Source organism: Streptomyces anulatus, assembly GCF_000721175.1.
Taxonomy (GTDB): Bacteria; Actinomycetota; Actinomycetes; order Streptomycetales; family Streptomycetaceae; genus Streptomyces; species Streptomyces anulatus_C.
The window spans coordinates 1-57,671 of the sequence record NZ_JOEZ01000006.1 but is presented as its reverse complement, the minus strand read 5'-3'; the positions used below and the strand labels follow the sequence as shown (position 1 = coordinate 57,671).

Here is a 57,671-nt window from a genome sequence, read left to right as displayed (position 1 = left end):
CGTTCGCGGCATTGGTGAATTCGCTCACCGGAACGGGTGACGGAGCGAGTGTCAGCGAAGCGTGACGAGGATCCGCCGGACAGGTCCGGGAGAGTCCGGGGCGGGCCGCTGGTGTTCCGGGCCCAGGAGGGTACGCGTCACCTCATGGACTGGCTCAAGAAACTCCCGGTGCTCGGGCCCCTGGTCGCCCGGCTGATGAAGACGCACGCGTGGCGTTCGTACGAGCGGCTGGACCGGGTGCACTGGGCCAGGCTCGCGGCGGCGATCACCTTCATCAGTTTCCTGGCCCTCTTCCCGCTGATCGCGATCGGCGCGGCCGTCGCCGCCGCCCTGCTGAGCGACGAACAGCTGGACACCATCAAGGACAAGCTCGCCGACCAGGTGCCCGGCATCTCCGACCAGCTGGGCGTCGACGGGCTGGTCGCCAACGCGGGCACGGTCGGTCTGGTGGCCGGTGCGCTGCTGCTGTTCACCGGTGTCGGCTGGGTCGGCTCGATGCGGGAGTGCCTGCGCGCGGTCTGGGAGCTGGACGACGTCCAGGAGGCCAACCCCGTCGTCGCCAAGGTGAAGGACGCCGTGCTGCTGGTCGGCCTCGGCGGCGCGGCGCTCGCCACCCTGGCGGTCTCCGTCATCGGCTCGACGGCGGTCGGCTGGACCGCCGACCTGATCGGCATCTCCGAGGGCGGGGCGGGCGGCGTCCTGCTGCGGGTGGCCGCGCTGGCGGTCGCGGTCGTCGCCGACTTCCTGCTGCTGCTCTACCTGCTCACGCTGCTGCCCGGGGTGGAGCCGCCCCGGCGGCGGCTGATGGTCGCGGCCCTGCTCGGGGCGGTCGGCTTCGAACTGCTCAAGCTGCTGCTCGGCAGCTATATGAGGGAGGTCGCGGGAAAGAGCATGTACGGCGCGTTCGGCGTGCCGATCGCGCTGCTCCTGTGGATCAACTTCACCGCGAAGCTGCTGCTGTTCTGCGCCGCCTGGACGGCTACCGGCAGCAAGGGCGAGGAGGGCGAGGAGGGCGTGGAGGGTGCGGGCACGGCGCAGGACGCACCGCGGGAGGCAGGGACGGGGGATGCCGCCGGGGCCGTGGCGCCCGGCGGCTCGACCCGCGCCTAGGGCTTCTCGGCCGAGGCGGCCGAGGCGGCCGAGGCCTTCGGCTCGGTCGTTTCCGTGGGCTCCGTGGCCTTCGTCGGCTCCGTGGGCTCGACAGCACCGGTCCCCGCCGGGGCGCGGCGGCCCAGGCCGGGCAGCGGCCAGCGTCGGTTGACCAGGAACGCCCCGCCCGCCAGGAGCACCAGCACGCCGCCGATGATCGCCAGGGCGGTCCCGACCCCGCTGGAACCGTTCGAGGCGGCCGTGTGCGTGGCCTCCGCCTGGCCCTCCGAACCCTGGTCCGCGCCGGCGGCGGGTGCCGCGCCCTTGCCGCCGGTGCCGGTGTCCACGGACTTCGGCGGCACCAGCTGGCCGACCGGGGTCACCTTGCCGCTCGCGGCGAAGCCCCAGTCGAGCAGGTGGGCGGCCTCCTTGTAGACGGCGTGGCTCTCCTCCGCCGACGGGTTCATGACCGTGACCAGCAGGACCTTGCCGTTGCGCTCGGCGACGCCGGTGAAGGTGTTGCCCGCGTGGGTGGTGTAGCCGTTCTTGACGCCCGCGATGCCCTGGTAGGGGTCCACGCCGATGTCCCCGGTGATCAGCCGGTTGGTGTTCTGGATCTCGAAGGAGTCCCGCTTCTTCCCCTTCTTCTCCTCGCCGGGGAAGTCGGCCGACGCGGTCGCCGCGTACTCGCGGAAGTCCTTCTTCTGGAGTCCGCTGCGGGCGATGAGGGTCAGGTCGTAGGCGCTGGAGACCTGGCGCGGCGCGTCGTACCCGTCCGGCGAGACCACCACCGTGTCCAGGGCCTGGAGCTCCTCGGCGTGCTTCTGCATCGCGGACACCGTCTCCGGGATGCCGCCGTACATCTCGGAGAGCACGTGCACCGCGTCGTTGCCCGAGCGCAGGAACACCCCGAGCCACAGGTCGTGGACCGTGTAGGTGTGGTCCTCCTTGATCCCGACCAGGCTGCTGCCCTCACCGACTCCCGCCAGCTCACTTTCCGTCACCTTGTGCGTCAGGGTGGTGGGCTGGAGCGCGGGCAGGAGCGTGTCCGCGAAGAGCATCTTCATGGTGGAGGCGGGCGGTAGCCGCCAGTGCGAGTTGTGCGCCGCCAGGACGTCCCCGCTCTCCGCGTCGGCGACGATCCAGGACCGGCCCGACAGCTTCTTCGGCAGCACCGGCGCCCCCGGGCCCAGATCGACCTGGGTGCCGGCCTTGCCGAGCCGCTCCCCGCCGAGGCTGGACATCGTGCTCGGCGGCTTGGGCTGCTTGTCGTCGCTCTTGTCCTTGTCGGCCGCTGCGGCGGGACTGAGGAAGAAACCGGACAGCAAGGCGGCGGAAGTGACCGTCAGAGCGATCTTTTTCAGAGCAGGCACGGTCGGAAACGTACAGGGCGAAGATGTGGATGCGGAGCCGGACCGGCTGACCCGCCGCGGGGAACGCCGGGACGGCCCCGTTCGGACGCCACCCCGGGGGAGGAGGCCCAGGGGCGGCGGCGATACGGGACCGATGAAGCTCAGCCGCCGCGTGTCCTGGTTCCTGCTCGCGTTCGGAGTGTGGAGCTGGTTCATCTGGATCACTTTCCATATGTAGATAACCTGTAGAGACTCAATGACAGAGAAGATCAGGTGAGAGCCTTGACCCCTTTCGTTTCGCCCGTGGGAGCCGAGCGGCTGGACACCGTGCGGGTAGCCGTCTACGCCCGACAGTCCAAGGCGCGCCCCGACTCGTCCGAGGCGTCTCCGGAGGCGCAGGTCGCAGCCGGTGAGGCGCTGGCGGCGAGCCGGGGTTGGGAGGTCGTTCACACGTTCAAAGACGTCGGTAGGTCCGGTTGGGATCCCAATGCCGTGCGTCCGGCTTTCGAAGAGCTCATGTGCGCCGTGCGCGCGGGTGAGGTCGACGTGGTGGTGGTCAACGAGCTGTCCCGGCTGACTCGTAAGGGCGCACACGACGCCCTGGAGATCGACAGCGAGTACAAGAAGTACGGAGTCCGATTCGTCTCGGTCCTCGAACCGTTCCTCGACACGTCGAACGCGATCGGGGTCGCGATCTTCGCGCTCATCGCAGCCCTCGCGAAGCAGGACAGCGACATCAAGGCGGAGCGGCTGCGCGGGGCCAAGGACGAGATCAGGGCGGTCGGCGGCCGGCACTCCAGCTCCGCCCCGTACGGCATGCGGGCCGTGCGCGAGAGGATCGGCAATCTCGTCGTCCCCGTCCTCGAACCGGACGAGGACAACCCGGACCACGTGGCGATCGTCGAACGCATGGTGGAGATGTCGTTCGCCGGAATCTCCGACAACAAGATCGCGACGACGCTGGACTCGGAAGACGTACCCGCACCGGGCGAGGCCGCACGACGCGCCACCGAGAAGCGGAGGGAGTCCATCAAGAAGCGACGCGTGGCGACGGACGACAGCCCCATCCGGTGGCGTGCGCAGACAGTGCGTTGGATCCTCTCCCATCCCGCCATCGGCGGCTTCGCGAGCGAACGCGTGAAGCGGGGCAAGGCCTACGCGAACGTGATCGCCCGGAACGAGGCGGGGACGCCTCTGACACCTCACCGGGGTGTGGTGCCAGGAGCCCGGTGGCTGGAGCTCCAGGAGAAGCGGAGCAAGCGTGCCAGGACCGACAGGCAGCCCGGCGGAGAGGCCGCACCCACGCTCCTGAGCGGGTGGCGCTTCACCACCTGCGGAATCTGCACGGGATCCATGGGGCAGAGCAAGAACAACGGCGGACAGGACTACTACATGTGCTCCAACCCCAAGGGACACGGCGGGCTGAGCATCAAGCGCAAGGACGCCGACGACTACGTCGCCGGACGGGTGTGGGCACGTCTCGCCGGCGCGGACATGGACGACGGCAAGGACAGGGAATGGGTCGCCGAGGCGGCTCTCCGCTTCGCGATGCAGCGGGATCTGTCCGGAGTCCAGGAAGAAGGGCGCGAGACGGCGGCACACCTTGAGCACGTCCGGAACTCCATCGCCGAACTTCAGGCCGACCGCAAGGCGGGCCTCTACCGAGGCCGCGACGAACTGGCCATGTGGCGGGCGACGATGACGCAGTACCGGGCCTTCGAAGACCAGTGCACCGCCAGGCTGGAGGAGTTGAACGAGCAGACCACGGCAGCGATCCAGGTGCCGACCGACTGGTTCGAACCGGGCGAGGACCCCTTGGGCCCCGGTTCACCCTGGGCAGCCTGGGACGTCTTCAAGCGCCGTGAGTTCCTCGACCTCTTCCTCTCAGGAATCTCGGTCGGCCCTGGCCGGGACCCGGAGACCCGGAAGTACATCGCGATCGAGGACCGCTTGACGCTCCACTGGCGGCAGCTTGGGACGGAGGCCCAGGAGGAGGACGAAGAGACGCTAGCCGCCCTCTGACAGCCAGACAGGCCCGGTAGTCCCTCGCGGACCGCCGGGGCTTTGCTGTGTCTGCAGAGGGGCCGACCAGCGGGCGGAGCCCTGACGGTATGACGGGACTCCCGTGGATCCACTCCGAGGGCGGATCCCAGGGCGGCCCGCTGGTCGTACAGCGTGACCAGCTCCGGACTGACGGCCCGCGCGGCGCGTGCCTGTCTGAGCGCCGGCCACGGCGCGTGAACGTCCTCGCCCAGGGCCTCGGCGGCCTTGAGTGCGGTCACTCGTCTGGGAATGCGTCCTAGATTCACCCATCGCTCGACGCTCTTCGGATCAACCCCTTTCGCCTCGGGGAGAGTTGCGAAGGTCCACCCTCCGCCCGCCATGGTGAGGCGCAACCGCTCGTTTCTCATAGGGACGTTCTACCTGCTGTAGGACGTCCCAAAGTGGGCAACGTACGAGGTTCCTACGTCCCAGCGACCGGCGCGACGATCATCCCCGAACGAGACGAGGGGACAGCGACCATGGCGAAGATGCCCAGCGACACGGATGCCCGGACGGACGAGTACGCGACCTATGCCCCTGCCCGTGAAACGTGGCCCGAGTGCGAGCAGCCGTTCGGGTCTCTGGAGGTCTGCCGACAGGGCACTGTGGAACGGCAGTCCGGGCCGCCCGTCGTCGTGTACCGGCACCCCGTGTGCGCCGAGCCGTACAGGCGTGAGCGGTGAGCCGCGCTGTCTACGGGTACGTCGAGCACTCCATTCGCCATGAGCCGTCGGGCGGGGTGACGTACGAACTGTTCTGCATCGCCCCCGACTGCGAGGAGGAATCCGCCCCGCAGTCGGGGCAGGAAGCGGCGCAGGACTGGGCTCTGAGGCACACCGGCCTGAACCCCGGTCACGACCTCTTCCGGCGCGTCTTCACCGACCACGCCCGGGTGAGCCGCGTGGAACAAAACGGGTGCGGTTCCCGGTCCGCGCGCCGCACACCCGGATTTCTCACCCCTTCCGTGATCGCGGCGGTGCGAGACGACAGGGGTGGGAGGACAGGCCCCGCTCCGGACGCTTCGCCGCAGGAAGGGCGGGCGGCCGGGACGGGCAGCGAGACGGCGTGGGGTGTTCTTCGGGCACTCGCTGCCCGCTCGTCTGGGGCTGTGGTGGTCGCGCGACGCCGCCACTCGTCAGCCGGTCCGGCGGCGCGATCACCGAGTGGGACCACGCCTCAACGGCCCCGTCCGTGCGCTTCCCCGAGGCGCATGGGCGGGGCTTTCTACTTGCCCGCGTTCGCTCGTACGCCCCTCAGGCCGATCACGCCGACCGCTGTCCCTAGGATGAACGACGTCACGGCGAGCAGCAGGTGCACCCAGAAGTAGGCGGTCGGGTCGCCCGCGTCGTCGAAGGCGAGACCGCTCGCGTCCTTGTACAGGTTCCGAGCAAAGGTGATCCAGATCATCCAAGACCAGGCACCGAACGCGAGCAGGAACCAGGACGTGCGACGGCTGAGCTTCACGGGGTGCCCTTCCGGGGTAGGCGGGTCGGTCCTGCCAGTATCCGACCTGTGCCCCTGGCCGTGGCGGCTGGGGTCTGTACGCTGACGGTTACCTGTGCACCTGTGGCAGGACGGCAGCGGGCTCGCCTTCGACGACGCGGGCGAACCGACCGGGTACTTCTGGGTGCACCTGCTCCTCGCCATCACGTCCTTTCTTCTGGGGACGGCGGTCGGCGTGATCGGGCTGCGTGGAGTCCGGGGTTCGCGCGACAAGCGCGCATGACGACGGGAACGTGGGGAAGCTCGGATGGCGGCAGTGGTCTTCGCTCTGGTGGGGCTCGTCGTGCTGGCGCTGTTCGCCGCCGTGCACCGGTATCTGTGGCGGCGCTTCGTCGGTGACACGACGGCTCCGGGCAGCCCGCTGCGGCGGGCGGGCACCGTCGCCGCCTTCGTCCTGCCCCTGTCGAGCGTCGGTGCCATGACGTCCGGCCGGGCGGGCGCCCCCTTCTGGCTCCAGCAGGTGCTGGCCTGGCCGGGTTTCCTGTGGCTGGCCTGTCTGCTGTACCTGACGCTGGCGCTGCTCGTGGGCGAGGTCGTACGTCCGGTCCTCCTGCGGGTCCTCGCCCGGCGCGACGCGCAAAGCGGAACGGCTCCCGGAACCCTCACCGAGGTCACCGAGGAGACCCGCCCCCGTAGCGAAGAGCTGGTGCTCTCCCGTTCGTCGGCCGTATCGGCCCCCTCGGAAGCGGAGGGACGCGCGGCATCCGAACCCGCGACGGCCCCCGAAGCGGAGCCGGAAACGGAACCGTCGGAGAAAGCTGCCGGAGAAGCCCCGGCCGCCACCACCGGCCCGGCTCCCGCCCCCGCCCCCTCCCTCACCCCTGGCCCCTCCCGGCGGCTCTTCGTCTCCCGGGTCGTCGGCGGCGCGGCGGCCGCCGCCGGACTTGCCACCGTCGGGTACGGCACGTACGGGGGGCTGCGCGGGCCGAGCGTCAAGCGGATCACCGTCCCGCTGGCCAAACTGCCCCGCGCCGCCCACGGCTTCCGGATCGCCGTAGTCAGCGACATCCACATCGGCCCGATCCTCGGCCGCGCCCACACCCGCCGGATCGTCGACACGATCAACGCGACCTCGCCCGACCTGGTCGCCGTCGTCGGCGACCTCGTCGACGGGTCCGTCGCGGACCTGGGCTCCGCCGCCGAACCGCTGGCCGCCCTGCGCGCCCGGCACGGCAGCTACTTCGTCACCGGCAACCACGAGTACTTCTCCGGCGCCGGGCAGTGGGTCGATCACGTCCGCGAACTGGGCCTGATCCCGCTGGAGAACGCCCGGGTGGAGATCGAGGGCTTCGACCTCGCCGGCGTCAACGACCTCGCGGGCGAGACCGAGGGGCAGGGGCCCGACTTCGGCAGGGCGCTGGGCGACCGGGACCGGGGCCGCGCCGCCGTCCTCCTCGCGCACCAGCCCGTCGTCGTCCACGACGCCGTCGAGCACGGCGTCGACCTCCAGCTCTCCGGCCACACCCACGGCGGGCAGCTCTGGCCGGGCAGCCTCCTCGCCGGGCTGGTCAACCCCACCGTCGCCGGGCTCGAACGCTACGGCGACACCCAGCTCTTCGTCTCGCGCGGCGCGGGCGCCTGGGGGCCGCCGGTCCGGGTGGGCGCCCCGTCCGACATCACCGTCGTGGAGCTCGCCTCCCGTCAGGCGTAGGGCGTGTCCGGCGGATCGGGCTCTGGTTCCGTTGCGGGTGCGACGGTCCGGGGCCCCGGATCCGTCGTCATGGAATCCACACCGAAGGGTCACCGTCAGCTACGGAAATCCGCAGGTGGGGGGCAGGAAACAGCCTTTTCGGACAGGGGTGCCCGCACGTGTCCAACAAAAGGCTGTGAGTGCCCCATTTACTCTTCCAGATGTGAAAATCGTGTGATTGGGTGAGTGCGAACATGCGGCGATGTGCGCGTCTGAGCGCTACTGCCGAGGTGGGGCTGGTAAGGGAGAGCACGGCAATGCGGTCGGTCCGGGTACGGATTCTCGCGATTTTCGCGGTATTGGTCATCGCAGGCGTCGGCGCCTGGCAACTGCTCCCGTCGGGGAAGGCGAACACCGACGCGATCACGGTCGGGACATCGGACGTCGTCACCTCCCTCGACCCGGCCGGTGCGTACGACGCGGGTTCCTGGGCGATCTACAGCAACATCTACCAGTCGCTGATGACCTTCAAGCCCGGTGCCGTGACGCCGGAACCGGACGCCGCCGAGAGCTGCGGATTCGTCGGTCAGAAGCTCCAGACGTACCAGTGCAAGCTCCGTGACGACCTGACCTTCACCAACGGCCGCAAGATCACCGCCGAGGACGTCAAGCACTCCTTCGACCGGATCTTCACGATCAAGTCGGACGTCGGCCCCGCGGGTCTCTTCCCCACGCTCAAGTCGGTGACGACCGAGGGCCGCACGATCACGTTCAACCTGTCCGCCAAGGACGCGACCTTCCCGCAGAAGATCGCCACCGGCGCCGCGGCGATCGTCGACCCCACCAAGTACCCGGCGGACGAGCTCCGTCCGGGCAGCCAGGCCGACGGCTCCGGCCCGTACGTCCTCAAGGCGTACGAGGCGGGGAACCGCGCCGAGCTGGTGCCGAACCTGCGGTACAGGGGTGCGCTCAAGAAGACCGGCGAGGCGGTCACCATCCGCTACTTCAAGACCTCCGAGGACCTGCAGACGTCCTGGGACGGCGGCGAGGTGGACATCGCCCACCGTCAGCTGCCCTCGGAGACGCTCGCCGAACTGAACGCGAACGACCCGGACGTGCGGGTGACCGAGGCGGCCAGCGCCGAGATCCGCAACATCATCTTCAACTCCCGTGAGAACTCGCCGTTCGGGGACAAGAAGGTCCGCCAGGCGGTCGCCGCGCTCCTGGACCGGGGCCCCCTGATCCGCAAGGTCTACCAGGGCACGGTCGACCCGCTGTACTCGCTGATCCCCACCGGCTACATCGGGCACAGCACCCCGTTCTTCGACGCATACCCTTCCACCGACCCCCAGCGCGCCGCGCAGCTGCTGGAGCAGGCCGGGGTGGAGACGCCGGTCGCCATCGACTTCGCGTACCGCGAGGGCGACATGTACACCAAGGAGACCGCCGAACTGCGCCGTCAGATGGAGAAGGACGGGCTGTTCAAGGTCTCGGTCAAGGCCGTGGAGTGGACGAAGTACCAGAAGGAGTACGCGGCCGGTAAGTACGACATGTACACCGTCGGCTGGTTCCCCGACTTCCCGGACCCCGACACCTTCAGCCAGCCGCTCGTCGGCACCGGGAACGTCCTGCACAGCGGCTACTCCAGCAAGAAGATGGACCAGCTGATCGCCGCCACGCAGCAGTTCAGCGACCGCAGCCGGACCTCGAACGACTTCAAGGAGATGCAGTCCCTGGTCGGCGAGGACGTTCCCCTGCTGCCGCTGTGGCAGAAGAAGGACTACGTCGTCGCCAAGTCCGACGTCGCCGGCTCCCAGTACCTCTCCGACGGCACCGGCACCTGGCGCCTGTGGGAGCTCAGCTGGATCTGACCGGCCGGCCGGCCGGGGCTCAGGGGCGTTCCGCCCGGGCCCCGGCCGTCGCCGTACCCGGCCAGAACTCCACCAGCAGCGCGTGGATCTGCCGCACCAGCGGTCGCAGCACCCGGAACCGGGAGAGCGCGATCGCCCGTGCGGCGATCGGCGCGCTGCGCTCGACCAGCCGGCGGCTGCGCTCCGCGCCCTCGGAGCGGTCGTACACCCAGAACAGCACCAGCCCCATCTGCATCAGCCACATCAGCTGCGGCAGCAGCGGAGCCAGTTCCGGGTCGCTCCTGACCTCCGCCCCGGCGATACAGCGCTCGTGGATGGAGATCGCCGCGTCCCGGGCGGTCACCGAGTCCTCGGAGAACGGGGAGAGCGGACTGTCGGGATCGGCCGCGTTCTTGAAGAACTGCGCGGCGAAGCGGTGGTACGGCTCCGCCACGTCCAGCCACCCGAGCAGCACGCCCCTGATGCGTACGGTCAGATCACCGTCGCCCTCCAGCACGGGCCGGACCGCCGCCGCGTGTTCGCCGGCGATCCGGTCGTAGAAGCCCTGGACCAGGTGCTCCTTGGAGGAGAAGTAGTAGTAGGCGTTCCCGACCGAGACGCCCGCCTCCTGGGCGATGGCCCGCATCGTCGTCCGGTCGTAGCCGCGCTCCGCGAAGAGCCGGAGCGCCGTCTCGAGAATCAGCGTGCGGGTCTGCTCGCTCTTCGCGGCCTTGGCCGGCTTGTTCTCCTGCACGTTCTTCTCTTCCTTCACCACGGGCCCAAGGTTAACGGGGACCCCACGGCCCTCCGGGTGGGGCGCCGCACTCCCGGGCCCCGGGGGCGCAGGGCGGCAGAACCCTGGAGCGGTAGCGGGCGGCGGCCAGCACGGTGCCCCGGGCGAAGGGCCGGCCCGCCGGGGTGGTCAGCCAGTGGGCCCTGGAGCGGTACTCGGCGAGCGCCCACAGGCAGACGATCCAGGCCGAGGCCTCCCGGTAGACCTGCCCCAGGTCGCCGACCACGGTGATCTCCTGGAGCGTCGCCGCATGGTCCAACTCCGGGAACCGCCGCCAGGCCTCGGCCGATCCGGCCGGTACGAAGTCCAGCGGTACGAGCTGCCGCTGCCGCTGGAGCCAGTGCCGCAGGTGGACGCAGAGCGGGCACCGCGCGTCGTGGAGGACGGTGAGCCGGCGTACGGGGGCGGGCCCGGTCACCGGATTCACTGCCCGGGCGCGGGCGCTGCCCACTGGCCCTGGGGCCCCGGCGGCGTCCAGCCCTGCGGCGGTACGGGCGGGGTCTGTTCGCGCTCCAGGGCGCTGCGGCGGCGGATCCGGCTGAGCACCCACACGTTGCCCAGGTGCATGACGCCGAGCACCAGCAGGACCACGCCGACCTTCACCGAGAGGGCCTCGAACAGCTCGCGGGCGTCGGCCACCCCGTCGGCGTTCTTGAGGTAGAGCGTGACGAACCCGAGGTTGACCAGGTAGAAGCCCACCACCAGCAGGTGGTTGACGGCTTCGGCGAGCTTCTCGTTCCCGTGCAGCACATCGGCGAGGAAGATCCGCCCGTTGCGGCTGAGTGTGCGGGCGACCCAGACGGTGAGCGCCACGCTGATCAGCAGGTAGATGACGTACGCGACAACAGTGAGGTCCATGCCCCACCCTCCCTTGAACGCGTTCAAAAATGCTCGTGGGCATGACTGTAGACCCCTTCTTGAACATGTTCAAGAAGGGGTCTCGGTCTACAGAAGGATGATCAAAGAGCCTTGCGCTCGGCCGGTTCGGCCGACCCGGTCGGCTCGGGCCGTTCGGCCGGCTCCGTCAGCGCGTCGGCGATCTCCGTGCGCAACGCCTCGCCGTGCAGCGGTGTCAGCTCCGCGAGCGCCGTGTTCCACTCCTCGGCCGCACTCTCCACCGCCTCCCGGAAGCCCCGCGTCATCGGGCCCCGGGCGAAGAACAGCGCCACCGCGCCCACCGGCCGCAGCAGCCACCGCCCGCGCACGCCCAGCACCACGGAGACCCGCCAGGAACCGTCCTCGGTCCGGCGCGGGGTGACCGTCAGACGGGCCTTGCCCAGCCGGTGAACCGCCGTCCCGGCCACCGGGGGCCGGGCGGCCGGAGGTGCCGCGTGCGGCCGGTCCACCGCCGCCCACCAGGCGGCCAGATCGGCCTTGCCGCGCCCCGAGAAGCGGTACAGCGAACCGCCCTTCGGGTTGTGCCCGGACACGGAGAGCTCCAGGGCCCTCGGGGTCAGCGGATCGCGCAGCCGTATCTTCGCCCGGACGGAGAGCGACTCCTCCTCCATGAGGCTCTCCACCTCTATGGAGCGCAAGGGCCGCCACTCCCGCAGGACGGCCGCCTCCGACACCGGGGGAGCGTCCGAGGACGCGGGCGTCCGCTCCGTGCCGTCCGCCTCGCCCGGCTCCGGGACGCCCGCGTACCGGGCCCCCGGCTGCAGGTGACGTCCCTTCAGCAGCCGGACGCCGTCCACGGCCCGCCCGTCGGCCAGCAGGATCGCCCCGTCCTGCTCCCGGGAGGCGTCGAGGAGGCCCACCACGACGCCGGCGGCCTCCTCGAACCAGCCGCGGTCCAGGGCGGCGACGGAGACCGTGTGCTCGAAACGTGCCATGGGCGGGCTCCGTGACTCAGGCGCTCATGGAACGGGCCTGGTTGAGCTGGCCCATCACCGCGGGGAAGGTGTACGGACCCATGGCCGGGATCATCGTGGAGTGGTGCCGGCCGCCGCTGGTGACCGTGACCTGGATGAAGCCGGTGGTCCGCTTCTCCTTCATCAGCAGGAACAGCAGACCGATCAGGCAGAACAGCGCGAAGATGATCGCCAGCACGACCGCGTGCGCGGGGATCTTCTCCTCCGTGCGCGACATGTCCGTGGCCGTCCAGACCGCGCCCTTGAGCGGCATCGCCCCGGACGGGGTGACGATCGCGTCACTCATCACGGTGATGTCGCCGATCGACAGCACCGGGACGCCGCCGCCCTGGCCCGGCGCGCCCAGCGGCACCGGGAGGTACTGGCCGGGCATCGTCGGCTGCGCCGCGCCGGGGTACCCGTAACCGGGGCCGGGCTGAGCCGCGGACTCCGGCAGCGGCTGCGGATAGCCGTACGCCGGCGGGGCGCCCGGCGCCGGGTAGCCGTACCCCTGGCCGTCGGCCACGGTCGGCTGGTGGCCCGGCTGCTGGGGCGGGCCCCACTTGTACGCGTCGTCCGCGTACGGATTCGGCTCGCTCACGACGATCCCCGTTCTCTTTCGGTCTTCAGCTCCGCTGAACCGTACCGCCCGTGCGGCCCCGGCGCAGCAACAGGCCCCGCCCCCGGCAGCGATGAGGCTGAGGGGCGGGGCCTGTCGACGTAACAAGCGTTACGGAAGGGTCAGAAGCGACGCGTGATGAGCGCGCGCTTCACCTCCTGGATCGCCTTGGTGACCTCGATGCCACGCGGGCAGGCGTCCGTGCAGTTGAACGTGGTGCGGCAACGCCACACACCGTCACGGTCGTTGAGGATCTCCAGCCGCTGCTCGCCGGCCTCGTCGCGCGAGTCGAAGATGAAGCGGTGCGCGTTGACGATCGCCGCCGGGCCGAAGTACTGGCCGTCGTTCCAGAACACCGGGCACGAGGACGTGCACGCGGCGCACAGGATGCACTTGGTGGTGTCGTCGAACCGCTCGCGGTCCTCGGCGGACTGCAGGCGCTCGCGGGTCGGCTCGTTCCCCTTGGTGACGAGGAAGGGCATGACGTCGCGGTACGCCTGGAAGAACGGGTCCATGTCGACCACGAGGTCCTTGAGGACCGTGAGGCCCTTTATGGCCTCGACCGTGATCGGCTTGTCCGGGTTGATGTCCTTGATCAGCGTCTTGCAGGCGAGCCGGTTCTTGCCGTTGATCCGCATCGCGTCGGAACCGCAGATGCCGTGCGCGCAGGAACGGCGGAACGTGAGGGTCCCGTCGAGCTCCCACTTGATCTTGTGAAGGGCGTCGAGGACACGCTCCTTCGGGTCGATCTCGATCTGGAAGTCCTGCCACTGGACCTCGTCGGAGACCTCCGGGTTGAAGCGGCGGATCCGGAACGTGGCGGTGATGAACGGGGAGTCGGCGAAGCCGGCTTCGGGCTTCGCGGTCCCGTCGGTCTTGTCCAGGGTCGGGGTAGCCATCAGTACTTACGCTCCATCGGCTGGTAGCGGGTCGTCACGACCGGCTTGTAGTCGAGCCGGATCGACTCGGCGCCGTCGGCGGCCACCTCGCGGTACGCCATGGTGTGGCGCATGAAGTTGACGTCGTCGCGGTTCGGGTAGTCCTCGCGGTAGTGACCGCCGCGGGACTCCTTGCGGGCGAGCGCGGAGACCGCCATGACCTCGGCCAGGTCGAGCAGGTTGCCCAGCTCGATGGCCTCCAGCAGGTCGGTGTTGAACCGCTTGCCCTTGTCCTGGATGGACACGTCGAGGTACCGCTCGCGCAGCTCGGCGATCTTGTCGACCGCCGTCTTGATCGTCTGCTCGGTGCGGAACACCATCACGTTGGCGTCCATGCACTCCTGGAGCTCCAGGCGCAGGGTCGCGACGCGCTCGGTGCCGGTGGAGGTCCGCAGCCGCTCGACCTGGTCGGCGACCAGCTGGGCGGGGTTCTCCGGCAGCTCGACGAAGTCGGTCTTCGCCGCGTACTCGGCTGCGGCGATGCCCGAGCGCTTGCCGAAGACGTTGATGTCGAGCAGCGAGTTGGTGCCCAGGCGGTTGGCGCCGTGCACGGAGACGCAGGCGACCTCGCCGGCGGCGTACAGGCCCGGGACGACGGTGGTGTTGTCGGCCAGCACCTCGCCCTCGACGTTGGTCGGGATGCCGCCCATGGCGTAGTGCGCGGTCGGCTGGATCGGGATCGGGTCCGTGTAGGGCTCGATGCCGAGGTACGTCCGCGCGAACTCGGTGATGTCCGGGAGCTTCGCGTCCAGCTGCTCCGGCGGCAGGTGCGTCAGGTCCAGGTACACGTGGTCACCGGCGGGACCGCAGCCGCGGCCCTCCCGGATCTCCGTGTAGATGGACCGGGAGACGACGTCACGGGACGCGAGGTCCTTCATGACCGGCGCGTACTTCTCCATGAAGCGCTCGCCGTCCTTGTTGCGGAGGATGCCGCCCTCACCGCGGGCGCCCTCCGTCAGCAGGATGCCCATGCGCCAGATGCCCGTCGGGTGGAACTGGAAGAACTCCATGTCCTCCAGCGGCAGGCCGCGCCGGTAGCAGGCGGCCTGGCCGTCACCGGTCAGGGTGTGGGCGTTGGACGTCACCTTGAAGAACTTGCCGGTGCCGCCGGAGGCGTAGATGACCGACTTCGCCTGGAAGACGTGGATCTCGCCGGTCGCCAGCTCGTACGCGACGACGCCGGAGGACTTCTTGACCCCGTCGACCTCGGTGATCAGCTGGTCCAGGACGTAGAACTCGTTGAAGAACTCCACGCCCTCCTTCACGCAGTTCTGGTACAGCGTCTGGAGGATCATGTGACCCGTGCGGTCCGCGGCGTAGCAGGACCGGCGGACCGGGGCCTCACCGTGGCTGCGGGTGTGACCGCCGAAGCGGCGCTGGTCGATGCGGCCCTCGGGCGTCCGGTTGAACGGCAGGCCCATCTTCTCCAGGTCGAGGACGGCGTCGATGGCCTCCTTCGCCAGGATCTCGGCGGCGTCCTGGTCGACCAGGTAGTCGCCGCCCTTGACCGTGTCGAAGGTGTGCCACTCCCAGTTGTCCTCCTCCACGTTGGCGAGCGCGGCGGCCATGCCGCCCTGCGCCGCGCCCGTGTGGGAGCGGGTGGGGTAGAGCTTCGTCAGCACGGCGGTACGGCTGCGCTTGGTCGACTCGATGGCCGCGCGCATGCCGGCGCCGCCGGCGCCGACGATGACGGTGTCGTACTTGTGGATCTGCATGGTTTCCTCTGGTCCCTCTGTCCCGGCGCCTAGCGGATGTTCGGGTCGAAGGTGAAGATCACCAGCGTGCCCAGCAGGACGGTGAACACCGTGGCGGTGTACAGGAGCATCTTCAGCCAGAAGCGGGTGTTGTCCCGTTCGGCGTAGTCGTTGATGACCGTACGGAGGCCGTTGGCGCCGTGGAGCATGGCGAGCCACAGCATCGTCAGGTCCCAGACCTGCCAGAACGGCGAGGCCCAGCGGCCCGCCACGAAGGCGAAGCCGATCTTGGAGACACCGCCGTCGAGCACCAGCTGGATCAGCAGGTGGCCGATGACGAGGACGACCAGGACGATGCCCGACAGGCGCATGAAGAGCCAGGCGTACATCTCGAAGTTGGTGCGCGAGGCCTTGGGTGTCTTGCCCGTGCGCTTGCGCGGGGGCTCGATCACCGGGGCCGGGTGGTCGACGTCGTAGAGGCTCACGCCTTCGACGTCGCCGATCGCGGCTGCGGAAGAAGTCTCGCTGGACATGGGCCTCAGCTCCCGAATACGTCGCGTACGGCGTGACCGAGGACGGGGTACAGAGCCCCGACCATCAGCACGATCCAGATGCCCACCACGGTCCAGAGCATCTGCTTCTGGAGTCGCGGGCCCTTGGCCCAGAAGTCCACGGCGATGATCCGGAGACCGTTCAGCGCGTGGAAGAGAATCGCGGCCACGAGGCCGTATTCGAGGAGCGCGACGATCGGCGTCTTGTACGTGGCCACGACGTCGTCGTAGGCCTCGGGGGAGACGCGGACGAGAGCGGTGTCCAGGACATGTACGAACAGGAAGAAGAAAATGAGGACACCGGTGACTCGATGAGCCACCCAGGACCACATGCCTTCCCGGCCGCGGTACAGCGTTCCAGCCGGCACGGAAGAACCCTCCGGGAGCGGGGATTGGGGTCGGCCGGCTTGACTGTCGGTCTGACCCGGCCGGGTACGGTCCACCGGCCCCGGCCATCGTAGCGACGCATTGTCGGTTCGTTCGCGCCGGGGCCTCTGGTGTGATCAAAGTGGCAATCAAACAGGCACGTACGGGCTAGAGCGACCCTGCCGCGCCTGGCCCGCGGGCCCCTGCCGCCCGGGGCCCGCGGGCCACTACCGCGGCGGGTCCGCGGTGACCAGCTCGACGATCCGGCTCCGGGCGAGTCGGCGCAGCTCCTCGGCGGTGACCGCCCGCTCCTCGTCCGGGTCGTGCGCCAGCCGGCCCCGGATCCCGGCCAGCACCTGGTCCACGTGCTGGGAGGGTTGACAGGCGTCCAGACAGATCACGAACGCGTGGCCGAACCTGCTCTCGTACGCCGCGTGCGCGGCCCGCAGTGCCAGATGGGCGGCCCGGGGGGCGTCGTGGTGCAGGCAGGGGGCCGGCTCCGAGGCCAGGGCCTCCGCGATGTCCTGGGGCGCGAGGTCGTAGCCCGCCTCGTTGGAGGCGGCCAGTAGGGAGCCGAGATCCGGGTAGGGGCGGTGGGCGGCCATCCGGTGCGCCCAGCGGAGACTGCCGCAGCACTCCAGGAAGGCCGCCTCGGCGGCGGCGAAGGGAAGACTGTTGAAATGAGCCAGGCCGACGGCATGATCGACCGGCGGCCCGCCGCCGGGCGGCGCTCCCGGGCCGCCGGCCGGAACCGGGTGGCGCGGCTGCACGGGCACGGCCGACGGGCCGGCCGGGGGCGCGGATCGCTTCGGCAGGCCGGCGGGGGACTCGCTGGACCTGGACAGCGTGGACTCCTCGTATCAACGACATCTATGAGGTCGACGGCAGCTATGGAGGTCAAGGACGGCTATGGCGTCAGCGACACCCGTGACGTCAGCGACACCCGTGACGTCAGCGACACCCGTGACGTCAGCGACACCCGTGACGTCAGCGACACCTGTGACCCTGTGGCCCCGAAAAAGAGGCTTCTGTCCCTGAAAGACAGGCCTGAGTGCAAAGAGGTTCCGTGCTGTGGGGGTGAAGCGAGAGACGAATGTGCGGCAACGCCAGCGAGATCGGCCGGCGGCTGCCCGGCGGGCCGACGAAGAATCACCCGAACGGGAGAGTTTCGGAACGCGTGATGGACGTCTGACCTGCACCGGCGGGGGCTCAGTTCGATCCCCCGAAGCTCCCGATGGGCGAGGCCACGGCAAAAATGCCAACCTTGCACCCTATTCACTCGCTTCACCCGCTCTTCACCCTTACCTGCCCCTTCAATGGAGGAATCTGCCCGATGTCGCCCACGCGTGGTGCCCTTGTCACCGGCGCGGCTGTCACGGCCGCAGCCGCCGTCGCCCTCACCGTCGTCGTCTGGCCGGAGGGATCCGGCAGCGGACCGTCCGGCGACACGGCGTCGCCCTCCGGCACCTCCGCCGAGGCCGCCGCCCCGTCGCCCTCCCGCAGCTACCCGATGTCCAGCACGCCGAGTGTGATCCCGGCGGTCCGCGAGCACACGGCGGCGCGCGGGCCGGGCTGGCAGCCGGGCAAGGACAGTACGGTCGTCATCGCCCAGGGCAGCCAGGTGCTCGCCGACGAGGCGGAGCTGCTCGCCAAGGAGCTGAAGATCCGCTACCGGGGCGCCCGGCCGGCGCGGACCGGAGACGTCGAGCTGGCGCTCGGCGCCAAGGACGCGGGCCCCACCGAGTCGTACACACTCACCGTGCGCGACGCGAAGGTGAAGATCACCGCACCCGACGAATCAGGCGTCTTCTACGGCACCCGCACACTCAAGCAGTCGCTCAAGGCGGACCGGACGGTGCCCGAGGGCGTCGTCAACGACCGGCCGGACAGGCCGCAGCGCGGGCTCAACCTCGACATCGCGCGCAAGCACTACAGCGCGGAGTGGATAGAGGACCGCATACGCGAGATGGGCGACCTCAAGCTCAACCAGCTCGGCCTGCACTTCTCCGACGACCAGGCCTTCCGGATCGAGTCGAAGTCCCACCCCGAAGTGGTCTCCGACGAGGCCCTCACCCAGGACGAGGTCCGCCGCATCGTCAGCCTCGCCAACAGCCGGCACATCGAGGTCGTCCCCGAGATCGACTCGCCCGGACACCTCGGCGCGGTGCTGGCCGCCCACCCCGACCTCCAGCTGCGCAACACCGCGGGCGTCGAGTCGAAGGGGTCCATCGACATCTCCAAGCCGGGCGCGGCCAAGCTCATCGACGAGCTCCTCGACGAGTACACCGAGCTGTTCCCGGGGAGGTTCTGGCACCTCGGCGCGGACGAGTACCAGGCGCTGACGGTCCGGAACCCGGCCGCCTCCTACCCCCAGCTCCAGCGGGCCGCGGAGGAGAAGCACGGCTCCGGCGCCACGGTCGAGGACCTGGCGACCGGCTGGCTGAACGACCGCGCGGCCGTCGTCGTCCCGAAGGGCCGGACCGCCAAGGCCTGGAACGACGGGCTGTTCCGGGGCACGAAGGTCAAGGCCGACGAGAACATCGAGATCGAGTACTGGACCGGCAAGGAGATCGGCGCCCGCCCGCCGCAGGAGTACCTCGCCGCGGGCTACGAGATGCTGAACCTCAACGACGAGTTCCTCTACTACGTGCTCGGCGAGCCCAACGAGTTCGTCTACCCGACCGGCGAGCGGATCTACGAGCAGTGGACCCCGCTGGTCCTGCGCGGCACCGAGCCCGTGGCCGAGCGGTACTCGCCGCAGATCCTCGGCGGCCGGTTCGCCGTCTGGGGCGACCTGCCGAACGCGCAGACCACCCAGCAGGTGGCGAACGGCATCAGGATGCCGTTGGTGGCGACCTCGCAGAAGCTGTGGGATCCGCGCAAGCCCGCGCTGAGCTGGGCACAGTTCCAGGAACTGGCGAAGCGGACCGGCAGCGCCGGGTGATCGGGAGGACGTTCCCCGGCGGCTCGTAAGCCCGTGGACAGCACACCTGTCCACGGGCTACGGTCCGCCGACCGCGCGCTCCTGGGGAGGGACGTGGGGTCACCCACCGATTTCACGTCTGTCCCACGTCTCGTCTCGCGCCCTGGGGGGACCTCTCCATGCTCTGCACCCGTTGCCGTATCAGAACGGCCGTGACCGACGACGGCCTGTGCACCTTCTGTTCGTAAACCCGGCCCCCGCTGCCCGACGGCTCCCCGGTCTCCGGACCCGGTGGCTGGGGCGTCGGCACCTGGCCGCGCTCGCCCGTCGGCCTGTCCCGGGCGGTGACGGCGCTGCTCGGCGTGGTCATCGCCACCGACCTGTTCGCCATCGGCACCGGACTGCGCCTGCGCCTCTTCTGGCACCGGCTGGCGACGGAAGGCGCACCGGACGTCCATCGCGGTGACGGCCGCCTCGCCGAGCGGCTGTACGGCATCGCGGGCCTCGCCCAGGGCGCGGCGCTGGTGGCCACCGCCGTCGTCTTCATCGTCTGGTTCCACCGGACCCGCCGGAACGCCGAGGTCTTCGACGCGGGCGTGCAGCGGATGGGCCCCGGCTGGGCGGTGGGCGGCTGGTTCGTCCCGGTCGCCAACTTCTGGTTCCCCTACCGCGTCGCGAGCGGCGTCTGGGAGGCCAGCGCGCAGACCCGGTCGGACGGCGGCTGGCGCACGGTCCCCCGGACCCCGCTCAACCTCTGGTGGAGCGCCTGGGTCGCGGCCCTCCTCTCCTCCCGCGTCACCGGGCGCCTGTGGGAGCGGGCCGAGGAGCCGGAGGAGATCGCACGGGCCGCGGGCCTGGTGGCGGCCTCCGACACGCTGGACATCGTCGCCGCGGTGCTCGCGATCCTCTTCGTCCGCGCCGTGACCCGGATGCAGGTCGAGCGGGCCGCGCACGCCGTGGCTCCCGCCACGGCGGTCCCGGGCGTTCACCCGTAACGGCGGCACCGAAGCTCCGAAGTGACGACCGCTCCGAAGCGACAGTCGGTCCGAAGTGACGATTTTCAGCCATTCGGCGCAGTATCCGGTAGACCGAGGGAGACGTCGATGAGTCTGCTGGAACTGATCGAGCGAGCCGACGAGCGCACGCTCGCAGCCAGTGCCGTGGCCTGTCTGGACCGCTGCCTGCCGCTGCTGTCCGGGCCGGCGGGGGCGGAGCCGCTGCGCCCGCTCTGGGCGAGCTGCGAGGAGGGGCGAGAATGGGCCATGCGCCTCGCGGCCGTCCGTACGGCGATGGACCACGAGTCCGTGGCCGACGGGCAGGCCGCACGCGTGCGGGCCATGCTCGGCGCCGCCCCCTCCGACTTCGCCCCCGTGCCGCTGCGTGAGTGGGCCGACGCCTGCTCACTGGTCGCGCTGAGGCTCCACGGCCGGTTCGACGCCCCGGACGGGGACGCCTCACCGGACGAGGAACACCTGCTCGAAGCGGCCCGCAGCGGTGAACCGGCCGCCGTGGGGCCACTGGTCGCGGGCGAGCTGGAACGGCAGGTCCGCATCCTGGAGATCCTCGCCGAGACCACCGGCACGGCGGGCAGCGGCGCCGGCCTCCGCAAGGCGCTGGACCTGTCCACTGAGGGCCGCCGGGTCCTGCGCGCGGTGATGTCACGCCGGGCCCGCGGGCGCGGCTGACGGCAACGGCGGAAACGGGTCGGGGGTGGAGCGCGAGAAGGTACGCCCCTGCCGCCGGGCACCGGACGACGTCGTACGTGGAACGGGGTGGCCCTGGTCGCCGGCGCTGCTCGCGTGCCCGTTCGCCTGTCAAGAATCTGACCTGCGGCCAAGGCGGGGCCGTCATCCCTCGTACGCCCGAGGAGGCCGCCGTTATCCGCCGACTCCGCGCGCTGGGCGTCACGCAGAGCGAGCGCGCTGAGATCACCAGCTACCAGGTGGAAGGCTTCGGCTTGCGGTATCAGCTCTCGTCCATCAACGCCGCCATCGGGCTGGCGCAGCTCGACCATTTCGACACCACCGTGCGCGCCCGGCGTCGCCTATGGCGCACCTACAGCGATGCCCTGCACGCACTGGAGGGGGTGACGCTCGTCGACGTCGACCTCGACCACACGGCGCCGCACCTGTGTCAGGTCCGCGTACCGCACCGGGACAACGTATTCGCCCACCTACGGGCCAGGAACATCGGCGTCGGCGTTCATTACCCGCCCAACCACCTTCAGCCCGCCTTCGCACGCTGGAGGCGCGACTTGCCCGCTACCGAGCGGGTCAGCCGGGAAATCCTGAGCCTGCCCTTCCACCAGCACCTCACCGAGGCAGACGTCCACCGAGTGGTGGCCGCCCTCGGACACGCGCTCAAGGCCACGGGCGGCGCATGATGTCGAATCTGCTCACCGTGTGTCTGGGGAACTACTGTCGCAGCCCGTTCGCCCAGCTTGCTCTCGCCCGGCGGGGCGGACCACGTATGTCCGTCCGCTCGACCGGGCTGATCAGCAAGTGGCAGGACCAGCCCGCCCATTCCGCCATGATCAACGCCGCCCGGCGGCTGGGCTACGACCTCACCGCCCATCGCGCCCAGCAGATCACCGTGGACATGCTGGACTGGGCGGACTCCGTCCTTGCCATGGACGCCTCCGTGCTCACCACCCTCCGGGCAGTCGGCGGTCCGGAGAACGAGAACAAACTGCGCCTCTACCTCGGCGACCGGGACGTACCCGACCCGATGGGCCAGGACGATGCCGCGTTCAACGAGTGCGCTGTGCTCATCGAAGCCGGCACCGCCCTCCATATCGGCGGACGATTCACGTAGCCCACTCCGGGCTGCGCTGTTACTGGGACGCTGCGGACAGGATCACGTCCACGAGCCTTTCCGCAGCATCCGGGCGGCCGTGCGCCCTGGCCGCCGCGGCCATCGCGTCCCGGCGCTCCGGATCGTCGAGGAGCGGGCCGACCGCCTTGCGAAGGTGCCCGCCGGTGACGTCGCCGAGGAGTGCGATCGCCGCCCCGGACTCCTCCAGGTGACGGGCGTTGTGGGCCTGTTCGTTCCCGGCCGCCGAGGCGAGCGGGATGAACACGGCCGGCTTGCCCAGGGCGGTCAGCTCGGCCAGGGTGCCCGCGCCGCTGCGGGAGATCACCAGCTCGGCCAGGGCCAGGACGTCCGGCAGCTCCGGTCCGACGAACGGGGTGAGGTGGTACCGGGCGGCGAGTGCGGCAGGCAGCCCTGCGGCGCGCGCGGACAGCGCCTCTTGGTGGGCAGGGCCGCACTGGTGCACCATGTTGGCACGTTCCAGCAGCCACGGCAGCTCGCCGCCGACGACGTCGTTGATCTGCTGCGAGCCCTGTGCCCCTCCGGTGACGTACACCGTCGGAAGGCGCCGGTCGAAGGTGTGGAGGCCGAGCGCGGTCACGGCCTTGTCCGGGCGGCCGGTCAGGACCTCCGGTCGTACGGGGTTACCGGTGACCGCCGCCGCCGACCGCACGCTCTCCGGCAGGAGCGGCAGGGTCGACTCCGACGACACCGCGATCCGCGCGGCGGAACCGGCCAGCTTCCGGTTGGCGAGGCCGAGGCGGACGGTCTGCTCGTGCAGGACCAGCGGGACTCGGCACATCCTGGCGGCGAGCCCGGTCGGCACCGCGACGTAACCTCCCGTTGCCAGCACGACGTCCGGCCGGAAGGCGGAGACCGCGCTGCGCGCCTGAGCGACCCCGATCGGCACGCGCGCCATGTCCCGGACGTTGGCCGGCGACACCATCTTCAGCGGGTTCGCGTGACGCCGGATCTTGCCCGTGGCGACCGTGGTGAACGGGATGCCCTCCGCGCTGGCGACCCGGGCTTCCAGGCCCTCTGCCGTGCCGATCCACAGGACGTCGAGGGTGCGGCCGGAAGCGGCCAGGCGTGCCTGCAAGGTGCGGATCGCGGTGAGGGCGGGGTAGGTGTGACCGCCGGTGCCGCCTCCCGTCACGATCAGGCGGAAGACAGTCGTCTGTTGAGGCGCGGTGTTCACGCTGGGCACTCTAGTGGTTGCTGTCCGGTGACCGCTCGCGATGATCCCGGCGACGGAGGCGGCTGGGCCGAGCCTCCGGACGTGCTCTTCGCGTCGGTGGCCTCGGAGCGCCGAGTGGAAGGTGCCGGGAGCTTGTCCCGGGCTCGCGCAGCGTGTGAGCCCGGCAGGTCGGGTGAGCACGAGGAGGTCTTGGCCACGGGGGTATCCAGCGCCCAAGAAACGCGCCCACCCACACGAACTCGCCGGCGCGCTGGTCACGCTTTGGTCACGTAGGGGGCGGTAGGCGGCCCTGCGAAGCGCCTGGTCACGGGGTCACGTGCTGGAGCGACGACCGGGGCCGCCACCCCCCACAGGAGAGGCCCCGGCCGTCTTCCACGGGGTCGCAGCACGACCCCGTACTCATCTCAGCGCCATGACTGCGTTTTCTGTCACACCGGAGGACCGCCGACGAATTGTTGCGGGTTGTACAAGTCATGGACGCGGCCCCCGCCGAGCACGTAGCGTGCTGGTTCGCGCAGGGTTGCGCAGCAGTTGACCAGCTGCGATCGAGGACGGCAGAGCGGGTTGAGGGAGTGCTGGGGGACGACGCGGAGCTGACCGCCGCGGTGCTCGCGGCACAGGACGGGGACGAGGACGCCTTCCGTGCTGTGTACCGCGCGGTGCAGCCACGGTTGCTGGGCTACATACGGACGCTGGTCGGGGAGCCGGACGCCGAGGACGTGGCGTCCGAGGCGTGGCTGCAGATAGCGCGCGACCTCGACCGCTTCAGCGGGGACGCCGACCGGTTCCGGGGGTGGGCCGCGCGGATCGCGCGCAACCGTTCGCTGGACCACCTGCGGATGCGCAGCCGCCGCCCGGCGATCGGCGGCGACGAGACCGAGCTGACCGCGCGCGCCGCCGAGTCCGACACCGCCGGTGACGCCATCGAGGCGCTCGACACCGACCGCACCATGTCGCTCATCGCCCAGCTGCCGCAGGACCAGGCCGAGGCCGTGGTGCTCCGGGTGGTCGTCGGGCTCGACGCGAAGAGCGCGGCGCAGACCCTGGGCAAGCGGCCCGGCGCCGTACGCACCGCCGCCCACCGCGGTCTCAAGCGACTGGCCGAACTCCTCGGTGCCGACGGGCAGCTTCCGGCGCCCCGGGGCGATGGCGCCGCCCCGGACGGAACTCCGGCGGCCGACGACGGCGCGGGTCCGGACGCGGATGGTGGCACCGGGCTCGGCGCCGTGCCGTCCCAGCGGCCCGGCCGTGGCGGTCCGGCCGGGCCCGCCGTGGTCACTCCCGGTGTGACGCATTCGCGACCGTGGACGCAGAAGGACATGTGATGGCCGACGAGCACTACGAGTGGCTTGACAAGGACGCGGCGGAGAGGTTGCTCCGCGGCGAACGGGTCGTCCCCGTCGGCGACCAGGCCCGCACCGACGCCTTCCGGCTCGCCGAAGCGCTGGGCACGGCCCGCGGGGGTCTGGGCCCCTCGGCGGGTGAGCTCCCCGGCGAGGACGCGGTCCTCGCCGCGTTCCGGCAGGCCGGCCACGGCAACGGCGTGGACCGGCTCACCGGCCGGGACGCCGGCGCCGCCGTCCCCGGCCGGCCGGGCATGCTGCACGCCGTGCACATCGGCTCCGCCTCCGGCACCCCGGCCCGCCGCCCGCGCTGGAGCAGGCCGGTCCGCTTCGGTCTGGCCGCCTCGCTCGCGGGCTGTGCGCTCGGCGGGGTGGCGGTCGCCGCCGGTACGGGTGTGTTCACCGGAACCTTCGGCGGACAGGGCTCGCCCGCGCCCGCCGCCTCCGTATCGGCTGCCGTGACCCCGGGGCCGCTGAGGTCCGGGGGGCCCGCGGACGACCCGTCGGCCCCGGCTGACCCGGCGTCCCCGCCCGACGCACCTGAGGCGTCCTCCTCGCCCGCGACCCGGGAGTCCGGCGGCCCCGACGAGCCCGACGCGGCGCGAACCGGCGACACCGGCCGGGAGCCCGGCGAGGACCGTCCGGGCACCCCGGACCGGCTCGGCGACGGCCGGGAGGAGACGGCCGGGGGCGGCGACGGCCGGGACGACCGGCCCGGCGGCTCCGGCGACGACACGGACACCGGGAACTGGCACGAGAAGTCCGTCAAGGCCTGCAAGGCCTTCCGCGGCGGCACCCTGGACGACCGGAGCCGGCGCCATCTGATCCAGCTCGCGAAGGGCGAGAAGAACCTGGAGCGCTTCTGCGACCGCCTCCTCGACGGGAACGGCGAAAGTGGTGGAAGCGGCGGTTCCGGTGGTTCCGGCGGCGGGGACGACGATGGCGACGACAGCGGCCAGAACGGGCCGGGTGACGGCGGCTCGCTGCCGCCCGTCTCCTTCCACCCCGTACCGCGCTCCGGCGTGGCCCCGGAGACCCGGGCGGACGTCGACGGGACGGACTCCGAGGTTCCACCGCTTCCGAAGAGCACCGGAGCTGCCTCCGTACTCACGCGCTGACCTGCGGTTTCCGGGTCCGGGACGCGGCCCGTACGGCCAGGTGTGACGTTTTCCGGAAGCCGGGCGCAGTACAGAGTGAGCCGACTGGTCATCGGCCGCGCGACGAGCCGGGGTTCCCCCCGTACCTTCGGCTCAGCGCATCGGCGCGGGCGGGACACGTTCCCCCGGTCCCGCCCGCGCCCTCTCCTCTCACCGACGGACGACGACTCTCACCAGTAGACGACGACCTTGTCGCCGTTCTTCACCTGGTCGAACAGGGCCGCGACCTTCTTCTTGTCCCGCACGTTGACGCAGCCGTGCGAGGCGCCCCCGTATCCGTTGGCCGCGAAGTCGGCGGAGTAGTGCACCGCCTGGCCGCCGCTGAAGAACAGGGCGTACGGCATCGGGGTGTCGTAGAGCGTCGACACGTGGTCCCGGGACTTCCAGAACACCGGGAACACACCCTCGCGGGTCGGCGTGTACTCCGAGCCGAAGCGCACGTCCATCGCGGAGACGACCCGGCCGTCGATCATCCAGGCCAGGGTCCGGCTCTTCTTGCTGATGCACAGGACCCGGCCCTTCAGGCACCGTTCGTCCGGCGCGGCCACCGGCCGCTCGGTCGGCGGGTCCAGCTCGGCGGCCGTCGGCACCCGGGTCATGGCCAGCAGTCGCCGCCAGGTGACCGCGTCGGCGCTTCCGGTGACCGGCAGCCGCCGCTTGGCCTGGAAGGACCGTACGGCGTCGGCGGTGACGGAGCCGTAGTAGCCGGTGGGGTTGCGCCCGAAGTGGCCGATCTGACGGAGCCGGGCCTGCAGTTCCCGTACCTGGCCGCCCTCGGACCCGGTCCGCATCAGGACGCGCGGCGGCGGTGCGGTGCTCGGCTCGGGGGCCGGCCGGGCGGTCGTCCGGGCCGGGGCCGGGGCGGCGGTGGACGCCGACGGGCTCGGGGGCGGTGCGGTGCGCGGCTTCGCGTCCTCGGTCGCGGGCGCGGTGGGGGAGGGGTTCGCGGTCGGCGTGGCGGCCCGTGTGGCCGGCACCGGCGGCGGAACGTCCTGCGCCCCCTGGGCGGCCCCGGGCTCGCAGCCCGTCGAGAGAGCGGCCAGCGCGACGAGGGAGACGGCGGCGGCGCGACGCCCCTGGGGCCTTCCGCCCGCACGCCGCCCGGCGGTCACGTCCCTGCCCGGTACCGCTTCCGCCGCCCGCGCCCCACCGGTGTCCCCCGCTCCCGGTCCGCCCCACCCGCTGTACCCGTCCGCCATGCTCGGTCCCCCCTGGCTCACCCGCCGACCCGGTGCCTCCTGTACGGATTCCCGTCCGGCCCGGTCCCCGAATCCTCCGTCGGACGCAAGCCGCGCGTCCAGTCCCCCGAGGGGGCGCCCGGTGGATCATGGCCGGGTCCTGCCCGCCGGACCCGCCCCCCTCCCGCACCATGCCGGACAGCCGGTATCGCCTGCTGAAACCCTCTGGACGGCGACCCGTACGGGCGTGCGAGACTCCGTCCATGCTGGGTGTCACCGACCTTCCGACCTATCTCGCCGGTCTCGCGCTGATCGTTCTCCTGCCGGGGCCGAACTCGCTGTACGTGCTCTCCGTCGCCGCCCGGCGCGGCGTTCGAACCGGCTATACGGCCGCCGCGGGCGTCTGGACCGGGGACGCCGTCCTGATGACGCTCTCCGCACTCGGCGCCGCGTCCCTGCTCCAGACCACGCCCCTGCTCTTCGCGATCGTCAAGTACGCGGGCGCGGCCTATCTGACCTGGATGGCCATCGGGATGCTGCGGGCGGCCGTGTCCCTGTGGCGCGAGCGGCACCGGCGTACCGCCGAGCTGGTGGAGACGGTCGACACGGCTGAGACGGCCGGGACTCCCGGGGCGACGGCCTCCGCGGAGAGGCCCTACCGCCGGGCGCTGGTGGTCAGCCTGATCAACCCGAAGGCGATCCTGTTCCTGATCTCCTTCTTCGTCCAGTTCGTCGACCCGGGCTACGCCTACCCGGCGCTGTCGTTCCTGTTGCTGGGCACGCTGCTCCAGCTCGCCAGCTTCGCGTACCTCTCGGTGCTGATCTTCGGCGGCACCCGGCTGGCCGCCGCTTTCCGCCGCCGCAAGCGGCTGTCGGCGGGGGCCACTTCGGCGGCCGGTGTCCTGTTCCTCGGGTTCGCGGCCAAGCTCTCGCTCAGCAGCGTGTAGCCCACCTCTCGCTCAGCAGCAGCCGAGCCCTCGCTCAGCGGCGGGTACCCGATTCCGATCGTCGGCGGGCGAGTCCTGCGTCGGCGTGTGAGTGGTCCACGCCTCGGAAGGCAGGACCGCGAGCGAAGTCGAGGTCAAGCCCCGCAGGACGGTCTCCGCCGCGCGTGCCCGGTCATCCGGCGGACGCACAGAGTTCACCCGCCGTCGTGGCGGACGTCATCCGATCCTTCCGGTGTCTCACTACGTTGTCGGGACCATGATCGAAGGCGAGGGCGCGCGTGCCGAAACTGTCCGTTGTCGTACCGTTCCACAATGTCGCGGCCTACGCCCCGACCACGCTGGGCAGTCTGGCCCGCAACGCGGACCCGGACATCGAGTTCCTGCTGGTCGATGACGCGTCCAGCGACGGCACGCAGGACATCGTCGACCACTGGGCCGAGCGGCTGCCGCACGCCCGCGTGATCAGACACGGTACGAACACCGGCATCGCGGCCGCCCGCAACAGCGGCATCGACGCCGCCGAAGGTGACTACCTCACCTTCCTCGACGGCGACGACTGGTACGCCCCCGGCCATCTGGACCGGCTGGTGCGCGCCGCCCAGGACCTCGACTGCGACTTCGCCCGCACCGACCACGTCCAGTCCACCGGCACCAACCGCGTCGTGCGGCGCGCCCCCGCACCGCTCCGCGACACCGTGCTCGACCCCCGCGAGGGGATCGGGGCGCCCGAGCGGGAGACCATGGTCGACTACCCGTTCGTCTGGGCCGGGGTCTACCACCGGCGGCTCTTCGCGGACGGCGCCCAGCGCTTCGCCACCGAACTGCGCACCGCCGAGGACCGGCTGTGGATCTGGCAGCTCCATCTGCGCGCCCGCACCTACGCGGCGCTCGGGCTGTACGGCATCTTCTACCGGCGCGGGGTCACCACCTCCCTGACCCAGATCAAGGACGCCCGCCAGCTCGACTTCTTCCCCGCCTACGACACGCTGCTCGACCAGCTGCGCGCGGACCGGGACGCGAAGACCCTGCTGCCCAAGGCCGTCCGCACCTACTGCGCGATGATCGCCTTCCACAACGAGAAGGCCGACGACTACGAGCCCGCCACCGCCCGGCGGCTGCGCGCCGAGTCCACCGCCGCGCTGGGCCGGATGCCGCAGGACGTGCTCGACCGCACCCTGACGATGATCGACGACAAGCGCGGCACGCTGCTCAGCCGTCTGCGCACCAAGCAGACCAAGCAGAAGGCCGCCTGACCGATGCCCGTACCCACGCCCGCGCCCGTACGCACGTCCGTTTCCATGCCCGCGCGCACCCAGATCTTCCAGGTCTCCACCCTGTACGGGGCCGCTACCCTCGCCGCCGCGCTCGACGCCGGACAGTTCGGCCGGGCCCTCGACAGCCACCGCATCCTGCTGGTCTCCAACAACGCGGCCGTCCCCGAGACGGCCCTGCGCCTGGAGGAGATGCGCGGTTACGGATCCCTCGCCGCCCGCTTCGACGCCGTGGTCGACTGGAACGAGGCGATCAGCCCGCACCACCCCAGCGGCTGGGGGCCCCGTTCCGAGGAGACCGTCCTGTGGCAGCGGGCCTTCCGCCTCGCCTGGGACATCGCCCCCGACGCCCCCGTCGACCTGGCCGTGGAGTCCATCCAGGTCAACCCGGCCCGCGCGCTCGCCGCGATCTTCTCCGAGAGCGCCGTGCACGTCTACGCCGACGGGCTGATGAGCTACGGCCCCACCCGCAACCGGCTGCCCCAGTCCATCGCCTGCCGCATCCGGCGCGTCCTCCACCTCGACCTGGTCACCGGACTGCGGCCGCTCCTCCTCGCCGAGGCGGGCGTCGAACCCGAACTCGTCCCGGACGACGCCTTCCGCGCCGTCCTCTCGGAGATCGCCGCCGCGGCCGAGGGCGACCGGGGCCTCGCCGCCGCCGAAGCGGCCGCCCCCACCGCGATGCTGCTCGGCCAGTACCTCGCCGCCCTCGGCATCCTCACCCCCGAGGAGGAAGAGGACCTGCACATCCGGATGCTGCGCGGAGCCGCCCGCGCCGGGCACACCTCCATCCTCTTCAAGCCCCACCCCACCGCCCCGGCCCGCTACTCCCGCGTCCTGGACGAGGCGGCCGCCGAGGCCGGCGTACGGCTCACCACCCTGGACGGCCCACTGCTCGCCGAGACGCTGTACGAGCGCTGCGCGCCCACCCTGGTGGTCGGCTGCTTCTCCACCGCGATGTTCACCGCCGCCGCCTACTACGGCATCCCCGTCGCCCGCGTCGGCACCCGCCTGGTCCTCGACCGCATCACCCCGTACGAGAACAGCAACCGCATCCCGCTGACGATCACCGACCACCTCGTGCCCGACCTGGACGCGCGGGACGCCGAGGGCGCTCCCGGCCCGGACGCGCAAGGTCCCGGAGCCGTCCCCCGCCTGCCGCGCACCGCGCCGGACACCCTCGCCCCGCTGGTGAGGGCCGTCGGCTACTGCATGCAGGCCAAGCTCCACCCCGGGCTGCGCCCCGACGCCGAGGAATGGCTGCGGGAGCACCTCGACCCCACCACCCAGCACTACTTCAAACGCCGCCGCCTGCAGAGCCTCACCCTGCCAGGCGGCGGCCCCCGGGGAGCTGCGGTCCGGCTGCGCCGCACCGTACGGCGCACCCGCAGCACCCTGGGCCTCTGACCCGGGGCCGGGGCATGAACCCCGGTCGGCGTCCGACTCACAGAACGGCGGAACGAGCATGGGCCAGACCCTCACCGGGCTGCTCACGTCAGTACGTGCGATGGCGGGACGGCCGGGGACGCCTGCTCCGGGGCGTTCCCGCGGCGGCCCGGACCCGGCGCTCCTGACCGCCCTGCGGCTCTGCGGCGACCACCTCGCCGCCCTCGCCGCCTCCGGCCCCCTCACCGACGCCCGCCGCACCCGGCTCATCGCGTCGATCGGCGCCCTGACCACCGCGTGCTCCACCCCGGGCGCCGACGCGTTCGACGCGCTGCTGCGGACCGGACAGCAGGCCCTGGACAGCGGGGGCGAAGCCGAGGCCCGCCTCGCCCTGGCCCTCGCAGACGAGGCGAGGGCCCTGCGCACCCGTTCCAAGGGCGCCTGGCGGCTGCGCGGCAACGCCCTGGACGCGCTCGGCCGGGGCGAGGAGGCGATCACGGCGTACGAACACCACCTCGCGCTCCAGCAGAACGCCGCCGCCTCCCGCGACGTCGAACGCCGGATCGCCACCCTCCGCGCCGCGGGGGACCGCATCGACGAGGCGCTGGCGCTGTTCGGGGAGGACCGGAGCGAGGAGGACGGCACCGGGGCGCGGGCTTCCGGCCCACGCACCGCCCTCCGCCTGTCGCGCCACCTGCCCGCCGCCGAGGCCCGCGCCGCCTTCACCGACCTCGTCCGCCGCCGCACCGCCGAACTCGGGGCCGCCGACCCGGCCGTGCGCCGGCTCGCCGCGCTCTACACCGAGCACCGCCGGCTCTCGGAGAGCGACCCGATGGCCGACCCGCTCCTCGGCGGGGCCGAGCCCATCGGCGTGCCCGGTCTGCGCCGGCTCGTCGCGGGCCGGACCGTGTGCCTGGTCGCCGACACGCCGCGCACCGCCGAGCAGGAACAGCTGCCCGGCAGTGCGCTGGCCGCCCTGATCGAGGGGTACGACCTGGTCGTGCGCTGCGACGCCGTACGCCACGCCGCACCGACCGCCCGCACCGATCTGCACGCCTGCACCCTGCGCGGCGACACCCCGTGGAAGGGCCCCCGGTGGGACCGGCGGGCGGGCGCCCGGCTGGTCTTCGGCGACCCGCTCCCGCACTGGCGGCTCGCCCTGCGCAGCCGGCTCGTCCCGGGCGCGCAGGACCGCATCGGCGACGCGTCGCTGCGCCGCCCGCTGCACGATCCGGCGCTGCTCGGCGAGGCGGCCGGCAGCGAAGGACCCGCCGGCACCGTGTACACCGTGCTGCGGCTGCTCGACTTCCTGGGCACCCCCGCCCGGGTGGACCTCATCGGGTTCGAAGGACCGGCGGCCCTGTCACCGCGCGAGCGGGAGTGGATCGGGGCGCGGACCGGGAACACGGACGACGCCGCAGTGAGGATCACGCTGAGATGACGACCCCCGAGCCCTCGACGACTCCCGAGCCCTCGACGACTCCCGAGGCGACGACCTCTGAGCCCCCGGACACGCCCGGCTCCGCCCCCGCGCCCGGCTCCGTCACTCGCACCGACTCCGCCGACGACCGCCGTGCCGTCACCGGGAAGCGCCGGATCGCCTTCGCCGTGTACGTCGCCGGCGTCGACGAACTCCCCGGACTCCAGGCTCTCCTGCGCAGCCTCGCGCTGAGCAACCCGGCCCTCTGCGAGGACGTCGTCGTCCTGCACCCCGGCCTGCCGGACGACGCCTTCGACGCCGCCCGCCGGCTGCACCCCCGCCTGATCCCGCGCGTGGCGGCCGGACGCCACGACGTGTTCCGCCTCGACGGGTACGACACCGTGCTCGCCCTCACCCCCGCCATCGTCGTCCTCGGCCGGCTCGACGCCCTGCTGAAGCTCCGTACGGGCGTGGCCGCCGTGCCGCGCCCCGGCCCCGACGGCGTCCCGGACCCGCGCGGCGGCGTCCCCGACGACGGGCTGCTGGTGATCCAGCGCCAGGACCTCGGTCCGGTGGACCAGCGCCAGGACCTCGCGCCGGAGGACCGGCCTCAGAGCTCCGGCCCGGTGCCGCCCGCCGCGAAGGACATCCCGGAAAGCCTCCTCGTACCCCTGGACTCCCGCGACGACTTCCGCGCGCGGCGGCTCCACGACGACCTGCCGGTCCCCGAGGGCGTCGTCGTCCTGAACTTCACCGACGCCCCCGCGACCGGTACCGGCCTCGCCCCCGCCCACGCCGCCCGGGACCGCTTCGACCTGGACGACGAGGCGTTCCGGGCCGCCTACCTCGCCCTACCCGGCCCCCACCATCCCGACCTGCTGCTGCACCTCGCGCTCCCCTTCCCCGCCGGGACCCGGCCGCCGATCGACCTGGTCCGGCAGCTCGCCGAGATCCACCGGGGCCGCGGCCGGCACGACGAGGCGGTCGCCCTGCTGGGCGAGGCCGTCGCGGGCCGCCCCGACCTGCCGCGCTGCCACGAGACGCTCGGCGTCTGCCTGATGGCGCTGTCCCGGTACGAGGAAGCCGAGACGCACCTGCTGCTGGCGACCGCCTCGCCGGACTTCGCTCCCCGGGCCTTCGGTCAACTCGCCCGCCTGGCCTGGCTGCTGGGCCGCACCGAGGACGCCCGGGGCTATGCGCTCGCCGGCCTGGAGTCCGACCCCACCGACGCCAACTGCCGTGCCTGGTACGCCCGTACGACGAAGAGGGTCATCCCCGACCGGCCCTCGGAAGGCGCCCCGACCGGTGAACAGCTCGCCCATGTTGCCCTGTTCGCCGACGGTGAGGAGAACGCGGGCGACAAGGTGCTGCCCGAGGCGGTCCGCAGCTGCTTCACCTCCGACACCGGCCCGGAGCGCTGGCACCAGCAGCACGCGCACCTGCTGGTCGACGAAGCCGCTCTCGAACGTCTCAACGCCCGGCGGGCGGTGATCGTCGGCGGCGGGGGACTCTTCCTCCCCGACACCGCGCCCAACGGCAACAGCGGCTGGCAGTGGAACATCTCCGACGACGTGCTCGCCCGGATCACCGCCCCCCTCGCGGTCTTCGCCGTCGGCTACAACGTCTTCGACGGCCAGCGCTACCGCCGTGAGCGGTTCGCGGCCTCCCTGCGGGCCCTGGTCGAACGGTCCGCGTTCTTCGGGCTGCGCAACCACGGCTCCGTCGCCCGGGTCAGGGAACTGCTGCCCGATTCCCTCCGCGAGAAGGTGCGCTACCAGCCCTGCCCCACCACGGTCGCCCGCCACCTCGACCCGCGCCTCGCCGAACCGGCGGTGCGCGACGACACGGTGCTGATCAACTGCGCCTACGACCGGGCCGGGCTCCGCTTCGGCCACGACTACGGGCACTTCCTGGCGGAGATGGCCGAGGCGATCCGCGCCATCTCGGCTTCGGCGGAGGTCCGTTACGCCGCGCACATGCCGGCCGACGAACGCTTCGTCGACGATCTGCGCCGGGAGCACGGTCTCACCCTCCCCGTGGAACCGCTGTACCTGCTCTCCAACGACGCCATCCGCGACCTCTACCGGCGCACCCGGCTGGTGATCGGGATGCGCGGGCACGCCGGGATGATCCCCTTCGGCTGCGGCACCCCGGTCATCAGCCTGGTCTCGCACCCCAAACTCGCCTACTTCCTGGCCGACATCGACCGCCCCGACTGGGGAGTCTCCGTCCACGAGCGGGCCCTCGGCGCCCGGCTCGCGGAGCGGGCGCGCGCGATGCTGGCGGACCACACGGCGGCGGTGGCCGACGTCCACGACCGGCAGCGGGCGCTGTGGTCGGTGACCCGGGAAAACCTCGCCCGGCTGCGTGAACTCACCGGCCTGCCCGACCCGTTCGGCGGTCCCGGTACCGTCCTGGCCGACCCGTCCGGCGGTCCCGGTGCCGGACTGTCCGACCCGTTCGGCGGTCCCGGTGCCGGACCGTCCGACCCGTCCGGCGATCCGGGCACCGGTCTTCCGGGCACCGGTCGTCCGGGCCCGTCCGGCGATCGGAGCGCGGGCCCGGCGCTCCCCGCGCCCAGGTCCGCCGCCGGCCAGGACCGTGCCGCCCGCTCCCTCCGCACCGCCCCGCCCACCCCCTGAGGACCATGTCGACCACACCCCCCGCCTCCGCCCCCGCCCCGGCGCCGACGGCCCCGGAGGCTCCTCGTCCCGCCCGCGAGCACCGCTACGACATCGACCTGATCCGGCTGCTCTGCTCGGTCGGCGTGATCGGCCTCCACGCCGGCTCCGCCTTCGTGAACGCCGTGGGCCGAACGGCGTCGCAGGGGCCCGGCACCTACTGGGCCGGGCTGACCGCCGACTCCGTCGGCCGCTTCGCCGTGCCGCTCTTCTTCGCCATCGCCGGCTGGGTGGTCCTGGTCGGGGCCCCGCCGAAGGACGGCGCACGGCTGCGGCGGCGCATCGTGCGGATCGTGGTGCCCCTCGCCGTCTGGACCGCGCTCTACCTGGCCTGGGGCAGGCTGCGTGGGACCAACGACGGCCCGGTGGGCGAGCTGGCGCTGGACTCCGTGTTCGCCTCCATCCGCCCCGCCTACCACCTCTGGTACCTGTACGCCTACCTCCCCGTGATCATGGTCCTGGGGCTGGTGGTGCTGCTCAGGTCGGGCAGGCGGCCGTGGGGTCTCGGCGCGGTCCTGCTGGTCCTGGCGTCCGCCCCGTCGCTGTTCGGCGATCTGTCCGAGGCCGCCGGCCGTGAACTGCCGCGCTTCGGCTGGGGGTTCGCCCCGTACCAGCTGATCTACGCGGTGCTCGGGGCGCTGCTGCTCGCAGCCCCGGCCGGTACGTTCGGCCGGCGGCGGCTGCCCTGGCTGCTGCTCGCGGCGGCCGGACTGGCCGGGGTGATCGCGTACCAGCACGAGGTGCACTACGCGATCCCGTACGCCCACGTCCTGGTGGCCCTGTTCAGCTGCGGCGTCCTGCTCTCCCTGCACGGCCTGCGCGTCCCGGAGCGGATGCGTCCCACCCTGACCCGGCTGGCCGACGCGTCGTTCGGGGCCTACCTCGTGCACGTACTCGTGCTCGGCGTCCTCACCGACGCCTTCGTGCGGGCGGACCTGAGCCGACCGGCCGCCGCGGCCCTCGTCGTCGGGATCACGGTGGCCACGACGGCACTGTCGTTCGGCGCGGCCATGCTGTGGGGCCGCGCGGGGGCGAGCAAGGTGCTGGGCTGAGCCTCCCGAGCCCCGGTCGGCCCCCGCCGGGTCGTCAGCCCCTGCCGCGCTTCAACGCCCGGGCCCGCCGGGCCACCCGGCGCAGGCCCGCGTTGCCGCGCAGGAACGCCAGCCGGGCCGGGACCACTCCGGGGAGCGCGAGCGAGGCCAGGCGGCGGCGCTTGAAATAGCGCCAGGTGTGGCCGTCCAGGTGTGCGGCGAGGTAACGCTCGGCGGCCGGGCGCAGATCAGGGCGGACCTTCGGCCGCATCGCGAAGCCGACGGCCGCGAGCAGCCCGTCCCAATCGGCCTCGCCGCCCGGCTTCCGCCCGTCCGCCGAGCCGGCGTCGGCCGGCCCGGGCAGCAGCGCGTCGGCGATCGTCGCCGGTATCCGCTCGGCGTTCTCGTACGGGGTCAGGCGCTCCAGGAGCAGCCCCGTGCCGACGGCCACCACCGGGAGGCCGTGGAACCGGGCCGCCCCGAACAGCGCGGTCGAGGTGCAGCCCACGACCAGCGCGGGCCGCAGCCGGTGCAGCAGCACATCGGCCACGACGGGCGCCGGAGTGTCGAGCACGGTCAGTTCGACGCCGAGCCGGTCCGCCTCGGCGAGCAGCGCCGCCGGGTCCTCCCACGGCGCGTACGGATCCGGGGCGAACACCAGCCGGGTGTGGCCGAGGGCCACCGCCGCGCGCACCATCTCCAGCCGCAGCTCCGCCTCCTCGGCCGCCGGGATCAGCCCGGCCCCGGCGAGATCCTGCCCGAGCAGCAGCGCGGGCGCCGCGACAACGGGCAACCCCACGGCAGGCGCCTCCTCGGCGGTCAACTCGGCATCCGCGTCTGCCAGTTCACCCACGACATTGATGATCGCCCCGGCCGGCACGGTCTGCGGCTCCACCCCGTACTCGCCCAGCAGCAGCGGGCGCACCCCGGGGACCAGGTCCGGATGGAGCAGCCGCCGCACCCGGGTCCCGGTCAGCGGGGGGATCTTCTCCCCGGTCGGGCCGTAGCCGCCGGGCCCCTCCGCGTACACCTCGACCGGCACACCGGCGAAGACCTGGGTGAGGGCACGGGCGGGCCCGGCGTGCGGGGAGTCCACGACGAGTTCCAGCGCCTCGTCGCCGAGACCCCAGGCGCGCCGGAAGTGGCGCTCCCACAACGGGGCGTCGTCGGCCCGGGGGAGCCAGCCGGCCGGGTGGAACGGGAAGATCGCGTCGTTCCACGAGAGGACCTCGTCGAACCGGGCGCGCAGCCGCTCGAAACCGACGGTCTCCGAGACATCGGCGACGGCCTCCGGGGCGGGCCCCGTCCGGGACAGCAGCAGGATCCGGCGGGCGGGTCCGGTGAAGCACCCCGCGTCGACCGCCGCGGCGAGCAGCACCGTCGCGGCGGGCGAGGCGGCGTGGAAGATCCGGATGGTCATGCGGCCGAGGCCCCCTTCGCGGCGGCCGGACGGCGGCGCAGCCTGCGCACCCGGGTCGCCCGTGTCACGTCCATGGCGTCGAGCGCCTCGTCCAGCAGCGGCTGCGGCAGGCGCCCCAGGGCGGCCGCGCCACGCGATTTCAGTTCACGGGCCACGGCCGGTTCGAATTTGTCCAGGTCGCCCAGATGGTGAGCGATGATCGCGCAATACGTGCGTACGGCCTTCAGCAGCAAGGTGTCCGCGTCCCGGTCGGCGGCGGTATCGGCGATCACCTGGTCGAACGCGCGAAGGAAATCGAGCTGGCGCACATCGCCGATCTGGGTCAGGGACGTCGCCACCCCCCGCCGGTAGAAATGGCTGAGCAGGCCCAGGGCGGCGAAGGATTCCGCCTCCCGGTGCAGTCGCCAGATCCACGGCCGGTCCTCGGCCGTGCGCAGTCCGTCGGTGAAGTGCAGCAGCCCCCGGTCCAGCAGCCGCCGGTGGTAGAGGCCCGCCCAGGCGAACGCGTAGTCCACCGACGTGGTGCGGTGGGCCGGCAGGATCGCGGCCCGGGGATCGCTCACCACACCGTGCGGCCCGTGCGGAACCCGGCGTACGGTCCGCGAACTGCCGTTCACCTGGACGTGGTCGGTGCGCACGAAGTCGCAGCCCAGCGCCTCGGTCCTGGCCACCAGCCGCTCGTAGTGCCCGGGGGCCAGCCAGTCGTCGCCGTCCAGGAAGGCGACGTACTCGCCGCGGGCGGCGTCCAGACCGGTGTTGCGCGCGGTCGCCAGACCGCCGTTCACCTCGTGCCGCAGCAGCACGGCGCCGGGGATCCCGGCGGCGGCCCGGTCCAGCAGTTCCCGCGTCCCGTCGGTCGAACAGTCGTCGACGAGAAGGAACTCGAAGTCCTCGCGGGCGTTGGCCCGCAGACTTCTGAGGGTGTCGGGCGCGTAGGTCTGCACGTTGAAGAACGGCACGATGACGGAGAGCTTAACCACGCACATCACGTTAGGTGCGGCCCCGGCCCTTTCCTTTTCCGCAATGCGCCCGGCAGGTGAACAACACCCGTCGCTCAGGTGAATCGCCTTGCGCGGAACCGGAATTGAGGGCGCATTCGGGCTCGCCCCCCAATCGTCGGCTCGCTGTTAACCATCTGTTGCCATCACGTTGGGCCGCGCATCGAAATGCCTTCCTAACTTCTAGGACGTGCCCCCACGTACCAGCAATGAGGCCGAACCGGCCGAAACCCCCGCCGCGCCCCGACCGGCGCTCCGGGTCGCCGTCCTCGCCGACTCCGACACCCGGTGGAAATGGGGCGCGCTCACCGCGCGCCGCCTGACCGCCGGCACGGACGGGCGGGACGCGCGGCCCGTCGAGGTCAGCGGGCTGCTGCTGCGCGGCCGGGCCACCCCGACGCCCCGCCAGCTCGCGGAGGTCGGCGAGGTCGGGATCGACGCCGAGCGGGTCCGCGAGGTCACCGCGGTCGAGTTCCTGCACACCGTGCGCGACGAGGGTTACGACCTCGTCGTCCTCGCGCTCGTCGGCGGCGGCGTCCAGGCCATGCTGCACGGTCTCGCCGCCCTCGACCTGCCGCGCCGGCCCGTCGTCGTCACCGGATACGTGGGCGTCGTCTACGAGAAGCTCGCCGACGGGCTGCTGCTCCGCCACGGGGCGGACGTCGTCCTCGCCAACTCGGCCCACGACGCGGAGCGTTTCCGCGCCGTGTACGAGGGCGTGGGCGCCGACGCCTCGGCCGTCACGGAGGCCGCGCTCCCCTTCCTCGGCGGAGCCCCGTACCGCCCCGAAGAGGGCCGCGACACCGTGGTGTTCGCCGCCCAGCCCTCCGTACCGGCCTCCCGCGCCGACCGTACGTACCTGCTCCGCCGGCTCGTCGAGCACGCCCGGCTGCACCCGCGCCGCGAGGTGCTGCTGAAGCTGCGTTCCAAGCCGGGCGAGCACACCACGCACATCGAGGAACTGCCCTACCAGAAGCTCGCCCAGAAGCTGCCCGGCGGCCTTCCGCCCAACTTCCGCCTGGTGTACGGGCACATGGGCGAGGTCCTGGACCGCACCGACCTCCTGGTCACCGTCTCCTCGACCGCCGCGCTGGAGTCCCTGCACCGCCGAATCCCGACCGCCGTCCTCACCGACCTCGGCGTACGGGAGGCCCTCGGCAACCACCACTTCGTCGGCTCCGGGCTCCTCACCTCCTGGGACCGGCTCGACGGCGGGAACCGGCCCCGGCCCGACGGCGCGTGGCTGTCCGGCCAGGGCGTCGCCGCCGACGGTTCGTACGGCACCGCCTACGACACCGCCCGCGCCAAGGTCACCGCCCTCCTCGACACCGGCCGGCTCCCGACCCTGGCCCCGTACTACACACCCGCCACCGCCCCCGGCTACCTGCCCGGCATCCTCGCCCGCCACCACCTGGCCCCCGACGGCACACCCCTGCCCGGCGCGGCCGCACCGCAGGAGGCCGGCCGGGTCCGGGGCGCCGTCCGCGAAACCGTCCGCAACGCCGCGCGCGGCGCCTACCGCCAGGGCGTCCAGCGCGTCGCCCCCGTGATCCGCCGGATGGGCGAGCTGTGAACACCACTACAGGAGCAGCCACCATGACCCCGACCGTCCTCGCCGTGATCCCCGCCCGCGGCGGATCCAAGGGCGTCCCCGCCAAGAACCTCGCCGAGGTCGGCGGCGTCCCCCTGGTCGCCCGCGCCGTCCGCGCCGCACTCGGCGCCCCCGAGGTCACCGACGTCGTCGTCACCACCGACGACGGGGCGATCGCCGAGGCCGCCCGGAGCGCCGCCGCCGACCTCCAGGCCGCCCACCGGCTGCACTGCGTCGAGCGCCCCGCCGCCATCGCGGGCGACACGGCGACCAGCGAGGCGGCCGTGCTGCACGCGATGGACGTCTACGAGGCGGAGCGCGCCCGGAGCGTCGACGTGGTCCTCCTCGTCCAGTGCACCAGCCCGTTCGTCTCCCGCGAGGACATCGACGGCGTCGCCAGGGCGGTGGCCCACGAAGGCGCGGACACGGCCGTCACGGTCGCCCCGTTCCACGGCTTCGTCTGGCGCGACGGGCACGCGGTCGAGGAGGGAACGTACGGCGTCAACCACGACAAGTCCGTACGTCCCCGCCGCCAGGACCGCCCCCAGGACTACCTGGAGACCGGCGCGGCCTACGCGATGGACGCGGCGGGCTTCCGTACCCACCGCCACCGCTTCTTCGGCCACACCGCCCTCGTGCCCACCGACCCGGCGCGGGTGCTGGAGATCGACGACCCGCACGACCTGGCCCGCGCCCGGGCGCTCGCCCCGCTCCTGGACCCGTCGCCGCTGCCCTCCCTCGCGGACGTGGACGCGGTCGTCCTGGACTTCGACGGCACCCAGACCGACGACCGGGTCATGATCGACTCGGAGGGACGCGAGACGGTCGCCGTGCACCGCGGCGACGGACTCGGCATCGCCGCCCTGCGCAAGGCCGGCGTGCCGCTCCTGATCCTCTCCACCGAGCAGAACCCGGTCGTCGCGGCCAGGGCCCGCAAGCTCAAGATCCCCGTCCTGCACGGCATCGACCGCAAGGACGAGGCGCTGAAGCGGTGGTGCGACGAGCAGTCCATCGCACCCGACCGGGTCCTCTACGTCGGCAACGACGTCAACGACCTCCCGTGCTTCTCGCTCGCCGGCTGGCCCGTCGCCGTCGCGAGCGCCCACGACTCGGTACGCGCCGCGGCGCGCGCCGTCACGACCACTCCCGGGGGCTACGGCGCCATCCGCGAGATCGCGGCCTGGTTGCTCGGCCCCACCCTCACCACCACCAAAACCACCCCTGACCCCACAGTCCCCACCAAGTAAGGAAGCACCACGATGAGCACCTCCCGCCTGCGCACCTTCGGCACCCGCACCGCCGGCCCCGGCAACCCCGTCTACATCACGGGCGAGATCGGCATCAACCACAACGGCGACCTCGACAACGCCATCGCGCTGATCGACGCGGCGGCCGAAGCCGGCTGCGACGCCGTCAAGTTCCAGAAGCGCACCCCGGAGATCTGCACCCCGCGCGACCAGTGGGACATCGAGCGCGACACCCCCTGGGGCCGGATGACGTACATCGACTACCGCCACCGCGTCGAGTTCGGCGAGGCCGAGTACACCGCCATCGCCGAGCACTGCGCCAAGCGCGGCATCGACTGGTTCGCGTCCCCGTGGGACACCGAGGCCGTCGCCTTCCTGGAGAAGTTCGACGTCCCCGCCCACAAGGTGGCCTCCGCCTCCCTCACCGACGACGAGCTGCTGCGTGCCCTGCGCGCCACCGGCCGCACGGTGATCCTCTCCACCGGCATGTCGACCCCGAAGCAGATCCGCCACGCGGTCGAGGTCCTGGGCAGCGACAACATCCTTCTCTGCCACGCCACTTCGACGTACCCGGCGAAGGCCGAGGAGCTGAACCTCCGGGTCATCAACACCCTCCAGCAGGAGTACCCGAACGTCCCGATCGGCTACTCCGGCCACGAGACCGGCCTGCAGACCACCCTCGCGGCCGTAGCGCTCGGCGCCACGTTCGTCGAGCGCCACATCACCCTGGACCGCGCCATGTGGGGCTCCGACCAGGCCGCCTCCGTCGAGCCGCAGGGCCTGACCCGCCTGGTCCGCGACATCCGCACCATCGAGCAGTCGCTCGGCGACGGCGTCAAGAAGGTGTACGAGTCCGAGCTCGGCCCGATGAAGAAGCTCCGCCGGGTCGCGGGCGTCGTCGCCGAGACCGAGAACGCGCCGGCCCCCGAGCCGGTCGCGGTCTGAGCGCCGACCGGTGAACCTCGCCTTCGTCGAGAGCCCGGTCCAGCTCCTGAACGTCCTGGAGTGGGTTCACACCCAGGGGGGAGACGACCCGGCCGACACCACGGTCGTCGTCCTCCCCCCGGTCGACCCGATGTCGCGCGGTCAGCTGCGCCGGATGGCGGAGCTGGCCCGCGACGAGGGCATCGCCGTCCGCTGGCAGGAGGCGCGCGGGGACTCCGGCGCGCCCCTGAAGGCCCTGCGCGCCCTGGCAGGACTGGTCCGGCGCGCGGACCACATAGTGATCGGCGACCCGTTCTCCCGTTACGTCCAGCTCCTGCTGACCCTGGTCCGCGCCGACCACCTCACCGTGGTCGACGACGGCACGGCCACCATGGAGTTCGTCGCCCAGCTGGCCCGGGGCGAGCGCCTGACCCGCTGGCACCGCCGGGGCCGCACGGGACCACGCGAACTGGTCCTGGCCCCGGTCACCGCCACGGCCCGCCGCCGCTTCACCCCGACGGCGCACCACACGGTCGAGGTGTTCACCGCGATGCCGGTCGAGGCTCCGCCCGGCATCACGGTCACCCCGAACACCTTCGCCTGGACCCGTGCCCGCTTCGGCCCGCCCAGCATCGGCAAGGGCGCGGACCTGGTCGGCACCTCCCTGGTCGAGACCGGCGTCGTCGACCCGGCCCCCTACCAGGAGGCGGTCACGGCCCTGGCCCGCACCCACGGAGCCACCCGCTACTTCGCCCACCGCCGCGAGTCCGCCGAGAAGCTCCACGCCCTGGAAGCCGCCACCGGCCTGGAGATCGTCCGCCCGGACCTCCCGCTGGAACTCATCGCCCGCCGGGGCCCCATCGGCCGCACGATCGTCAGCTTCCCCTCCACGGTCGTCCACACCCTCCCGCTGGCCCTGGCCGGCACGGGCGTGAACGTCGCGGTCTGCGACATCGCCCCGGAATGGCTCCGCGCCACGGCCTCACCGCGCGCCCAGGGCTTCCTGAGCGGGGTCACGGAGACGGCGCGGGGGGTGCAGCGACTGTCGTCGGTGGCGACGTGAGGGCTACGCCCGCACGGGCGCGGACCCGGGCCCGAAAGGCGAACTGGTATACCCGAAACCACTCAGCGTCACACGTCCTCACAGGAAATTTGTTCGCCTGAGCGGCTGAAGTTTTGTTGATCTGTGGCCAGTTGAGGGGGCAAGGGGCCTACGCTTCATAAGGTGAACCAGTTGAAGTCCCGCGCCTCCCGCCCCCACCACCCGGCCGGCCAGTCCGGGGGTGCGCTGCCCGGCAGGCTCTCCGACGAACTCCGTGCTGAGCTGATCGCCTTCCGCCGGGATCTGCACATGCATCCCGAGCTCGGCAACCAGGAGTTCCGTACCACCGCCGCCATCAAGGACCGGCTGGAGAAGGCCGGGCTGAAGCCGAAGGTTCTCGCCGTCGGGACCGGGCTCATGTGTGACGTGGGGGAGTGGGACGGGGTGACGCCCATGCTGGCGTTGCGGGCGGACATCGACGCGCTGCCGATCCCGGACACCAAGGCGGGCGTGCCCTACCGGTCCACCGTGCCCGACCGGGCGCACGCCTGCGGGCACGACGTGCACACCACCACCGTGCTCGGGGCGGGACTCGTGCTCGCCGGGCTCGACCGGCAGGGGCTGCTGCCCAACGCCGTGCGGCTGATCTTCCAGCCCGCCGAGGAGGTCCTCCCCGGCGGTGCGGTCGACGCGATCGCGTCCGGGGTGCTGGAAGGCGTCGGGCGGATCATCGGCGTGCACTGCGACCCGAAGGTGGACGTCGGGCGGATCGGGCTGCGGATCGGGGCCATCACCTCGGCCTGCGACCGGCTGGAGATCACGCTCGACGGACCCGGCGGGCACACCGCCCGGCCGCACCTGACCACCGACCTTGTCACCGCCGCCGCCAGGATCGCCGTCGACGTGCCCGCGCTGCTCGCCCGCCGGGTCGACGCCCGCTCCGGGCTCGCGCTGACCTGGGGGCGGCTGGAGACCGGGCACGCCCCCAATGTCATCCCGCAGCACGCCGAACTGTCCGGCACCGTCCGCTGCCTGAATCTGGACGCCTGGCGCGAGGCCGCGGACCTGGTGCACGCCGCCGTGGACGAGGTGGCCGGAATGCACCGGGCCAAGTCCGTCATCAACTACGTACGCGGTGTGCCGCCCGTGGTGAACGACGCCGAGAGCATCGGCCTGCTGGACGCCGCGATGACTGAGCGCCGCGGATCGTACGCGATCGAGGACACCGAGCAGAGCCTGGGCGGCGAGGACTTCTCCTGGTACCTGGAGCAGGTGCCCGGCGCGATGGCCCGCCTCGGCGTCCGGACCCCGGGCGACACGCGCGGGCTCGATCTGCACCGCGGCAACTTCGACGTGGACGAGGAAGCCATCACCGTGGGGGTCGAGCTGTTCACCGCCGCGGCACTGTTCGACGGAGCGCGTTGAGCAGGCTCGCACTGCGAGAAGGGCACGTTCTTGGCGGATGCTCACGGCACCCGCGTCGAACCTGGTGCCGGGCGAAGCTCGGTCAGGCCCTGAAAGTGAGGCCCACCGTCTCCGGGCGGCCTCGCGCTTCGATCTGGTAACGACTCATGAACTGGGGCTAAACAGATATCTACGCGCGTTACGATCGCCGCGAAACCAGCGCCGGAAGAGGCGCTTTCGGCCAGTCTGAAGGGACCCTCCTCGTGCGCCGGGTATCCAAGATCACCGCCGCGTGTGCAGTCGCCGCGGCCCTCGCGCTCACCGCCACGTCGTGCGGCGAGTCGTCCACCGAGTCCAGTGACTCCGAAGGCAAGCTCAAGGTCGGCATGGCCTACGACGTCGGCGGTCGGGGGGACAACTCCTTCAACGACTCCGCGGCCCGTGGCCTCGACAAGGCCAAGGCCGACCTCGGCGCCGAGACCAAGGAGCTCACCGCCAAGAGCGGCGAGACCCCGGCCGACCGTGAGCAGCGCCTCACCTCGCTCGCCGAGGGCGGCTACAACCCGGTCATCGGGGTCGGCTTCGCCTACTCGGACGCGATCGCGAAGGTCGCCAAGTCGCACCCGGACACCACGTTCGGCCTGATCGACTCGGTCTCCGACGCCAAGAACGTGGCCTCCATCGTCTTCACCGAGGAGCAGGGTTCCTACCTGGCCGGTGTCGCGGCGGCGCTGAAGTCCAAGGACGGCCAGGTCGGCTTCATCGGCGGCGTCGACCTGCCGCTGATCAAGAAGTTCGCCGCGGGCTTCCAGCAGGGCGTGACGGACACGGACCCGAAGGCCAAGGTGCAGATCCAGTACCTGTCCACGGGCTCGGACCTGTCCGGCTTCGGCAGCCCCGACAAGGGCAAGGCCGCCGCCAAGGGCATGCTCGACAAGGGCGCCGACGTGATCTTCGCCGCCGCGGGCGGCTCCGGCGCCGGTGCGATCGAGGCCGTGGCCGGCAAGAAGGGCGCCTGGTCCATCGGCGTCGACTCTGACCAGGCCAAGGACCCGGCCCTGTCGAAGTACTCCGAGACGATCATGACCTCCGTCGTCAAGAACGTCGACAGCGGTGTCTTCGACCTCATCAAGTCGGTCGACGAGGGCAAGCCCCTGTCCGGCACCCAGTCCTACTCGCTGGCCGAGGACGGTGTCAGCCTGACCACCACCGGTGGCCACCTCAGCGACATCCAGGCCAAGATCGACGAGGCGAAGAAGAAGATCGTCGACGGCTCCATCAAGGTCAAGACCACGACCTGACCGGTTCGTAGACATCGGGGTCCGGGAGCGCGGCTTCGGTCGCATCTCCGGGCCCCGATGCACGTACCCGCCCTCGCCGGGTTGCCCTGTATGCGGGTAGGTGTCCGCCGCCCACTCGCCGACCGGGCGGCCGATCAGTGGCGCTACGCGCGTAGCTTCCGTCGGACGCGGTACTTTCGCACCCCACCCGCCACGCCCACGCCACGTCCTCCTCGCCCCGCCCCCGATGGCGGCAGTGCCGGCCTCCCCCTCCTTCCGCCCTCCGCTCCTGTCAAGGAGAGTGCGTCATCAAAGCGTCCAGCAGTCCTCATGCCGTAGAGCTCCGCGGCATCACCAAACGATTCCCCGGGGTCGTGGCCAACCACGACATCGACATCACCGTGAGCCGCGGCACCGTGCACGCCCTCGTCGGCGAGAACGGCGCCGGGAAGTCCACCCTGATGAAGATCCTCTACGGCATGCAGAAGCCGGACGAGGGAACCATCACGGTCGACGGCGAGCAGGTCTCGTTCGACAACCCCGGCGACGCCATCGACCGCGGGATCGGCATGGTGCACCAGCACTTCATGCTCGCCGACTACCTCACGGTCCTGGAAAACGTCGTCCTCGGCTCCGAGAAGCTGTACGGGATCGGTGGCCGCGCCCGCGCCAAGATCAAGGAGATCTCGGACGCGTACGGCCTCGGGGTCCGCCCGGACGCCATGGTCGAGGACCTCGGGGTCGCCGACCGGCAGCGGGTGGAGATCCTCAAGGTCCTCTACCGGGGCGCCCGCACCCTGATCCTCGACGAGCCGACCGCCGTGCTCGTGCCGCAGGAGGTCGACGCGCTCTTCGACAACCTGCGCGAGCTCAAGGCCGAGGGCCTCACCGTCATCTTCATCTCGCACAAGCTGGGCGAGGTGCTCTCCGTCGCGGACGAGATCACGGTGATCCGGCGCGGTACGACGGTGGGCACCGCGGACCCCGCGAACACCACGACCAAGCAGCTCGCGGAGCTGATGGTGGGCAGCGAGCTGCCCTCGCCGGAGACCCGCGAGTCGACCGTCACCGACATTCCGATGCTGACAGTCGAGGACCTGAGGCTCACCGTCACCGACCCGGACGGCGTCGTGCGCGTCGTGTTGGACGGCATCACCTTCACCATCCGCAAGGGCGAGGTCCTCGGCATCGCGGGAGTCGAGGGCAACGGGCAGTCCGAGCTGGTCGACTCGATCATGGGCATGCGCCACCTCGACCACGGCGTCCTCACCCTGGACGGCGTCGACATCTCGCGCACCGCCACCCGCAAGCGCCGCGAGGACGGCATGGCCGTCATCCCCGAGGACCGCCACCGCCACGGCCTGTTGCTGAACGCTCCTCTTTGGGAGAACCGCATCCTCGGGCACGTCACCGAGAAGCCCAACAGCCGCGGCTGGCTGCTGGACAACAGCGCGGCCCGTGCCGACACCGAGCGCATCGTGCGCGAGTACGACGTCCGGACCCCCGGCATCGAGGTCACCGCGGCGTCCCTGTCCGGCGGCAACCAGCAGAAGCTGATCGTCGGCCGGGAGATGAGCCACGCGCCCAAGCTCCTGATCGCCGCCCACCCCACCCGTGGTGTGGACGTCGGCGCGCAGGCGCAGATCTGGGACCAGATCCGCGAGGCGCGCCGTGAAGGGCTCGCCGTCCTGCTGATCTCGGCGGACCTGGACGAGCTGATCGGCCTGTCCGACACCCTGCGGGTCATGTACCGCGGCCGCCTGGTCGCGGACGCCGACCCCGCGACCATCACCCCGGAAGAGCTCGGCTCGGCGATGACCGGTGCGGCCTCGGGGCATCTCGAAGCACCGGACGCGGGTGCCGACACCGACCCCCGGGACGGGGGAGAGGACCGATGAAGAAGTTCGACAAGGACCGGCTGCTCCTGGGCATCGCGGCCCCGGTACTGGCGATCGTGGTCGCGTTCCTCGTGACCGCCCTCGTACTGGCGGCCACCGGCAAGGAACCGTTCAGCGCCTTCGGCATCATGTTCGACTACGGGCTGAAGGCGGACAGCCAGGTCTACATCCTCAACAAGGGGACGACCTACTACCTCGCGGGCCTCGCGGTGGCCGTCGGCTTCCGGATGAACCTGTTCAACATCGGCGTGGACGGCCAGTACCGCTTGGCGGCCTTCTTCGCCGCCGCCCTCGGCGGCGCGCTGACCCTGCCAGGTGTTCTCCAGATCCCGCTGATCATCCTCACGGCGATGATCGTCGGCGCCATGTGGGCCGGTATCGCCGGTGTCCTCAAGGTCACCCGGGGCGTCAGCGAGGTCGTCTCGACGATCATGCTGAACGCCATCGCGACGGCCATCATCGGCTACCTGCTCCAGCAGGGCCGCCTCGGTCACCTGGACCAGGCCGGAACGAAAATCTCCACCAAGCCGATCCCGGAGTCCTCGCACTTCTTCGAGATCCCGACCACGCCGACCCCGATCTGGGGCTTCATCGTGATCGCGGCCCTCGCGGGCGTCGCCTACTGGTTCGTGCTCTCACGCACCCGGTTCGGCTTCGATCTGCGTACCGTCGGCCAGTCCGGCTCCGCGGCGCAGGCCAGCGGCGTCAACGTCAAGAAGATGGTCGTCACCTCGATGGTCATCTCCGGCGCGATGGCCGGCCTGATCGGCATGCCGACGCTGCTCAACGACAGTTACGAGTACAGCGGCGACTTCCCGATCGGTATCGGCTTCACCGGCATCGCCATCGCCCTCCTGGGCCGCAACCACCCCGTGGGCATCGCGCTCGGCGCGCTGCTGTGGGGCTTCCTGGAGCGCGGTACCGGAAAGCTGGAGTTCGAGGGGTACGACAAGGAGATCGTCGGCGTCATCCAGGGCGTCATCGTCCTGTGCGTCGTCATCGCCTACGAGGTCGTCCGCCGCTACGGCATCAAGCGTCAGCAGAGCAAGGTCGGCGAGGAGCTCGCCGCTCAGGCCCGTAACTCCGACCAGCAGGAGGTGTCGGCGTGACCGCCACGGCGACTTCCACTCCGCCGCCCGCGGCCCCCAAGGTCTCCGGTGGCAAGGGCGGCCGAACACGGTTCTCCCTCCCCGTCATCCTGCTGATCGTCGCGGGCGCACTCCTCGCGCTCTCCGCGGTGCGCGCGATCACCGGCGCGCAGGACGTCACCTCGGCGGGCCAGATCAGCGCCGCGCTGGCCATGGCCGTGCCGATCGGCCTCGCCGGTCTCGGCGGCCTCTGGTCCGAGCGGGCCGGTGTGGTCAACATCGGCCTCGAAGGAATGATGATCCTTGGCACCTTCTTCGGCGCCTGGGCGGGCTGGCAGACGAACCCGTGGATCGGCGTGCTCGCCGGCGTCATCGGCGGCATGCTCGGCGGACTGCTGCACGCTGTCGCCACCGTCACCTTCGGTGTCGACCACATCATCTCCGGTATCGCCATCAACATCCTGGCGCTCGGCTTCACCACCTACTTCGCCAAGCTCTGGTTCAACACCGGTGAGGCGGCGACGAAGGGCGGAAGCCCCAAACAGTCACCACCCGCCGAGGACATCACCACCGTGACGCTCCCGGGCGTCTCGGACTGGCTGCACTCGGTGGAGCAGCACCACTGGTTCTTCGTCTCCGACGTGGCAGGCGTCGTCGGTGGTCTGATCACCAACGTCTCCGTGCTGACGCTGGTGGCCCTGGCGCTCTTCGTCGCCACCTTCTTCATCCTGTGGAAGACGGCCTTCGGTCTGCGGCTGCGCTCGGCCGGCGAGAACCCCGTGGCCGCCGAGTCGCTCGGGGTGAACGTCTACCGCTACAAGTACATCGCGGTGATCGCCTCCGGCGGGCTCGCCGGACTCGGCGGGGCCTTCCTCTCCCTGGTCACCTCGCACATCTACAACGAGGGCCAGACCGGTGGCCGCGGCTACATCGGCCTCGCGGCGATGATCTTCGGTAACTGGCGGCCCGGCGGTCTCGCCATGGGCGCGGGCCTGTTCGGCTTCGCCGACGCGCTCCAGCTCCGCAACGGCGGCGACTCCGTCCACGCGCTGCTGCTCCTCCTCGTGGTGGTGCTGGCCGTGCTCGCGGCCTGGAAGCTCTACCGCAAGAAGTTCGTGCCCGGCGCGATCAGCGGAGGCATCGCCGCGGTGGTCCTGGTCTGGTACCTCGCCACGGACACCGTGCCGACCGAGTTCGTCAGCGCCACGCCGTACATCGTCACGCTGCTCGTGCTCTCGCTCTCCGCACAGCGGCTACGTATGCCGAAGGCGGACGGCATGCGGTACCGCAAGGGCGAGGGCAAGTGACCCCGCCGCCCGCCGCCGGCGACCGGTCGGCCGCCGGCGCCTTCGGCGAGGCCGACTGGGAGGCCCTGCGGGGCGCGGCCCGGGACGCCATGTCCCGTGCGTACGCCCCCTACTCGGGCTTCCCGGTCGGTGTCGCCGCCCGGGTGGACGACGGCCGCACGATCACCGGCTGCAACGTGGAGAACGCCAGTTACGGCCTCTCGCTCTGCGCCGAATGCGGTCTGGTCTCCACGCTCCAGGCCACCGGCGGCGGCCGGCTGACCCACTTCACCTGCGTGGACGGCACCGGGGCGATCCTGGTGCCGTGCGGCAGGTGCCGCCAGCTGCTGTACGAGTTCGGCGGGCCGGAACTCGTCCTGGAGACGCCCGACGGGCGGCGCACGCTGGACGAGATGCTGCCCCAGTCGTTCGGCCCGCAGCACCTCGGCTGAACCCCGTACCTCCCGGCGGTGGCCCTTCCCTGTTCGCGGAAGGGCCACCGCTCTTTCCTCTCTCTATGCGCGTAGAGTCGTTGGAACTCTTGCGTACGCACCGGCCGGAAGGATTCCCATGGACGCCATCTCCGTCATCCGCACCAAGCGGGACCGAGGCGAGCTGACCCCCGAGCAGATCGACTGGGTCATCGACGCGTACACCCGCGGCGAGGTCGCCGACGAGCAGATGTCCGCCCTCGCCATGGCGATCCTGCTCAACGGGATGAACCGCACCGAGATCGCCCGCTGGACCGCCGCGATGATCGCCTCCGGCGAGCGGATGAACTTCCGAGCGCTCTCCCGCCCCACCACCGACAAGCACTCCACCGGCGGCGTCGGCGACAAGATCACCCTGCCGCTCGCCCCGCTGGTCGCGGCCTGCGGTGCGGCCGTGCCGCAGCTCAGCGGCCGGGGCCTCGGTCACACCGGCGGCACCCTGGACAAGCTGGAGTCCATCCCCGGCTGGCGGGCCCACATCTCCAACGCGGAGATGCTGCACGTCCTCGAGAGCACCGGCGCGGTCATCTGCGCCGCCGGTGACGGGCTCGCCCCCGCCGACAAGAAGCTGTACGCGCTGCGCGATGTCACCGGCACCGTCGAGGCGATCCCGCTGATCGCCAGCTCCATCATGTCCAAGAAGATCGCCGAGGGCACCGGCGCGCTCGTCCTGGACGTCAAGGTCGGCTCCGGCGCCTTCATGAAGACCATCGAGGACGCCCGCGAGCTGGCCTCCACCATGGTCGCGCTCGGCACCGACAGCGGTGTGCGCACGGTCGCGCTGCTCACCGACATGTCCACCCCGCTCGGCCTCACCGCGGGCAACGCGCTGGAGGTCCGCGAGTCGGTCGAGGTGCTGGCCGGCGGCGGCCCGAGGGACGTCGTCGACCTCACCCTCGCCCTCGCCCGCGAGATGCTGGACGCGGCGGGCCTCAAGGACGCCGACCCCGAGAAGGCTCTCGCCGACGGCTCCGCGATGGACGTCTGGCGCCGGATGATCTCCGCCCAGGGCGGCGACCCGGACGCCACGCTCCCCGTCGCCCGCGAGCAGCACGTGGTGACCGCGCGCTCCTCCGGCGTCCTGACCCGTCTGGACGCCTACGACGTCGGCGTCGCCGCCTGGCGCCTGGGCGCGGGCCGCGCCCGCAAGGAGGACCCGGTGCAGGCGGGTGCGGGCGTCGAGCTGCACGCCAAGCCCGGCGACACCGTCACCGAGGGCCAGCCCCTGATGACACTGCACACGGACACCCCCGAGAAGTTCGACTACGCGCTGAAGGCGCTGCCGGAGGCGTACGACATCTCCCCGGCCGGTACGTCGTTCGCACCCCTGCCGGTGGTGCGGGAACGTATCGCCTGACCTGGGCTTTCCTCGTACGGGTGAACGGGACCGGTGGACTGCCGCCGGTCCCGTTCGGCATGCTGGACTCGGTGACGTACCGATAGAGGAGACCGCCATGAGCGCACTCACCGTCGAACCCGTGCCGGGCCCCGGCCAGGACTGGGACGACCTCGTCCGGATCTGGGAGGAGACGGACGCACCCGAGGGCTGCAAGGTGGAGATCATCGAGGAGATCGTCACCGTGTCGCCGCCGCCGTCCAAGGACCACAACACCACCGCTGCGCTGCTCCAGCGCAGGCTCTACACCGTCATCCCGGAGGACTGGGAGGTCTACCAGACCCTCGGCCTCTCGCTGCCGGGGCGGAGCGGGATCTACATCCCCGACCTCGTCGTCGTGGACCGCGCCACCGCCTCCGGGCCGGGCAGCACCGTGCCCGCCGAGGAGGCCCGGCTCGTCGTGGAGATCACCTCCCGCGCCAACGCCAACCACGACCGCGTCAGCAAGGTGAACGGCTACGCCAAGGCCGGGGTGGAGCTGTTCCTGCTCCTCGACCCCTGGCACTCCGGCCGCCCGACCGCGACGCTCTACGGAGAGCCTGAGGGTGGTACGTACCGTGTGCTGGAAACGGTCGAGTACGGACGGAAGCTGACCCTTCCCGAGCCGTTCGGTCTGGTGCTCGACACCGGCGTCCTCCCGGTCAGCTGACACGCGGACGGCCCGCCGCACGGAGGGGATCCGTGCGGCGGGCCGCCGTCGTGCGAGGGTGAACTACCAGCCGTGCCCGGTCACTTGCCCAGGTAGGCGCTGTAGATCTTCACCGACGAGGTGTTGCCCTTCTTGTCGGTGACCTTGGCGGCGAACGAGATCGCCTTGCCCTTCGCCGGGTTCTTGACGGTGATCTTGCCCTTCTTGACCGTGACCTTCTTCCAGGTCTTGCCGCCGTTGTAACTGACGTACGTCTTCAGCGACTTCAGGTTCTTGCCCGCGGCCGCGCCCTGCACCTCCACCGGCACCGAGACGGTCTTGCCCGCCTTGACCCGGCCGTCGGCGCCCACGGCCGGGGTGAACCGGACGGTGGAGACGGGCAGCATCGTGAACTCGGTCTTCTTCGAGCGGAACGTCCAGGCCGCGTCCACCCGGGTGGAGAGGGGGCTGACCTTCGCGCTGTGCTTGACCGTGGTCGTCAGCTTGTAGTCGGCCGCGCCGGCCGGTACCCGGAAGACCTCTTCGCCGGCCAGCGGATCGCTGTTCTGGCCGAGCTTCTCGCCGTTGCGGTACAGGACGGTCCTGACCGACGAGAGCGCGATCCCGCCCGCGTTGCCCCGGCCGTCCGCCAGCAGCGGGAGGACGCCGCCGATCTCGTTGCCCTCACGGATGATGCCGAAGTCCTCGTTCACCAGCGGCCCGAACACCGCGGTGTTCACGGACTTCGTGTACGTCTTGCCCGCCTTGTACTTCGCCTCCGTGCCGACCCGGTAGTTGGCCTCGTACGTCGGCCAGCCGTCCGCGTCGACCGGACCCAGCTGGCTGAAGTCGAAGCTCCAGGCCACCTTGTCCGCGGTGGAGAGGTACAGCGTGCGGGTGCCGGGCAGCTTCTGCTGGATCGAGGTGGCCCAGCTGCCGTTCTGCGTGGGCAGGAAAGGCCAGGCGGTGATCTCACCCTTCTTCTTCGGCGCGGCCGAGCCCATGGCGATCTTCACCTTGGCCAGCTGTCCGGTGGTGAACTTCCGGCTGTAGCCGGTCGCGAGCTGCTTGACCTTGCCGCCGACCGCGATGTCGTACTCGGTCGACGCGCCCTTGGTCCAGGTGCCCGACCAGTGCTGGGCGAGCGAACCGTCGGTGATCTGCGGGCCGGTGTGGAGCGTGCGGATGCCTGCCGGCGACTCCATCAGCCAGCCGAAGGACACCGCGTCGTTCGTCGACTCCACCGAGTAGTCCGGGGAGAACAGCTGGCTCTTCGCCTTCGTGTCCGGCACCGTGACGTTCACCGGCTTCGCCTTGCGGGCGTCGAACGTCAGCGAGGTGTTCTTGCTGACCGCGACCTTGGGCCGGGCGATCCAGTCGGCGCCCTTGGTGACGTCGTCCGGGTCGCTGTAGACCGTGGAGTTGACCACGTACGTGCCCTTGGGCACCCGGATCTTCGCGGTGCCGTCGACGACCTGCGGGCTCAGGAACGGGTCGCCCTCCCCGGCGTCGAAGCGGTAGAGCGTGCTGTCCGCGTAGGCGGCCGGACGGCCGTCCCGTCCGAGGTGCTTGACCGTGAGGTCGTAGCTCTCCACCTCACGCTCGACCGCGGCGGCCGTGCGCACGGTCTGCCCGCCGCCGGTGGCCACCAGATACGCGGAGTACGTGCCGTCGGCGGTGCCGCCGAGCCGGGTGTCGGCGGTCAGCGTCACCTCCGCCGTACCACCCGCGGGGACGGTGACCCGGTCCGCGCCGAGCGTGAAGAAGCCGGCCGGAGCGGGCTTGCCCTTCGGTCCCGTGCCCGTCACCTTCAGACCGAGGGTGACGTCGCTCGTGCCGAGGTTGCGGTAGGCGACGGTCTCGGTGGCCGGCTTGTCGTCGGTGTGCGGCCACTGCTGCACCCCGAAGCTCACCGAGACCGGGTCGGCGACGACGGTCTGGGCGAGGGCACGGTCCACCGCGATCCGGCCGGAGCCCTGCTGGAACGGGTTGTACGCGCCGGGCTTCGTGGACGCGGTCAGCGCGCCCTTCAGCTCCGTGTACGACCAGTCGGGGTGCTGCTGCTTGAGCAGGGCGGCCGCGCCCGCGACATGCGGGGTGGCCATCGACGTGCCCGAGATCGTCGCGTAGCCGGCGGGCTTCTCGCCCACCTCCCGCGCGATCAGCGAGCCGGGCGGGATGGCCGCCGTGGTGTCCACACCGGGGGCCGTCACATCGGGCTTGATCGCCCCGTCCCCGACCCGCGGGCCCCGGCTGGAGAAGTCCGCCAGCCGGTCCTTGTCGTCGACCGCGCCCACGGTCAGCGCGGCGTTCGCGCTGCCGGGCGAGCCGACGGTGCCGGCGCCGTCGCCCTCGTTGCCCGCGGCGATGGCGAACAGCACGCCCTTCTCGGCCGACAGCTTGTCGACCGCCGCCTCCAGCGGGTCCACCTCCGGGGTGTCGCTCCCGCCGAGGCTCAGATTGACGATGTCGGCGCCCTGGGCGACCGCCCACTCCATTCCGGCCAGGATGCCGGAGTCCTCGCCGTACCCGTCGTCGTCGAGCACCTTGCCCGCGAGCAGCTTGGCGTCCGGGGCCACGCCCTTGAACTTCCCGCCCGACTTGGCACCGGTGCCCGCCGCGATCGACGCGACGTGCGTGCCGTGGCCGACCCGGTCCTTGGTGTCCTTCGCGGCGCTGAAGTTCTTCTCCGCCAGGATCTGGCCCTTGAGGTCGGGGTGAGTGGTGTCCGTCCCGGTGTCCAGGACCGCGATCTTGACGCCCTTCCCGGTGAAGCCCGCCTTCCAGGCCGCCGGCGCGCCGATCTGCGCGACGCTCCTGTCGAGGCTCGCCCGGCGCACCCCGTCCAGCCAGACCCGGTCGATCCCGGCCGCGGTGGTGACCCGCTCACCCCCCGCGCGCCGGTCGGTGAGCGCCTTCCAGATGGCCGGGGCGTCGGCGGTCGGTGTGGTCACCGACTCGGCGTTCAGTGAGGTGAGGCTCCGGCCGACCTCGGTGGAGCCGGCGTCGCGGACCTGCGCCTTCGCGGCGGCGGCCTGCTTGCCCCGGTAGCCGACGATCAGCTTCAGGCCGTCCCGCTGGGCCCGGAGGTTCTCCGGGCGGCTCAGCTCGGTGACGTCGAACAGCCGTCGGTCGAGCTTGCCGGAGACGATCAGCCGGTGGGCGTCGGCCGGGACGACGAGGGTGTGCCCCTTGTTGCTCATCCGCTGGACCGGGATGTTCTCCCGGCCCTTCGCGGGCCGGAAGGCGACCGGCCTGCCCTGGGCGTCGACGGTGACCCGGTCGCCGGTGACGAGGGTCAGATGACGCAACTCCCCTTCCTGGTCCCGGTCCTGGGCCCGGATGCCGGACGCCCCCCTCGGATCCGGCTGGGCGACGGCGGTCTGGGTCATGCCCGCCGCCAGTGCCACGGCCACGGCTGTGGCGACCGCCGGTATGCACGCGTTTCTCACGTGTCTGCGCAACTCTCCCCCTGGAGAACTCGATGGTTCCTCAACCGCCGGTCCGCAGAGACGCAGGAATGACCGCAGCGGCCGTCGGTTCACCGAACTAGAGGGAAGGCTGGGGGGATCGGTTCACGGAGGGAGCACAGGGAAAACGGATTTGACGCAAAACGGCCCCTCCGTGGCGGGCCCGCGCGGAGAGGGCCGATGAATTTCGCCCGCCGCTGCGGTCTGCCTGGTGTGGATGCCGAGAATCCGATCGCCCTGACTGTGACCGGCCGGGTCAGCCGTGCCGTCGTACCCGACCTCTGCGCCGAGCTGGAGCGTGCTCTGGCCGGCCCCCGTGGAGCCGCCCTCGCCCCGGGTGCGGCGGTGGACTGCGATGTGGGCGGGGTGATCCGGCCGGATCTGACCCTTGTCGAGGCGGTGGCCCGGCTGGGGCTCGTCGCCCGCCGCTCCGGACGCACGCTGCGGCTGCGCCGTGTGCCCCCCGAACTCCGGGCGCTGCTGGACCTGGTGGGGCTGGCCGACGTGGTCGCCCTGGAGGAGGGCCCGGAGGAACGGGTGCCGGACCCGCGCTGACGTGACGTACGCACGGCCGCCGGCCGGGCCCGGAACCCCCGGGTGTCTCGCGGGGTTCAGGGCCCGGCCGGCGTAGTCCTACGCGTCCGCCGGCAGCCGGTCCGGGAGGCCGAACAGCGGGAACCAGCGCGGGACGTCCAGGAAGCAGTGCATCCCGCTGATCGCCCCGTCCTGGACGTCGATGACCTGGACCGCCCACGGCACGAACCCGTCCCCGTCCTCGGCGGGCTTGTAGTGCGCGAAGGCGGGGGAGCCGTTGGCCGAGACGGGCACCAGCTTGGAGCCCGCGCAGGCCGCGCCGATGGAGGTCATGAAACCCGTGATGTCCCCGGTGCCCCGAAGCCACAGGTCGAACGGCGGCATCGTCATCACCGCGTCCTCGTGGAGCAGCGCGGTCAGAGCCGCCATGTCATACCCCTCGAACGCCTTCACATAGCGCTCCAGGAGCTTCTGCTGCTCCTCGTCGAGCGGGTCCGCCGCATCGCCCGGCCGGCTCTCCGTCTCGGTCAGCGTGGCCCGGGCCCGCTGCAGGGCGCTGTTGACCGAGGCGACGGAGGTCTCCAGCAGTTCGGCGACCTCCGCCGCCCTCCAGGCGAGGACCTCGCGCAGGATCAGCACGGCGCGCTGCTTGGGCGGCAGGTGCTGCAGGGCGGCGACGAACGCCAGGCGCACCGACTCGCGCGCCACGGCCGCCTCCGCCGGGTCCTGGACGGAGGGCAGGATCCGGCCGTCGGGCATCGGCTCCAGCCAGACGTTCTCCGGGCGGGGGCTCAGCGCGGCCTGGGCGAGCGGGGTCGGGCCCGTCAGATCGACCGGGCGGGCCCGCTTGTTGCCCGCTTTCAGCATGTCCAGGCAGACGTTGGTGGCGATGCGGTACAGCCAGGAGCGCAGCGAGGAACGGCCCTCGAACCTGTCGAAGCTGCGCCAGGCCCGGACCAGGGTGTCCTGCACCGCGTCCTCGGCCTCGAAGGCGGATCCGAGCATCCGGTAGCAGTACCCCGTCAGCTCGGTGCGGTGCCCTTCCAGGCGGCTCTCGATCCCGGCGGCATCGGCCTCCTCGGCACCCGCCGCCGCACCTTTGGCCGTCGTCGCGGTCAGATCGCTCATCGCTCCACCCCTGTCGCGCGCAGCCGCGCTGTGGCATCCGTCACCCGGTACGTCGGAAGCTACCGCAGGCCACTGACAGCCGGGGTGGAAAGAGGACGAGGGGATCCGTCGGACACTCCCGGGGGCGCCGGACGCCATGGCCACGGCCACGGGGTCCGGCACCCCCGGGGGGGGACCGGCCGGGACGGCGCGGAGACCCGGACCGGGGCCAAGAAGATCTAC

At 71.6% G+C, this 57,671-nt stretch carries 49 protein-coding genes and 3 pseudogenes; 33 read left to right on the top strand and 19 right to left on the bottom strand.

Features of this window, described 5'->3' with window-relative positions:
* The first annotated feature begins 144 nt into the window (after nt 1-144).
* Nucleotides 145-1,110 (top strand): YihY/virulence factor BrkB family protein, encoded by a 966-nt coding sequence (locus IG90_RS0107775; protein ID WP_030579567.1) that lies wholly within the window; start codon nt 145-147, stop codon nt 1,108-1,110.
* Here IG90_RS0107775 and IG90_RS0107770 read toward each other — a convergent pair.
* Nucleotides 1,107-2,462, bottom strand: a complete 1,356-nt coding sequence (locus IG90_RS0107770) for a D-alanyl-D-alanine carboxypeptidase family protein (protein ID WP_030579565.1) — start codon at nt 2,460-2,462, stop codon at nt 1,107-1,109. The two genes, IG90_RS0107775 and IG90_RS0107770, sit on opposite strands and share 4 nt — an antisense overlap.
* A 133-nt stretch (nt 2,463-2,595) precedes the next feature.
* Between IG90_RS0107770 and IG90_RS47040 the strand changes: the two are divergent.
* Both IG90_RS47040 and IG90_RS0107760 read left to right on the top strand, forming a co-directional pair.
* Nucleotides 2,596-2,670: pseudogene (locus IG90_RS47040) on the top strand (SCO4848 family membrane protein); the annotation flags it as partial.
* A gap of 44 nt (nt 2,671-2,714) precedes the next feature.
* Entirely contained in the window at nt 2,715-4,463 is a 1,749-nt protein-coding gene (locus IG90_RS0107760) for a recombinase family protein (RefSeq protein WP_245170709.1), read from the top strand.
* Between the two features lie 128 nt (nt 4,464-4,591).
* Here the strand turns inward: IG90_RS0107760 and IG90_RS45630 are convergent.
* A pseudogene (locus IG90_RS45630) lies at nt 4,592-4,852 on the bottom strand (XRE family transcriptional regulator); the annotation flags it as partial.
* A 311-nt stretch (nt 4,853-5,163) separates the two neighbouring features.
* Here IG90_RS45630 and IG90_RS47280 point away from each other — a divergent pair.
* The gene (locus tag IG90_RS47280) at nt 5,164-5,811 is read left to right on the top strand and encodes a DUF7848 domain-containing protein (protein WP_459170900.1); all 648 of its coding nucleotides are present in this window, start codon (nt 5,164-5,166) and stop codon (nt 5,809-5,811) included.
* Here the strand turns inward: IG90_RS47280 and IG90_RS0107745 are convergent.
* Nucleotides 5,709-5,948: an SCO4848 family membrane protein gene (locus tag IG90_RS0107745; RefSeq protein ID WP_030579559.1), complete on the bottom strand. Its 240-nt coding sequence runs from the start codon at nt 5,946-5,948 to the stop codon at nt 5,709-5,711. The genes IG90_RS47280 and IG90_RS0107745 overlap by 103 nt on opposite strands.
* 97 nt (nt 5,949-6,045) lie before the next feature.
* Between IG90_RS0107745 and IG90_RS44235 the strand changes: the two are divergent.
* From IG90_RS44235 to IG90_RS0107730, 3 genes and pseudogenes are all read left to right on the top strand, one after another.
* Nucleotides 6,046-6,210 (top strand): annotated as a pseudogene (locus tag IG90_RS44235) (SCO4848 family membrane protein); the annotation flags it as partial.
* Between the two features lie 33 nt (nt 6,211-6,243).
* Nucleotides 6,244-7,638, top strand: a complete 1,395-nt coding sequence (locus IG90_RS0107735) for a metallophosphoesterase (protein ID WP_030579555.1) — start codon at nt 6,244-6,246, stop codon at nt 7,636-7,638.
* 296 nt (nt 7,639-7,934) lie between these two features.
* Entirely contained in the window at nt 7,935-9,488 is a 1,554-nt protein-coding gene (locus IG90_RS0107730) for an ABC transporter substrate-binding protein (protein WP_030579553.1), read from the top strand.
* 19 nt (nt 9,489-9,507) lie between these two features.
* Here the strand turns inward: IG90_RS0107730 and IG90_RS0107725 are convergent, their stop codons facing one another.
* The 10 genes from IG90_RS0107725 to IG90_RS0107680 all read right to left on the bottom strand — a co-directional run bounded on the left by IG90_RS0107725 (nt 9,508) and on the right by IG90_RS0107680 (nt 17,054).
* A complete protein-coding gene (locus IG90_RS0107725) occupies nt 9,508-10,242 on the bottom strand; it encodes a TetR/AcrR family transcriptional regulator (protein WP_030579551.1) in 735 nt (244 codons plus the stop codon).
* A gap of 10 nt (nt 10,243-10,252) precedes the next feature.
* On the bottom strand, nt 10,253-10,687 hold the full coding sequence (locus IG90_RS0107720; protein WP_033893872.1) for a thiol-disulfide oxidoreductase DCC family protein: 435 nt from the start codon (nt 10,685-10,687) through the stop codon (nt 10,253-10,255).
* Nucleotides 10,684-11,118 (bottom strand): hypothetical protein, encoded by a 435-nt coding sequence (locus tag IG90_RS0107715; RefSeq protein ID WP_030579547.1) that lies wholly within the window; start codon nt 11,116-11,118, stop codon nt 10,684-10,686. The genes IG90_RS0107720 and IG90_RS0107715 overlap by 4 nt, the downstream gene beginning before the upstream one ends.
* Before the next feature lie 101 nt (nt 11,119-11,219).
* On the bottom strand, nt 11,220-12,092 hold the full coding sequence (locus IG90_RS0107710; RefSeq protein ID WP_030579544.1) for a hypothetical protein: 873 nt from the start codon (nt 12,090-12,092) through the stop codon (nt 11,220-11,222).
* A gap of 16 nt (nt 12,093-12,108) precedes the next feature.
* Entirely contained in the window at nt 12,109-12,711 is a 603-nt protein-coding gene (locus tag IG90_RS0107705) for a hypothetical protein (RefSeq protein WP_030579541.1), read from the bottom strand.
* Nucleotides 12,712-12,851: 140 nt separating this feature from the next.
* Nucleotides 12,852-13,628 (bottom strand): succinate dehydrogenase iron-sulfur subunit, encoded by a 777-nt coding sequence (locus IG90_RS0107700; RefSeq protein WP_030579538.1) that lies wholly within the window; start codon nt 13,626-13,628, stop codon nt 12,852-12,854.
* Nucleotides 13,628-15,382, bottom strand: coding sequence for a succinate dehydrogenase flavoprotein subunit (sdhA, locus tag IG90_RS0107695; RefSeq protein WP_030579535.1), 1,755 nt, complete (start codon nt 15,380-15,382; stop codon nt 13,628-13,630). The genes IG90_RS0107700 and sdhA overlap by 1 nt, the downstream gene beginning before the upstream one ends.
* A gap of 29 nt (nt 15,383-15,411) precedes the next feature.
* Nucleotides 15,412-15,894: a succinate dehydrogenase hydrophobic membrane anchor subunit gene (locus tag IG90_RS0107690; protein WP_030579533.1), complete on the bottom strand. Its 483-nt coding sequence runs from the start codon at nt 15,892-15,894 to the stop codon at nt 15,412-15,414.
* 5 nt (nt 15,895-15,899) lie between these two features.
* Nucleotides 15,900-16,280, bottom strand: a complete 381-nt coding sequence (gene sdhC, locus IG90_RS0107685; RefSeq protein WP_073740310.1) for a succinate dehydrogenase, cytochrome b556 subunit — start codon at nt 16,278-16,280, stop codon at nt 15,900-15,902.
* Nucleotides 16,281-16,505: 225 nt separating this feature from the next.
* Complete coding sequence (locus tag IG90_RS0107680) at nt 16,506-17,054, bottom strand: 2-oxo-4-hydroxy-4-carboxy-5-ureidoimidazoline decarboxylase (RefSeq protein WP_030579531.1); 549 nt, start codon at nt 17,052-17,054, stop codon at nt 16,506-16,508.
* 557 nt (nt 17,055-17,611) lie between these two features.
* On the opposite strand from IG90_RS0107680, the gene IG90_RS0107675 reads away from it, so the two are divergent.
* The 5 genes from IG90_RS0107675 (at nt 17,612) to IG90_RS0107655 (ending at nt 22,015) form a co-directional block, all read left to right on the top strand.
* A complete protein-coding gene (locus tag IG90_RS0107675) occupies nt 17,612-19,222 on the top strand; it encodes a family 20 glycosylhydrolase (protein WP_030579529.1) in 1,611 nt (536 codons plus the stop codon).
* 239 nt (nt 19,223-19,461) lie between these two features.
* Nucleotides 19,462-20,196: a DUF4328 domain-containing protein gene (locus tag IG90_RS39240; RefSeq protein ID WP_033893849.1), complete on the top strand. Its 735-nt coding sequence runs from the start codon at nt 19,462-19,464 to the stop codon at nt 20,194-20,196.
* Between the two features lie 108 nt (nt 20,197-20,304).
* Nucleotides 20,305-20,886, top strand: a complete 582-nt coding sequence (locus IG90_RS0107665) for a hypothetical protein (protein WP_030579526.1) — start codon at nt 20,305-20,307, stop codon at nt 20,884-20,886.
* Between the two features lie 77 nt (nt 20,887-20,963).
* Nucleotides 20,964-21,584 (top strand): DegT/DnrJ/EryC1/StrS family aminotransferase, encoded by a 621-nt coding sequence (locus tag IG90_RS0107660; protein WP_233435955.1) that lies wholly within the window; start codon nt 20,964-20,966, stop codon nt 21,582-21,584.
* On the top strand, nt 21,581-22,015 hold the full coding sequence (locus IG90_RS0107655; protein WP_030579520.1) for an arsenate reductase/protein-tyrosine-phosphatase family protein: 435 nt from the start codon (nt 21,581-21,583) through the stop codon (nt 22,013-22,015). The genes IG90_RS0107660 and IG90_RS0107655 overlap by 4 nt, the downstream gene beginning before the upstream one ends.
* A gap of 19 nt (nt 22,016-22,034) precedes the next feature.
* Here IG90_RS0107655 and IG90_RS0107650 read toward each other — a convergent pair whose 3' ends face one another.
* Nucleotides 22,035-23,210, bottom strand: a complete 1,176-nt coding sequence (locus IG90_RS0107650) for a UDP-N-acetylglucosamine--N-acetylmuramyl-(pentapeptide) pyrophosphoryl-undecaprenol N-acetylglucosamine transferase (protein WP_030579517.1) — start codon at nt 23,208-23,210, stop codon at nt 22,035-22,037.
* A gap of 572 nt (nt 23,211-23,782) precedes the next feature.
* Between IG90_RS0107650 and IG90_RS0107645 the strand changes: the two genes are divergently transcribed.
* Entirely contained in the window at nt 23,783-24,535 is a 753-nt protein-coding gene (locus IG90_RS0107645) for an RNA polymerase sigma factor (protein WP_030579514.1), read from the top strand.
* Complete coding sequence (locus tag IG90_RS0107640) at nt 24,535-25,671, top strand: hypothetical protein (RefSeq protein ID WP_030579511.1); 1,137 nt, start codon at nt 24,535-24,537, stop codon at nt 25,669-25,671. The genes IG90_RS0107645 and IG90_RS0107640 overlap by 1 nt, the downstream gene beginning before the upstream one ends.
* 209 nt (nt 25,672-25,880) lie before the next feature.
* Here IG90_RS0107640 and IG90_RS0107635 read toward each other — a convergent pair whose 3' ends face one another.
* A complete protein-coding gene (locus IG90_RS0107635; protein ID WP_030579508.1) occupies nt 25,881-26,909 on the bottom strand; it encodes a L,D-transpeptidase family protein in 1,029 nt (342 codons plus the stop codon).
* A 242-nt stretch (nt 26,910-27,151) separates the two neighbouring features.
* Between IG90_RS0107635 and leuE the strand changes: the two genes are divergently transcribed.
* The 6 genes from leuE (at nt 27,152) to IG90_RS0107605 (ending at nt 35,645) form a co-directional block, all read left to right on the top strand.
* Nucleotides 27,152-27,835 carry a leucine efflux protein LeuE gene (gene leuE, locus IG90_RS0107630; RefSeq protein ID WP_030579505.1) on the top strand — a complete coding sequence of 228 codons (684 nt, stop codon included), beginning with the start codon at nt 27,152-27,154 and terminating at the stop codon, nt 27,833-27,835.
* Nucleotides 27,836-28,113: 278 nt separating this feature from the next.
* A complete protein-coding gene (locus IG90_RS0107625; protein ID WP_030579502.1) occupies nt 28,114-29,088 on the top strand; it encodes a glycosyltransferase family 2 protein in 975 nt (324 codons plus the stop codon).
* 45 nt (nt 29,089-29,133) lie between these two features.
* A complete protein-coding gene (locus tag IG90_RS0107620) occupies nt 29,134-30,513 on the top strand; it encodes a polysialyltransferase family glycosyltransferase (protein WP_030579499.1) in 1,380 nt (459 codons plus the stop codon).
* A gap of 58 nt (nt 30,514-30,571) precedes the next feature.
* The gene (locus tag IG90_RS0107615; RefSeq protein WP_030579496.1) at nt 30,572-31,933 is read left to right on the top strand and encodes a hypothetical protein; all 1,362 of its coding nucleotides are present in this window, start codon (nt 30,572-30,574) and stop codon (nt 31,931-31,933) included.
* A complete protein-coding gene (locus IG90_RS0107610; RefSeq protein ID WP_033893847.1) occupies nt 31,930-34,554 on the top strand; it encodes a tetratricopeptide repeat protein in 2,625 nt (874 codons plus the stop codon). Before IG90_RS0107615 ends, IG90_RS0107610 begins: the two co-directional genes overlap by 4 nt.
* Before the next feature lie 5 nt (nt 34,555-34,559).
* Nucleotides 34,560-35,645, top strand: coding sequence for an acyltransferase (locus IG90_RS0107605; protein ID WP_030579490.1), 1,086 nt, complete (start codon nt 34,560-34,562; stop codon nt 35,643-35,645).
* A 34-nt stretch (nt 35,646-35,679) separates the two neighbouring features.
* On the opposite strand, the gene IG90_RS0107600 is transcribed toward IG90_RS0107605, so the two are convergent.
* Together IG90_RS0107600 and IG90_RS0107595 are read right to left on the bottom strand one after the other, a co-directional pair.
* Nucleotides 35,680-37,044, bottom strand: coding sequence for a polysialyltransferase family glycosyltransferase (locus IG90_RS0107600; RefSeq protein WP_030579487.1), 1,365 nt, complete (start codon nt 37,042-37,044; stop codon nt 35,680-35,682).
* Nucleotides 37,041-38,024, bottom strand: a complete 984-nt coding sequence (locus IG90_RS0107595; protein ID WP_030579484.1) for a glycosyltransferase family 2 protein — start codon at nt 38,022-38,024, stop codon at nt 37,041-37,043. Before IG90_RS0107595 ends, IG90_RS0107600 begins: the two co-directional genes overlap by 4 nt.
* 208 nt (nt 38,025-38,232) lie before the next feature.
* On the opposite strand from IG90_RS0107595, the gene IG90_RS0107590 reads away from it, so the two are divergent.
* The 12 genes from IG90_RS0107590 (at nt 38,233) to IG90_RS0107535 (ending at nt 52,338) form a co-directional block, all read left to right on the top strand.
* Nucleotides 38,233-39,615 (top strand): DUF6716 putative glycosyltransferase, encoded by a 1,383-nt coding sequence (locus IG90_RS0107590; protein WP_030579483.1) that lies wholly within the window; start codon nt 38,233-38,235, stop codon nt 39,613-39,615.
* A 23-nt stretch (nt 39,616-39,638) separates the two neighbouring features.
* Nucleotides 39,639-40,880, top strand: a complete 1,242-nt coding sequence (locus IG90_RS0107585; protein ID WP_030579481.1) for an acylneuraminate cytidylyltransferase — start codon at nt 39,639-39,641, stop codon at nt 40,878-40,880.
* A gap of 12 nt (nt 40,881-40,892) precedes the next feature.
* Entirely contained in the window at nt 40,893-41,825 is a 933-nt protein-coding gene (locus IG90_RS0107580; RefSeq protein ID WP_006127058.1) for an N-acetylneuraminate synthase family protein, read from the top strand.
* A gap of 10 nt (nt 41,826-41,835) precedes the next feature.
* Nucleotides 41,836-42,867, top strand: a complete 1,032-nt coding sequence (locus IG90_RS0107575; RefSeq protein ID WP_030579478.1) for a hypothetical protein — start codon at nt 41,836-41,838, stop codon at nt 42,865-42,867.
* Between the two features lie 171 nt (nt 42,868-43,038).
* Nucleotides 43,039-44,271: an amidohydrolase gene (locus IG90_RS0107570; protein ID WP_030579474.1), complete on the top strand. Its 1,233-nt coding sequence runs from the start codon at nt 43,039-43,041 to the stop codon at nt 44,269-44,271.
* 242 nt (nt 44,272-44,513) lie between these two features.
* Nucleotides 44,514-45,551 (top strand): BMP family lipoprotein, encoded by a 1,038-nt coding sequence (locus tag IG90_RS0107565; RefSeq protein ID WP_030579472.1) that lies wholly within the window; start codon nt 44,514-44,516, stop codon nt 45,549-45,551.
* 287 nt (nt 45,552-45,838) lie between these two features.
* Entirely contained in the window at nt 45,839-47,428 is a 1,590-nt protein-coding gene (locus IG90_RS0107560) for an ABC transporter ATP-binding protein (protein WP_030579469.1), read from the top strand.
* Nucleotides 47,425-48,537, top strand: a complete 1,113-nt coding sequence (locus IG90_RS0107555) for an ABC transporter permease (protein WP_030579466.1) — start codon at nt 47,425-47,427, stop codon at nt 48,535-48,537. Before IG90_RS0107560 ends, IG90_RS0107555 begins: the two co-directional genes overlap by 4 nt.
* A complete protein-coding gene (locus IG90_RS0107550; RefSeq protein ID WP_030579462.1) occupies nt 48,534-49,823 on the top strand; it encodes an ABC transporter permease in 1,290 nt (429 codons plus the stop codon). Before IG90_RS0107555 ends, IG90_RS0107550 begins: the two co-directional genes overlap by 4 nt.
* The gene (locus IG90_RS0107545) at nt 49,820-50,254 is read left to right on the top strand and encodes a cytidine deaminase (protein WP_030579458.1); all 435 of its coding nucleotides are present in this window, start codon (nt 49,820-49,822) and stop codon (nt 50,252-50,254) included. The genes IG90_RS0107550 and IG90_RS0107545 overlap by 4 nt, the downstream gene beginning before the upstream one ends.
* 118 nt (nt 50,255-50,372) lie before the next feature.
* The gene (locus tag IG90_RS0107540) at nt 50,373-51,650 is read left to right on the top strand and encodes a thymidine phosphorylase (protein WP_030579455.1); all 1,278 of its coding nucleotides are present in this window, start codon (nt 50,373-50,375) and stop codon (nt 51,648-51,650) included.
* A 97-nt stretch (nt 51,651-51,747) separates the two neighbouring features.
* Nucleotides 51,748-52,338, top strand: a complete 591-nt coding sequence (locus tag IG90_RS0107535; protein WP_030579452.1) for a Uma2 family endonuclease — start codon at nt 51,748-51,750, stop codon at nt 52,336-52,338.
* An 80-nt stretch (nt 52,339-52,418) separates the two neighbouring features.
* On the opposite strand, the gene IG90_RS0107530 is transcribed toward IG90_RS0107535, so the two are convergent.
* Nucleotides 52,419-55,709 carry a S8 family peptidase gene (locus IG90_RS0107530; RefSeq protein ID WP_051860064.1) on the bottom strand — a complete coding sequence of 1,097 codons (3,291 nt, stop codon included), beginning with the start codon at nt 55,707-55,709 and terminating at the stop codon, nt 52,419-52,421.
* Nucleotides 55,710-55,967: 258 nt separating this feature from the next.
* Between IG90_RS0107530 and IG90_RS0107525 the strand changes: the two genes are divergently transcribed.
* A complete protein-coding gene (locus IG90_RS0107525; RefSeq protein ID WP_030579447.1) occupies nt 55,968-56,342 on the top strand; it encodes an STAS domain-containing protein in 375 nt (124 codons plus the stop codon).
* A gap of 78 nt (nt 56,343-56,420) precedes the next feature.
* Here the strand turns inward: IG90_RS0107525 and IG90_RS0107520 are convergent, their stop codons facing one another.
* Nucleotides 56,421-57,449, bottom strand: a complete 1,029-nt coding sequence (locus IG90_RS0107520; RefSeq protein ID WP_030579444.1) for a sigma-70 family RNA polymerase sigma factor — start codon at nt 57,447-57,449, stop codon at nt 56,421-56,423.
* Nucleotides 57,450-57,671 lie beyond the last annotated feature (222 nt).

Coding starts and splice junctions, on each gene's coding strand:
- IG90_RS0107775 (WP_030579567.1), top strand. CDS start 145: ATGGACTGGCTCAAGAAACTCCCGGTGCTCGGGCCCCTGGTCGCCCGG.
- IG90_RS0107730 (WP_030579553.1), top strand. CDS start 7,935: ATGCGGTCGGTCCGGGTACGGATTCTCGCGATTTTCGCGGTATTGGTC.
- IG90_RS0107715 (WP_030579547.1), bottom strand. CDS start 11,118: ATGGACCTCACTGTTGTCGCGTACGTCATCTACCTGCTGATCAGCGTG.
- IG90_RS0107710 (WP_030579544.1), bottom strand. CDS start 12,092: ATGGCACGTTTCGAGCACACGGTCTCCGTCGCCGCCCTGGACCGCGGC.
- IG90_RS0107700 (WP_030579538.1), bottom strand. CDS start 13,628: ATGGCTACCCCGACCCTGGACAAGACCGACGGGACCGCGAAGCCCGAA.
- sdhA (WP_030579535.1), bottom strand. CDS start 15,382: ATGCAGATCCACAAGTACGACACCGTCATCGTCGGCGCCGGCGGCGCC.
- IG90_RS0107690 (WP_030579533.1), bottom strand. CDS start 15,894: ATGTCCAGCGAGACTTCTTCCGCAGCCGCGATCGGCGACGTCGAAGGC.
- IG90_RS0107675 (WP_030579529.1), top strand. CDS start 17,612: ATGTCGCCCACGCGTGGTGCCCTTGTCACCGGCGCGGCTGTCACGGCC.
- IG90_RS0107665 (WP_030579526.1), top strand. CDS start 20,305: ATGAGTCTGCTGGAACTGATCGAGCGAGCCGACGAGCGCACGCTCGCA.
- IG90_RS0107655 (WP_030579520.1), top strand. CDS start 21,581: ATGATGTCGAATCTGCTCACCGTGTGTCTGGGGAACTACTGTCGCAGC.
- IG90_RS0107640 (WP_030579511.1), top strand. CDS start 24,535: ATGGCCGACGAGCACTACGAGTGGCTTGACAAGGACGCGGCGGAGAGG.
- IG90_RS0107635 (WP_030579508.1), bottom strand. CDS start 26,909: ATGGCGGACGGGTACAGCGGGTGGGGCGGACCGGGAGCGGGGGACACC.
- leuE (WP_030579505.1), top strand. CDS start 27,152: ATGCTGGGTGTCACCGACCTTCCGACCTATCTCGCCGGTCTCGCGCTG.
- IG90_RS0107620 (WP_030579499.1), top strand. CDS start 29,134: ATGCCCGCGCGCACCCAGATCTTCCAGGTCTCCACCCTGTACGGGGCC.
- IG90_RS0107615 (WP_030579496.1), top strand. CDS start 30,572: ATGGGCCAGACCCTCACCGGGCTGCTCACGTCAGTACGTGCGATGGCG.
- IG90_RS0107610 (WP_033893847.1), top strand. CDS start 31,930: ATGACGACCCCCGAGCCCTCGACGACTCCCGAGCCCTCGACGACTCCC.
- IG90_RS0107605 (WP_030579490.1), top strand. CDS start 34,560: ATGTCGACCACACCCCCCGCCTCCGCCCCCGCCCCGGCGCCGACGGCC.
- IG90_RS0107600 (WP_030579487.1), bottom strand. CDS start 37,044: ATGACCATCCGGATCTTCCACGCCGCCTCGCCCGCCGCGACGGTGCTG.
- IG90_RS0107585 (WP_030579481.1), top strand. CDS start 39,639: ATGACCCCGACCGTCCTCGCCGTGATCCCCGCCCGCGGCGGATCCAAG.
- IG90_RS0107580 (WP_006127058.1), top strand. CDS start 40,893: ATGAGCACCTCCCGCCTGCGCACCTTCGGCACCCGCACCGCCGGCCCC.
- IG90_RS0107555 (WP_030579466.1), top strand. CDS start 47,425: ATGAAGAAGTTCGACAAGGACCGGCTGCTCCTGGGCATCGCGGCCCCG.
- IG90_RS0107540 (WP_030579455.1), top strand. CDS start 50,373: ATGGACGCCATCTCCGTCATCCGCACCAAGCGGGACCGAGGCGAGCTG.
- IG90_RS0107535 (WP_030579452.1), top strand. CDS start 51,748: ATGAGCGCACTCACCGTCGAACCCGTGCCGGGCCCCGGCCAGGACTGG.
- IG90_RS0107530 (WP_051860064.1), bottom strand. CDS start 55,709: ATGACCCAGACCGCCGTCGCCCAGCCGGATCCGAGGGGGGCGTCCGGC.
- IG90_RS0107525 (WP_030579447.1), top strand. CDS start 55,968: ATGAATTTCGCCCGCCGCTGCGGTCTGCCTGGTGTGGATGCCGAGAAT.
- IG90_RS0107520 (WP_030579444.1), bottom strand. CDS start 57,449: ATGAGCGATCTGACCGCGACGACGGCCAAAGGTGCGGCGGCGGGTGCC.